This is a genomic window from Acinetobacter sp. A47, assembly GCF_000805455.1.
Lineage (GTDB): Bacteria > Pseudomonadota > Gammaproteobacteria > Pseudomonadales > Moraxellaceae > Acinetobacter.
In genome coordinates this window covers 115,344-173,014 of sequence record NZ_JSUS01000012.1, presented here as the reverse complement: position 1 = coordinate 173,014, position 57,671 = coordinate 115,344, and the positions used below count along the sequence as shown (strand labels likewise).

Below are 57,671 nucleotides of genomic sequence, written 5' to 3'. Positions count from 1 at the left end.
AAATATGGACGTAGCCAATGGTATTGGGGACCTCAACCTGCTCTTTGGCACCAAACCACATAAAACCGAGTGCACCCGCCACTGCAATCGGTAACCCGCAGGCAGCCGAGGTTGCCACAGCTTTTTGCATCACTACGCCATGCCGGTTCAGGTAAGGAACGGTCAAACTGCCCCCACCAATCCCAAAAATCGCGGAAGCCACCCCAATTCCTCCTCCCGCGGCCACCTGTAAGGGTGCAGACGGCAAATGCCGGTCAGGATCGATCACGGTATTGGCTCCCCGGAACATTTTATAAGCCATCCAGACCGCAAATACCCCGATCACCAGTTGCAGGTGTTGTCCTGACATCAAATCGGCAATACCTGCACCTAGAAAGGAACCCAGCACCAGCCCGGGCGCCAGATTACGGAACACCGGCCAGAGTACCGCACCTTTTTTATGATGTGCAGTAACCGAACTGATGGAGGTCACGATAATGGTGGCCAGTGATGTCCCTACCGCAATATGCATGATGACATTCGGGTCATAATTCATTTGAGTAAAGACAATATATAAAATCGGCACAATAATTAAGCCACCACCGACCCCAAACAGGCCCGCAGCAAATCCGGCAATTGCACCAATCAGCAAATATATGATTAACTCCATAAACACATGACCACGCTACTTGTAAAAATGATGGATGATTTCGCAACCCGCCAGCTTCAGCAATTATTGAAGGCAAAAAACCAGTTCCCCGAAGTGGTTTTACTCAAAACCACCACCACGTCAACCAATGACGATATGCGTGAAATTGCAGAAAAAGGCATAACCACAGGACTGGTGTGTAGTGCACAACAGACGCAAGGCCGCGGCCAACATCAACGTCCCTGGTCTTCTCCTGAAGGAAACATTTATTTAAGCACACTGATCCAGACCAAGACAGCTCTGGACGGTCGTCTGGCATTGGAAATTGCGTTAAATATTCTACAGATGCCAAGCTTACACGGTCTTCCACTACAAGTTAAATGGCCCAACGATTTATATAGCCCGCAAGGTAAGTGGGGCGGCATTCTGGTCGAACCGGTTTCTCCACATCAGGCCATTATCGGGGTCGGCATTAATTTGACCCCCCCCCCTGTAGACAATGCAGACCAGCAAATTACCTCGTTGCAAATGCTCGGTCTGGACCCGATTGACCGGCTTGGCTTAATTGCCGAGCTCTACACCGCCATTCAACAGGCGGCACAATGGTTTGAACATGGTAGCTATAATCTGGCAGAACGTTTTAACCATCATGCCATCTGGCTCAACCAGCAAGTCGAATTTGAACATACCCAGGGCAAAGTGCAAGGGCTATTTCAGGGTATTTCCAATGAAGGTGCCGTGTTGATCAAGACAGATCAGATCCGGCAATACTATCAGGGCCGGTTACGACTTGCATCGATCTGAGGCAGTGAGGATTCTATGAAAAGTTTATGGCTGGATATCGGAAATACCCGTCTAAAATACTGGATTACGCAAAATGATCAGGTACTTGAACATGCAGCCGAATTGCATCTGCAATCACCTGCCGATCTGTTGCTGGGCTTAATCCAGCATTTTCGTCATCAGAAGCTGACTCAGGTAGGGATTTCTTCAGTTCTGGATTCAGAAAATAACCAGCGCATCCAGATGATTCTCGCTATTCTGGATATCCCGATCATTTTTGCCAAAGTGCATGCCGAGTATGCCGGCCTGAAATGTGGCTATGATGTACCCGGCCAGCTCGGGATTGACCGCTGGCTACAAGTACTGGCCATGGCAAAGCCCGATGAAAACTTTTGCGTGATTGGTTGCGGTACCGCCCTGACCATTGATCTGGTGCAAGGATTGCAGCATCTGGGCGGTTATATCCTGCCCAACTTATACCTGCAACGCGATTCCCTGATTCAAAATACCAAAGGCATTAAAATACCGGACTCAGCCTTTGATAATTTAAAACCCGGACATAATACGGTCGATGCGGTTCATCACGGTATTTTGCTTGGCCTGATCAGCACCATTGATCAAATCATGCAGCAATCACCAAAAAAGCTGATCTTGACTGGTGGCGATGCCAGATTATTTGCCAAGTTCCTCCACCATTATCACCCCCAGGTCGAGTCTGATTTGTTACTCAAAGGCCTAAGACACTACGTTCAGCTCAATTCGGCTTTAAGCAAAGCCTGAAGTGCCTGCAATAACTGCGGAAAAGTCTTAAAGCCCTCTTCTGCGCGAAAATGCCCAGCCTGCGCGACTTCGATCAGCTGGGCATTCAGTAAATTTGCAAATTTAAAGGTCAATGGCACCGGTATAACCGGGTCATTACTCGAAAAAAATACCAGACGTCGCTGGATATTTACCCGCACAAGCCCGCTTTCAAAATGTGACTGCCGGATAAAACCATCGAATTCCGGATGCTGTGCAACCGGATCATAAAAAGCAGCGATAAAAATACCGGCCTTGATGCTCATCTGCTTTAGCTTATTTGCCAGAAAGCGCGCCAGTGCAATACAGGACAAACCATGGGCCACTACAATGCTATGCTCATTCAGTTCTTTTAACTGTGTTTCCAGACAGGTTTGCCAAATCCCGGGTTCAGGGTGGCTGGCATCGGCAAGGAAAATCCGCTTGACCACAAGCTCGTCACTTTGCAGTTGCTGTTCCAGCCAGGCATACCAATGCTGATCAGGATCAGCATGTTCACAATGCAGAATAAATACGCTATTTTTTGAATTATGTGACATATTTAACACTATTTTTCAATAAAAAACATAAACTTATATGACTATCATCTTATTTTTAACGCTGTCTAATGTTGATGTTTTGTATTAATTTTAAACAACTAGCTCATCACCATTACAATAAAAAAAGGCGCATCAAGCGCCTTTTTAGATCGTCGGTAGAACTTACTTTTTCTGGTCGTTATTACCAAATAAAGGGCCCATACCACCGCCACCACCAAATTGTTTTTGCATATTGCCCAATGATTTAAGCATTTTGCTCATACCAGACGGATTGGCAAATTTCTTCATCATTTTCGCCATTTGTGCCTGTTGCTTGATCAGCTTGTTCACTTCGGCAACATCCATACCACAACCAGCAGCAATCCGTTTTTTACGACTTGGGTTAATCAGGTCAGGATTACGACGCTCTTTGATGGTCATCGACTGAATGATGGCTTCCATACGCTTGACTTGCTTTTCAGGATTGGCTTTTTCAATGGCATCCTGAATACCGGCACTGCTCATGCCCGGCAACTTGTCCAGAAAGCCCATCATGCCGCCCATTTTGCTCATTTGCTCAAACTGCATCAGCATGTCTTCAAAGTTGAAGCTACCGCCTTTTTGCAGTTTTTTCGCCATTTTCTCGGCTTTTTCTTTGTCGATTTTGCGTTCAACTTCTTCGACCAGAGAAAGGACGTCCCCCATCCCCAGAATACGTTGTGCAACACGATCCGGATGGAAAGGCTCAAGCGCATCCAGTTTTTCACCAATCCCCAAGAACTTGATTGGCTTACCGGTAATGGCACGAACCGAAAGCGCCGCACCGCCGCGTGCATCACCATCAGTTTTGGTCAGAATCACACCGGTCAAGGCCAAGGCATCATTAAATGCCTTGGCGGTATTGGCAGCATCCTGACCGGTCATTGCATCAACAACGAATAAAGTCTCGGTTGGTTTTACCGCCGCATGTAATGCCTTGATCTCGTCCATCATGTCTTCATCGACATGTAAACGGCCTGCGGTATCGACAATCAGCACATCAGCAAACTGGATTTTGGCCTGTTCAATGGCACGATTGACAATATCAATCGGCTTTTCCGACGCTTCAGATGGAATGAATCCGACACCCACGTCATTAGAAACCGTTTCTAACTGCTTGATCGCAGCCGGACGGTATACGTCGGCAGAAACGGTCATGACTTTTTTCTTCTGGCGTTCTTTTAAGAAACGTGCCAGTTTTGCAGCAGTCGTGGTTTTACCTGCACCCTGCAAACCGGCAAGCAGCACAACTACTGGTGGTTTTGCACTTAAATCCAGTGTTTCATTAGCCTCACCCATCATCTTGGTGAGTTCATCATAGACAATCTTTACAAATGCCTGACCAGGAGAAAGCTGAGTCATCACTTCCTGACCGAGCGCTTCTTCCTTAACCTTCGCAATAAATTCACGCGTTACAGGTAACGCCACATCGGCTTCAAGAAGTGCCATACGTACTTCACGTAAGGTATCTTTAATATTGTCTTCGGTCAGCTGCCCTGAGCCAGTAACATTTCTTAAACTCTGTGTGAGTCGTTCTGTTAAGGTATCAAACATTGCGAAATCCGCTTAAAATGGCTAGTTGCAAAAAAATCTTTCTTAAAATAGAAAATTTATGCATAAGATGCTATAGGATACTGTAGTTCGAAGCGAATTTATATCTTATATGGTGAATATTATTCATCCTCCTGAAAAAGGTTTGACATGATCAGTCTCCCCTTGGTTTACACAATTTTGGCACTTATCGCCTATACCAGTTCATTCTGGTATTTGTTTATTCGTTTAATGTCAAAACGTACTCCAAATCTTTGGTGTTATGGCCTGATGGTCGGTTTAGGTCTCGTGCTACATGCAACTGTCCTTTCCCGGGACATGCTGACATCTATTGGGGTGAATTATGATGTATTCAACCTGATGTCCTTTACTTCCGGCCTGATGCTGGCACTCAGCCTGATCCTGAGCCTGTTTCGCCCGATCCTGCCGCTCAACCTGATTGGCACCCCGGTAGCCGCTTTCGGTTTAATTGTCGGTTTCGCTTTTAGCCAGCCTGATCAGGTCATTGAACAGCATAGCTTTGGCCTCGACCTGCATATCATCTTGTCCCTGTCTGCATATGCCGTACTGCTGATGGCAACTATCCATGCCGTCCTCCTCTGGTTTCAGGACCGGGAACTGAAAAAGAAACAGAAACGTCGTATCTGGGTGAATCTGTTACCTCCTTTTCAGGTCATGGAATCGGTATTATTTGACCTGATTATTACCGGTTTTGGCTTGCTGACTGCGGCGTTAGTGTTCGGCTTCTTTACCATTGATAACTTTTTTGCCCAACATCTGGCACATAAAACTGCATTTAGTATCATTTCCTGGTTCTTGTACGGCGCATTATTGATCGGGCATTACAAGTTTGGCTGGCGTGGACGCAAGGCCATACGCTTTACCGTCACAGGTTTTGTGCTGCTGGCGATTGGTTTTATGGGCAGTAAATTCGTTTTAGAAATGATATTGGGCCGTTAAGTTTTGCTGTCTTAATAAAAACTAGACAGCCTATCTGAAAATGCGTATAACGCTGTTTTCGCTTGATCAGGTAAAAATCGTGAAACTTGTACTCGCCCCAATGGAAGGTCTGACAGATCCAATCATGCGTGATGTGCTCACCCATGTGGGCAGTTTTGACTGGTGCGTGACCGAGTTTATCCGGATTACCGATAGCATTCAGCCAGATCATATCTACTACAGCTTTTGCCCTGAACTTAAAAATGGCGGCAAAACTGCGGCTGGCACACCGGTGCATGTTCAATTCCTGGGTAACAACCCGGAGATGCTGGCTGCCAATGCTGCCAAAGTGGTTGAACTGGGTGCGCCTGCCATTGACCTGAATTTCGGTTGTCCGGCCAAAACCGTAAACCGTCACCGGGGTGGTTCTGTATTACTGGACGAACCGGAAACCGTGCATCTGCTGGTCAAAGCCGTGCGTGATGCCGTACCGGCACATATCCCGGTTTCAGCCAAAATGCGTTTGGGCTATCTCGATGAAAATCATACCTTAGACAATGCCCATGCCATTGAAGATGCAGGCGCCAGCTGGCTCACCGTGCATGCCCGCACCAAGGCAGACGGATATACCCCACCCGCCTATTGGGAAAAAATTCAACCGATTACCGAAGCCTTAAAAATCAATGTCATTGCCAATGGTGAAATCTGGAACAATGCCCATGCAAAAGCCTGCCTGGAACAGTCTCATTGCCAGGATCTGATGATTGGTCGTGGTGCAGTAACAACTCCGGATTTGACCTTATGCATCCGTCAAAACACCGATCATGCTTTGCTGTCCTGGCAAGCGCTGGTCGAGCTTCAGCAACGTTTCTTAAGCGGTCAATACAAGACCGAGGTTGGTATGGTTGGACGTTATAAGCAGTGGTTAGGCATGATGACCAAGGCTTATCCTGAAGCCCAGCAGCTCTGGACACAGGTGAAAAAGCTTAAGCAGCTCGAAGATATCTTACAGCACCTAAAACAGAGTTAAGGCTGTTGCTAAAAAAAACAGGGACTCATTATCAAACAAAAAAAGCGGCCTTCGCCGCTTTGGAAAACCCAAAATCAGTTTGAACTTACATTCCGCTGACTTTCATCTGTAGATTGGTAATGGAAGCACCTGTCATGCCAATATTGCCAATAGAAGCATTGGGCAGGTTATTAAAGACCCCTGCCTGCTGGGCCGCATTGGAGCCTAACAGCACATTATTCAGCTGCAAATCAAATTTGTCTGTTGTCCCGGCATTGCCAAAAACAATCCCCCCCTTATCTGTACCTGCTGCGCCATAAACACCTGCATAAAAGCCTTTTAACCCAAACGGGCTGCCATTATGCCCTGTCAGTTTAAAGTTGAAACTCGCGCCTACAGCTGTCGTTGCGGCATTACCCGGTGTCGTATAATCCGACACCAGCATAATATTACAACCGTTACCGGTACCACAGATGGACTCAATTGCACCATCAAACATAATCATATGTCCTTGTGGTGCAGCGCCAAGCTGAATATTCATGGACGGTTTGTTGGCAGCAAAAACAATATCGATTCCTCCTACCCGTAACAGCTCTTTGACATCACTTTTTAATAAAGTCCCTGCCGTAAAGATAGAGTTACGTGTGTAGCTCCCCGCATTCAGACTGGAAAGCGAGCTGGAACCCGCGGTATAAATAGAAAAAGGGCTGATTCGCAGACCTGTTACATTATTATCAAAAGCCAAACCAATATTTGCAAAAGCACTTTTACCCGAGGCATTGCCCTTGTCTGTATCGATACTGGCTTTAAATCCCAAGGTGGTTTCAGTACTGCCATTTAAACCGGTCACTTTAACAGGAGCTGCAACAGCCTGCCCTGCCACACCGGCAATCACCAGTCCTGCACGCCCCGTATAACCGCCTGTTGGCAGACCATCATTATCAATGATTGCCATTTGGTTAAACTGGACATTGGACTGCACACCAATCGTCAAACCATCTTGTCCGGTCGTTGCTGACAGGCTTTGATCATCCATTGGTTGCATTGCCATGGTCAATGGACTGAACAATAGAAATGTCACACACACGAGTTTTTTGTTTTTATTCATTGTCCTCATCCATAGACAAATGTTTAAAATATATACTACAGCTTAGCATAACCCACTCGATACACAATCACTTTCTCATCACATAAAGCAATGGAAGTAACGTCTGCTTTTATCCATCATTGATCTGCCTAGTTACGAGGCATGATTGAAAACTGGCTGTTTAAACGCCCACCGGTAATGGCCATTTCTCCCAGACGCTGTGCTCCGCCACTTGGTGCATACAGGTTAATATCGCGAGTTCTAAATACGCCATCTGCCGTACGATTCGGGTTAAAGGTCAATCCGGCATTAAAGCTTACAACGCCTTCACCCGAATTGTGCCGTTTAATCTGGATCGCATTGTTAAATGCCAGATCCCCCTGAATATTATCCAGTCCTAAGGTTGAACCATCTACCGGATCGCTAATCTGAATCGTATTGTTACTTGCTGCATTCAACTTAAGATCACCGACAATATTCAGGGCATTGCCGGTACCGTCGGACTTGTACTCGTTATTCGGGATAAGTGAAAGATTCATATCTCCACCAACACGCAGCTTTAAGCCCAATAAAACATCATTACTGAGGGCAAAGTTATTATTTGGTGATACCCCCCCAGCATAAGTGGCGCCCGGTAAATAGCCCGCAGCAACCTCGGCAGCCATGACAATCAGCAAGTCTTTGAGGGTGGCGTTAAAGCTGCCATTTTCAAGGCCAATACTTCCCGTTCCCTTGAGCAGCATATCGATATTACGCAATCCCATATAATAATTTTTTGCACCATCAATCACCAAGATTGAAGTGGTTTTATTCCCCAGCGCATTATAATTAATATCCCGGTCAACACCGGTGGTACTCATGCCCAGTGAGAAGCCCAGTCTTGGGGTATCACCACTACTGCCAACACTATGCTTGACACCATTTTTGTCAAAATAGAACACCTCATTGGCATTTACCCGGGTTCCATACATGGCCATATTGGCATTCAGGTTATAAAAAGGTAATGCCAGTCCCCAGTTATTATTGGTATGATCGGTAATCGGTGCATAGCCATTCTGAGGATTACTGGTTGCACTGTTAGTAAAACGTCCACGACGTGAAATCGCCTGGAACTCGGCCCCACGAATCGCCATGAGCAAGCTATAAGGGTTTGTCGTTCCAGTCTGGGTATGAAGATTTTGCGTATAATCTATATCTCGGGTCAAGAAGCTTCCATTGCCAAACTTTGAAGTCTGGAACACATAATTCGCAGGCAAGTAAACTGAACGGGCATCGACCAGATTAATATATACGTTACCGGTATCAAATGAACCCCGGGTACCCAGCTGTAGCCCGGTTAGGTTACCAAATTCAAATCCGTAAGTATTGAGGCCCGCCCCGCCAATTTCTAGCGTCGTGGCCTTTCCATCACTGCCCAGCATCGAGTCATTGTCTTTGGTAAACTCGGCCTTCATCCGGAATGCCACACCGGTTTTGCCCATAATGGTGTTTCCATCATTGGTCCGCCCCAGAATATTGGTGCCTTCCGGATTGCCATAGCTGTTTCCATAAGCAGGATTCGCTGCATTATTGGCATTGACACCACGCAGTTGCAAAGATCCATTGATCATACGGCCATTCGCCCCGACCCGGATTAATCCTTTGGCCTTATTATCAGGACTTGGCTGCTGATTTAAGGGAGTATTGGTCGCATCAAGGGTATAGGGAGAGCCCGGATTCGCATTCTTATTGATTAAAAATTCCAGATTTAAGCCAGCATTTGAAGCAACGCCGCCCTCGGCATAGGTACCTGCAGTTACAGTACCGGTATCTTTAACACGTGTAAAATCGACATAGCCATAGTCACTGCTCGGTGTCTGGGTCAATGATGCTTTTGCTGCATTTCCGGTGAGTAATGCATTATTGGTCTGAAGTTTAATCCCCTCTACGCCATCGACAAACATGACCCCTTTGCCAAGGAAATTAAAATTCATATTTTTCAGGATAAGCTGGTTCAATTCATTATTTGAGGTTTGCCCCAAATAAATATTGGCATTTTTAAGACCGAGTTCTAATGAGGCTTGGCTACTTTTGCTAAAAAGCCCGTCTGTGGTTTTAAACTTTAAATCCAGTGGTGAAGTCGTCTGGATCGCCAGATTACCGACATCGCTGCTACACCGGTTCGTATCGCAAATCTGAAATGAATCAATCGTAATCAGCGAAGGATTAGAGGAAAGTTCAAGTTCCAGTCCTGTTTTATTGCCATTACTGCCGGTATTGAGCTTATAGTTTGTACCCAGCTGATTGCCTAAAGCATTTTTCTGGATATTAAAATTGTTGGCCACGGCTTTTAAGGCTGTACCGGCCGCATCAGAACTGCCCCGTCCAGCATCATCCTGCCAAAAAAACTGATCAACATGAATCTTGTCATAAGTCGTTTCGATCTGGACGCCATCTTGTCCATTGACTTTACGCAAAGCACTATCATCCAGCGCCTGTAATGCATAGGCAGAATGACTAATAAAAAAGATACTTGCAGCCAGGGCATTGAGTGCAAAAGCTATATTCCGATTATTTTCATTATTTTTTTTCATCGCTTCAATCCTTTGAAATTGAGATCCGGTTAGCAACGTGGATGGCTGGCATCACAAGAAAACATCATCATTTTTCCCTGGATGGCCAGATTGCCATTCATGTTGAGCCCCATAAATCCAGTTTCCCGACCTGCATCATAATTATTGGCTGTCGTTGCACCACTTGCCACCGTACCTACTTTTTGTGGTACCGCATTATAGGTTGATGCTTTTAAGTAACCATATCCGCTTGTTGGTGCAGATACCGGATTGGTTCCTTCAACTAATTTTCCCGTTGTCGTGTCGTAGTAACTGGTAAAATCATCTTTCTCGATGGATAACGCGTTAAAGCCTACATTTCTGATAAGAATAGGCAGTGTTGGATCCAGACTAAACATCATGGCAGGTTTAATCACATCCTGACCACCATCATTTTTATACATCAGATCAAAGCCATCCAGCCCTAATTTCTGCAGGTCGATCGTCCCCTGAATGCCTTTAAATACTAGCCAGAGTTTATTGGCAGGATTGGCACTGGTTGGGTCACTGACTGCATTGTTATTTGCATCAACAAAACGCTTATTGACTGAAATTCCCAGATGACAATACGCCAGATCCTGACATACTCCCCCCACACCATTATCGAACTGGAAAGCTGGTGTATGGTTTAATGACAGTTTTAACGATATATCAGCCCCGGCACGTCCTTCAACCGCCCGTAACTGATTGTTGTCCAGAGTCTCCAGACCAGCATGAACCAAAGTTGAGAAAAGCGATAATAAAAAAATGATCTTTTTCATCAGAGTCCCGCCGTCGTAATTTTCATATGCTGGATCAATAAACCATCGATAACAGCTGATCCCATATTGGTAGCACCGGTTGAACCCGCTTTCCCAAAAGAGATACCCACTGCCGAAGCAGACTTATCTGCCATCAACAGGTTATTGGGTCCTTGTGTAACAGAGCCAATACTAATGCTACTATGCGTAGGCAATGTGGTTCCGGCTGCTAAACCGCCATAGTCATTGCGTGGCGAGCCTCCCTGAAATCCGGCTAAAGTGCTGGTGCCACAGGTGTAGACGTTACAGGTAGATCCATAATAAGTAACATTTGCATCTCCGGTATCGCCGGCGTAACGTGTGTATATTTTGGAATAGATTTCAGGTTTATTCGGAATACGGGCAATTTCAAGGCTAAAGTTTTTGCCATCTGATCCCAGAATTAACGGCTGATAAAGTGAGCCCAATACCAGATTGGTATTCAGGTTATAAATAAATAAACCTTCATCGGGAGAGAAGTTCGGTGCTGTGGTTACCCCACTGCCACTTACCCCCGGACTTGCCAATAAACCTTGCGGTGTGCCTGTGGTGCAACCGTTCGGGTTACCAGAGCCACATTCACGGGTACTTAACCGTAAGACATGTGCATCTGAAGCCGTCGTTCCGGTGCCGCTGTTAAAGCGAAGTATTCCGGACAAGCCCAGCGTATTGTTATAAAAGGAGCTCATTCCATTGGTATTGGTCGCGCCATTGAGGGTCTGAAAGACCTGCAAGTTACTGCCATTTACACTAAATCCATTCCAGACACCTTGTAAACGCAAACGGTTGGCACGGCCCGTGGTATTTTGTCCAAAGTTTTCACCGAGATTAAACTGGTTCGCATCTCCTTCGGCTTTGCTCTGATCTCTGACAAAAGCATCCGCCCACAGCGCCAGTTTTAAATTATAGGCATCGGCTCCATTGGCCGCTAATGTAGGTAGCGTAGTTTCATATAAAGGCGCTTCAAGATTCAGATAGGTGACCTGACATGCACCATCAGAAGCCCCCGAACAGTTTGTGTTACTAAAATTAGGAACATTTTTAGCCGTTGTCGTTTTAAATATCCATGGGTTGGCTGCTGTTCCCCACGTGGTAATGGCAGCATTTGCGGTACCGTTTGTCATGCCCCCATCCAAACGGCTATTGCTATCGTTATTTGCATTTTTTGACAATGCCAAACCATATAAATAAAGGTCTGCTTTTCCTACAGCGTGATCAACAGGCCGGACTGAGCCGTTAATTGCAGTTACACCATCTGAAACATAGCCATCTTTATTGGTATCTTGGACTGTTGAAGTAAGGCCACCGATAGGCAAATAGTGAATATAGCCCGTATCTTTCGAACGATCGCTCAGGATGGTATTCAATGTTTCATTCGGCCCGGCTTCACGGAACACAAAAAAACTGTTGGTTGGTAAAAGCGCAATCCCCTCACCCGTCGTTTCACTCAATCCTTGATCAGAGAGTTCTTGCAAAGCAAAAACAGATTGGCTTATGCATAAACCAATGAGACTTACCAAAAATTTTTTTTGAAAAGATACAGTATGAAGTGTAGTCATCTTGACCTTCCTGTTAACGATGCTCCGCACCAGCTTTATTTTTTTAATCCGTTTGAGTAATCGGTCTTTAACACCAAAGACCCGCTTCCAAGCATCACTCAATTGTAGCTACTGTTTAGTATTATGCCTAACAATTACACAAAAGCAAAAAAAACCGGGTAAATGTTACATTTTTCCGATGAGCGAAAATAAAAGCAGCATAAGCTGCTTTTGACGGGATTAACAGAATTTTAAACCACCATAACAGTTTGATGTTACATCCTGCACAGCTCCCAAGGGTAAATCTTTTAAGTTCACCCTGACCGGACTGCCACCAAGTGCCGGGTTGGTATATTTATCTAAATCAACAGACTTAACATTTGCTACCAGCTTACTGGTAAATATAGAGCCTACAGCATCTCCAAATGGAACATATAAAGGATTGGCATATAAATAATTTGAGACAATCGTTGCCACTTGAGGGTAGGCTGAAGAAATATCAGCAGTAAAGCCCGGGGCGGTTGCAAGTGCACCTAGTTTAATTGGATCATTCGCAGCTAACCACCAGCCTGCCTCTGCTGTTACATATTGGTTTGTTACAGGGCTTCTCGGAGCATCAGGCCATAAAATCCTTTGTTTTTGTAACGATAAGGAGAGTGGAGATTTGATCGGGATACTGTGAATCAAACCTAAGGATTGCTGTAGATTAACATCTACATAAAGGTTATCAATACTCCCGTTAATCCTTAAATCATTAATCTTGTAATTACATAAAGGAGCAATCAATACCCAAAAGCACCCAGGCATATTAGCAGTACGACTGCCTGAATTTTCAGTCAGAAGAATACTCGGCACTTTAGCAGAAGCACCAACGGTTGCAAAAGTTTGACGGACGCCTACGACATCTGAAGATTTTGTATTAAAAGTAACTGGCATTGAGGGAATGGAGAGCGGTTTATTATCTGTGGTAAAACCAACTGGACAGCCACTAATACATCCTCCAACATTTACCCGTCCCGTAATTGTTTGGGTTAAATTGCCTGCAGCAGTCTGGGTCGTACCCGTTGTAGAGGCAATGTTCATATAACCACTCAATGAATTAATACCATTAATGGTTCCATTGTTTTCACCAATGGTTAATAGTCCATTTGCCAGCTCTGAACCCAGTCTTATTCCAACGACCTCACGTGTTGCTGCACTATTAGGATTTCTAATTGCAAATTCAATATATGGATTTGTTAACTCGGCAGATGAGCTCGCCCTTTCTGCCCGGGTCATCGGAAGTGGATTACCATTACTATCCAGCTTTAGTCCAGATAAACTGACATTGTCAAAATCAATATCACATCCACCTGGCCCATTTACCCCACCACAGCCTAACTGTAACTTTTTGATATTGGCATTTAGCTCTAATTTAGCTTCCATCCCTAAACGATAAAAACCGGTATTGGTATCTCCCCCCAACCGGCTCGACTCTAAATTATTAGCATCTGTAGGTGCTATATAAGAAAGGCTCATTAAAGCCTGACCTGTAACGGAAGAAAGTTCCTTATCCGTCATACTTTGCAAATGTGGCAATGCATGCGCGATCACATTCACAAAACATCCTATAATCCCTAAGAGAAACATAGAGGTATATCTATTTTTCATCCTACAAATCCTTTTTATACTTTTAAAATGAGCACATTTGTTCCTTTACCCTAATATAACGGATTTTTTACAAAAAACTGACATTTCCGACCAAATAACCCTTATAGGCCAATGAACGGTTCAACAGAATCAAGTTTTAACATAATAAAAAAAGCAGCGAGAGCTGCTTTTTTTTGGAAAAAATACTGAATTAACAGAATTTTAACCCTCCATAACAGTTCGGGGCAAAGCTTTGCCCATTGAGCTGTAAATTGGACAGGTTCATTTGCAAGGGTGACACATTCGATAAATCGACATCTCCGATATAGGCATCCAGTCCACTTCCGGTCAAAACGCCTAGCAGGTCATTTGTCGTGGCAGGATTGGCTTTCAAATAGTCTCCTGCTTTTGTAGCAAATTGACCCAATAATGGCTCAATACTCAATCTTTGGGTAGGTTCAACCCGGCCAATGCTGACCGGATCTTGCAGTGCAAGCCACCATCCTGCTTGTGCGATATTGGCTGATTCAGAATCTGGCCATAAAATATTTTGGCTCTGCAAACTTAAAGAAGCTGCCGAGTTGATCTCTAGACGATGAATAAACCCAAGTGCTTCCTGAAAATTAACGGTGGCTTTTGCACCACTTACCGTACCGCTCATACGGATATTACTAAATTCACGACCATTCCAGGCTGCGACACAGGCAGGAATAATGGTTGTGTTTTTACAACCGGTAATGACGGCATCGACCGGGCTACCTGCTGTATATACACCGGTAGTTGTACCATTGGCATCTGTCGTTGTACGGCCTGCAGAAGGATAACCACTTCCCGTCCCCAGATTAATCGTGGGGATACTGACTGTTGCATTTAAGCCAACCGATGTATTTCTTTTGCCATTAACGACCATTTGGGCTGTTTCAAACGGCAGGTTGTTCATTTCGGGAATACTGAAGCCACCGCCATTTGTTCTAAAACTTGCATTGGCTAACCCTAAAGCCACCAGATTCCCTTCAATAGGATAGGTCGCCAGATTCATAAACTGGGCTGCTGTATTGGCATATCCCTTGATCTTGCTTCTCTCCAGTTCAGTATCCCCAATCCCGGATCTGACTTTCATATAACCAGACAGGCTATTGATTCCGTTTGGACTGGAAGAGTTTTCAGTACCCAGTGTTAACAGTCCCAGCACTTTTTCAGCACTGAGCCTTAAACCGACAACATTTCTGGTAGACGCCTGATTAGGGTTTTTAATTGCAAATTCGATAAAAGGATTGGTTAATTTCGCACTGGAACTTGCACGTCCCTCACTGGTATCCGAGATGCCGCTCAGGCTCAGGTTATCAATATCGATATCACATCCCCCTACACCATTTGCGCCTCCACAACCCAATTGTAATTTTTTAATATTGGCATTGAGTTCTAGCTCCGCTTCCATTCCCAAACGATAAAAACCCAGACTCTGGTCTCCACCTGAGCGCTGGCTTTCCAGATTTTTGGTATCTGTCGGTGCGATATAGGACAGACTCATTAAGGCCTGTCCTGTCGTTGCAGACATCTCGCTATCAGACAAGCTCTTTAAGGTAGAAGGGGTCGCATAAGCCGCATTGAGATTGAAGCCACACAAAACCATCAGGGTTACCATATACGAGGTTTTAAAGCGCCGCATAACTGAACTCCATGTTTAACACATCCATATCTGTTTTATTTTTATACCGTTAACATCCTGTCATAAATAAAGTTTCAGTGTGTAAACTTCTGTGAACAAGATCAAAAAAACAACGAATTTGTTTAATTCTATCTGATATTTTTTTAAATGCCAGCTTGCTGAACTGCACCTTTCACAAGCCATTTTTTTAATTTACACAATAAAAATTAAGTACTAATCCGCTGATCTTGGTTTTTTTAAATTTTTAGTTACATAAAAACAAGCATGAATGGGCTCACAGTAACAACTGACATATTTAAGCGATATAAAAAGGCCGACCGGTTAGCCAACGCCGTACTGCGCGGCCATGATATAAACCTTTCCTCAAACAGCCTGATGCGTTAACCCCCAGACAATATTCTGGTCAGGTTGATAGAACCTATGGGTTAACCCATCTGTAAAACCTACCACTTAAAACTTCCAGCCGCCTTGCAGCAATAATCTAGGCGAATGGTCGGTATCACTTTGAGCTGCTGACGTATTACGCCACGCCAGCGTCGCATTGTAATCGAAGTTCCGGTAGCCGCCGGCAAAGCCCAACCCCGTGCTGGCCAAAACCCGGCTATTTTTATCGGCAAGGTAGGGATGTTTATTTTGCTGGACTTCGCCGCGATCATGAAATAAATAAGTATTTAAAAAAGGTGAAAATTGATAATAAACATTGATTGAAGCTCCCCAGCCTTGGTCTCCCAGACCTTCAGCCGCGGGATAGGCGCGCATTTGGCTGAAAGAGAACTTTTCGGCAGAATCCAGATTCTTGGAGGCGAGCTGTCCATAAAGCTCACCACTCAACCATGCTGATGGGGTTAACCGCTGTTGTCGGGCAAGCTTAAGTTCATATTTATTGAAATGGCCTTGCGTCCTCGCCGATAAACGGTCTATGTTTAAAGCGGATGGACTGTGTATTTTCAGCTCCCCGACCGAAGCGATCAATTCGAGCTGATTCATGCCACCTTTGGCATCGCCCATCCCCCACTCATCTATACGGTTAAAATTCAGTGCAATTCGGCCTGCTTCAATCTGCTTTGAGGTCTGTGTATCAGTTGCTGCAATTTCGTCGAATAGCTTTCTTTTTTCCGCCAGCAGTTTCAGATTCAAATTGGTTTTCTGGCTCCTGATCAATGGATAAGTCAGGTTTAAATTATAGTTTTCAGCGCTTCCCCTGGCTTCTAATAATTTAAATTGTTCTCCCAGTTCATACTCGGTTCGGCTATAGCCTCCTCCCAGCAACAAGCCATTTCCGGCAACAGGAAACTGGGCATTCAGGGCACCTGAAATCAGGTCATGATTACTGCTCAATACTTGGGCAGATAATCGCTCTCCGTATCCTAACAGGCTATGACTTTCCAGATAACCTGAAAACCGATATGTGCCAGTATAACGGCTCCCTGCATTATCTACCCCGATTCGCCCCAGCCAGATGGGTTGCGCCAGGACATCCAGAACAAGATCGGTCTGTCCCAGTTGTTTACCGGCTTGCAGACTGGCCTGGAGTTGTCCTGCCCCGGCCAGATCTGAAATAAGTAATAAAGTTTTATTGCTTTGCTGTTGCTGTAAAGCCTGTTCGGCAGGAAGCTGGTCGATATAGCGCCTAATTGTTGTATCTTTGACTTTAGAGCGATTATTTAAAATGACTTGTCCGAGCTGCCCTTCCAGCACATGAATGACCAACACTCCATTTTCCAGTTTTTGCCGGGGCAGATAAGCTTTGGCCAAGAAATATCCCTGTTTTTTATAATATTGTGTAATCCGGTCTGTTCCTGCCTGCAGGTCGGCCAGTACATTGTCCCGGTTTTCGAGAGACTCAACCAGACTATGCAGAACCGAGGTTTCAATCTGTCGGTTGCCCTCAATCTTAACCTGGGCAATCCGGATCGGCGTTTGATCCTGACTATATGTCTGCCGGGTCGAATCAGTACTAAAATACAGCGGGTCTGTTTTAGCAGATGTCTGAAAGGCTTCAGGACTTAACTGTTTGCTAATGGTTCCACTATCAGGTATAACCGTTTCGGCCTGCACCGTTAGGCCAGTGGCCAGCAGACAGGCAAACCACGCCGTCTTGTCGGCATAGCTATAGTGCAGCTGTTTATTTTTTTATTGAAATATAACGACATTATTACTCTGGAATTATTGCAGCTTGATCAGACAGACAAAAAGTCAGGCTTCTTGTCTGTCATTGCTATCGTGTTTTTAAATTAGTGTGTATAGCGAAGCCTTGGTGTGCTTTGGCCTTCCTCGATTACCCAGACCGAAGTCGAATTGGGTACTGAAGCATCCGCAATATCCCAACCGGAAAAGGTCTGGATTTGCTGGAGTTCGGCTGTGGTTTTGCTTATACCACTGGCACTTTGGTTTTGTGCGGAAGTCTCTTTATTCCAATAACTGTTTTTAGCGATATAAATTCCATTGCTATTGCCAATCAGCCCGCCGGTATCGGTTGTCCCGCTCACCAGACCCGAAGAAAAACTATTTTCAACACTTGCCAGATAGTTTGAAGTTGTGCCTCCTAGTAATCCACCAGTCGAATTCCCTCCTGTTACATTACCCAGCGCATAAGTGTTTACAAGGCGTCCCCCTTGCATGTTGCCAGTCAGGCCTCCGGTATATTGAGATCCTGTGACTGCTCCGCTGGCATAACTGGAAGCAACCTCGCCTAAAAAATTCAATCCAATCAAGCCACCTACATTGTTATTGCCTTCAACATTTCCTGTGGCATAGCTATGATCAATCTCGCCCCCGGTGACCCATTTTTCATTGGAACCTGCGAGTCCACCAACATGTTCTTGCCCTTTTACATCTCCTGTCGCGTAACTATGCTTGATTGTCTGGCTATTTTTCCCGACCAGTCCACCAACATAATTTTCCCCGTTGACCCTTCCTGTAGCGGAGCTATTGGTAATCTCAGTTCCATTAAAGCCCACCAGACCACCGACATAATTGGTTCCGCTTACTGCCCCCTGAGCTGAGCTGTCTTTAATGATACTTTCGGATAAGTTATTACCGACAAGGCCACCGGTATATTCGGTTCCAGTGACCTGTCCGGTCGCATAACTATGATCAATTTCAGTTTTATGCTGGCTGCTCGGGAAACTGTTACTGATTGAACCCACCAGACCTCCCGTTCTGGAGGCGCCAGTCACATCGCCGGTTGCATAACTGTCCTTGACCTTGACCGCACCGTTAATAGAGGCTATCAGTCCGCCTGTAGATGCAATATAGGTATTATCAAAAGCGCTGACTTTACCCGTGGCATAGCTTTGCTCAACTGTAGCAATCGCATCTATATCACGGCTTGGATTATTATAAGAGGCTTCAAGCCCGGCAAATCCGATTAACCCGCCGACTTGAGATTTACCATCCAGATTTCCCGTTGCATGGCTTTGATAAATTTTGGTATTTCCCTGAGCATATCTTAAGGAACCCACCAGTCCGCCCAGATGGTCAACTTTGCCCCAGATGTTTCCTGTGGCATAGCTGCGAATAATGTCATTATTGACCTGCTCACCCACCAGACCACCAACGCCATATGAAGCAGCACTTTGTGAATCTATGCTTCCGGTAGCATAACTATCTTTGATCAGGCTATAGCTTTGGCCAATCAGCCCACCGATATTGGCACCATTTACTGAAGGTGCAACATTAGAAACTTTAATATTTCCAGTCGCATAAGAATTTAAAATTGATGCGGCAGTCTGTTGTTGGCTGGCGTTTCTGTCACCACTTTTTCCGATCAGTCCTCCAACCTTTGCCAAGCCCTCTATCGCATTGGAGCTAAACACATTTTTAGCCGTACCCGATTTTTGGAAACCGATCAGTCCTCCGACATTACTGGTGCCCTTAATTGAACCATTGATCGTTCCAATATCACGGATCATATTGGTGGTGGCACCAAATAAACCGATTGAATGGGAACTAAAAGTTGCAGGTAATTCTGTAGGCAATGTCAGAAGTAACTGATCAGGCCGATTGATATAAAGCCCCGTAACAGCATGTCCTAAACCATGAAAATTCCCAGTAAAGGGCTGATCGATCACCCCTTGAGAAATGCTCATTCCACTAGGCGCATTGGGATCTTTGCTGATCGTCACGGTTTCAATATAATCCCCGACCGGTTTAAAGCCTTTTCCATTCTCCCAGTTGACGGTATCAGAGGCATCAATATTACTGCCCAGAACATAATTGCCGGCAAGATTATTCTTCATTCCCTGCAAGGTATTACTGCTTGTATCTCCCTCTACCCCCAGCTGATTGATCACGATATAAGAGGTACCGTTCATTGACAGGGAGGATGCCGAGCCACTGATATTAATTTTGGCCCCATTGTTCAGGTTATAATCGAACCCTGTACCATAATTCATGGCCAGTTTGGCCTGATCACCGCTTACATCCAGATCACTATTGAAATTAATATCTCTGGCGGCAGTCAGGGTCAGGGCCGTATTGGCATCCCAGCCGGTTGCATCATTGATATTGATGTTGCCTTGGCCTTCTGCTGTGCCGATTGCATTCAAAGTGACATTTCCCTTGGTCAAGGCATCGCCCAATGTGCTACTGCTCACATTGCCACCAAAGAATTCAACATCGATATTTTTCGCTTGTAACTCCCAGCCACTTGTTGCAGAAGGCACGCCCGTCATTGCATTTTGCTCTGTGGTTATATGGGTACCGGCACTGACCTGTACATTGGCGGCAGAAGTTTTAATTTGCCCGCCACTTCCCCCATTCGGTGCTGAAGCATCGAGCGTGCCGCCGACATTGATGGTGCCGCTGGTCAGGTCACTGCCCAATTCAATCACACCCTGCACATTGTTAACAGTCTGGGCCTGAATGAGGCCAACACTGTTCACAACCGCATTGCTGAGCTCATCAATGCCCTTGGCTGTCAGCACAACTTTACCGCCATCGGCCTGAATCATGCCACCAGAGTTAATCAAGGCTTGAGCCTTGCCTTGATTGATGGTGTATCCCAATAAACTGCCATTATTCAAATTCAGGGTAATATCACTCCCAGCAGCCAATAATACATTGCCCTGCGGTGCTTTAATGCTGCCGGTATGTTTGACCACAGGTGCAAGCAAGGCAACAGTCCCTCCTGCCGGTACCGTGATTTTCCCCCGGTTCTCAACTGTTTTGTTATTTCCACCATTATTAAAATTGAATAAGTTATTATTAAAGTCACTATTGCTCAGATTTAAAGTAGAAGCCACCAGCCCTGCCGTATTTACTTGTGAGGTACTGCCAAATAACACACCATTCGGGTTAATAATAAAAACTTGCCCGTTAGCATTAAGCTGTCCATTTAAATTTGAGGCACTTGTCCCGGTCACCCTATTTAATGTCACCGAACTGGTGCTTGGCTGAATGAAATTGACCGTTTCATTACTAGCGGTCGAAAAGCTGCTCCAGTCAATCGCAGCCTTGGCAGTTGACTGGTTAATAGTGGTGACTGTGCCTGCTGTTGAAATTGATGCAGTTCCTGAGCTGACCACCCCTCCGGTCGGCCCCGCCAAAGCAATACTTGCACTGAGTAGTGTGACTGCAAAAACAGTGGTTCTTTTTATCTGCGTGTCGAGTAACACAGCGTTAGACCCTGTTTTACTGCCGCCCTGCTTGACGCCTGTTCCCCCTTTTGCCAGCTCGCTTACTGCTTGCCAGCAAAAATATGTCTTGTTCCATATCACCCGATAAATTTTATTCACAATGATTCCCACCTATTTTTAATATTAAAAAAAAATTGCGATTTATTTTTAGCATATCTTTTTATATTGTCATGTATTTCGATAATTTTCCTGACCAGTGGCATTTATAAACAATCCAGTATTATAAGCCCTCATAAGGCCTGCCTTATATAAACCAGCAACAAGCAGAAATAAAAGCTATTTATTCTTTAGGATAAATAAAAAGACATATTATTATTTTTTATAGATATACAAATAAAATAATAGAAAGGAAAAATATAAATAAGAGGTTTATCAATGAATATGGTGGAATAAAATAAAAATGAATCGTTTTATAGGATAAGAGTTGAACCCTTGTTCCAAGAAGCAATGGTTCAACTCAATACAGACCAGATTTTAGGTTTTCGGCAAGGTTACGCCAGTTTGACCTTGGTATTTACCTCCACGGTCTTTATAGGAAGTTTCACAGACTTCATCACTTTCAAAGAACAGCATCTGTGCAACCCCTTCACCTGCATAGATACGTGCCGGTAAATTGGTGGTGTTTGAAAATTCAAGCGTTACATGACCTTCCCACTCAGGTTCTAACGGGGTCACGTTTACGATAATGCCGCAACGTGCATAGGTCGATTTACCCAGACATACGGTCAACACATTACGAGGAATACGGAAATATTCAATGGTGCGGGCCAAAGCAAACGAGTTTGGTGGAATAATGCAGACATCAGATTCAATATCGATAAAGCTTTTATCATCAAAGTTCTTTGGATCGACAATTGCCGAGTGAACATTGGTAAATACTTTAAACTCACGGGCACAACGGACATCGTAGCCATAGCTCGATACCCCATAAGAAATCAGCTTTTCTCCGTTTTCATCAAAACGAACTTGATTTTCCGCATAAGGTTCAATCATGCCGTGTTTTTCGCTCATTTCACGAATCCAACGATCAGATTTTATAGCCATGAGTTTTTATCCAAAGACGAAGTTAATCATTGGCGAGTACTTTAACTTAAAATGATATCAATGGAAATAACAGCTCCGTGCTGTTATCTCCATTAAAGGCATGAATATGCTTAAAGGCTGCTAAGCGCTGAATAGCTAATCGGGATGGCAAAGCTGACCAGTAGCACACATGCGGTACGTTGTAATTTCGCTTGGGATAGCCAGTTCACTTTCTTGGTGGCCAGCAAGGCGCCGACACAGATCCAGAATAAAGCAATCGGAAGGATCAGTCCCACAAATGTACTCATGTGCGCCAGATAGATATGCTGGCTCTTCCATGCGGCGGCCGGAAAAATGGCAGAGGCAAACAGCAAGGCCTTAGGATTGAGTAATGTGGCACATAGCAACTCTTTTGGGCGGATGGTCGGCTGGTTTAACACCACATCCTGATTTGCTGTACGCCATAACTTGATGGCAAGAAAAATAATGTACACTGCACTTAATAATTTCAGGAATGTAGGTAATAAAGGTAAAGTGGCCGAGACTTTGCCAATGAGCATTCCCCATGCGCTAATCGCAAGGATATAGCCAACAGCTTCGGCTGGAATAAGCAATAAGGATTTACGCAGGCCAACCTGTATACCAGAAGATGCAAGCAAGGTGTTGGTTGGGCCGGGCGTCAGCAGAATGGTTATCACTAAACCAATAAAAAACCATGAAATCATTGAATGACCTCACCATTAGAGAATTTCAGATTAATCCAATTACAACGCCATAGCAAAAAAATAACTGTAAGGACATATGACCAAAATCTTTTTAAACTCTTATTTTATTTATATTTTTAGAAATACAAGTAGCCTTAACTCGACAGTCACTTGCGAATATCTGGATATTTATGCAACACGGCCCAAAGCTCACTTGATAACAGCCTGAACCGACCCCAGATAAAGAGGGCCAGTATTTTAAGTTTTTGCTAAGCAATTAATGTTATTTTATATAGTTGATCCTTCTCATTCTTGTTTCTCATACCCCATGATTTGATTTATGCCTAAGCAATTTTTACATAAGTGGCTCCCCTCTTCGGAGAAGGTCGCTCGTCTTAAGTTTATGAAGATTTTTGGTCAACGTACCTTAAATCCGTTGCTTTGGTATGTAAATCGCCGCTCTATTGCAAAAGCCATGTTTATCGGGACTTTTTGGGGGATTTTACCAGTCCCGTTTCATAGCCTGTTTATTATTCTGACGGTTTTGTTTTTTGAAGTGAACCTGCCTGTCGGCCTGTGCATGGCATGGCTGACCAACCCTTTTACCGTAGTACCAATTTTATATTTAGGTTTCTGGTTCGGAACAAAAATTTATCACGTCAACATGATCAATAAAGACATGTTACTCGGTGTTTTACACCAGATTCTAAACTGGATCAAAAATTTCGGGCATGGTCATATTGATTTTAGCCTTGCCAAGATTCTGGTCTCCGGGCTAATGATTGAAGCGATTTTATTTGCGGTTTTATTTTATGCGGCGACACACTTACTCTGGCGCTGGAGTGTGATTCGAAGCTGGAAAAATCGTGAGAAGGTGAGAAAAGAAGAAACCATCTGAATGGTTTCTTCTTAATAAAAATACTTATTTCGCTGCGGCTTTGGCCTTCATATATTGCTCTGCCACATCCAGTACATAGTCCTGACATGCTTCACCTGTGGCAGGGTCATAGGCGCCATTATTGGTAATATTATTGGATAATACCCGGATGCCTAAGAATGGAACCTTGAACTGCTGGGCAATCTGGGCCACTGAAGCTGCTTCCATCTCTTCTACCGAAGTACCATAAACCGTATGGAACTGCTTGATACGGTCAAGCTCGTTGTTCCAGGTATCTGCCGAACCAATGGTGCCTTCGACCACTTGTCCTTTGGTATAATTAGGTTTTGCCTTGTAAGCAGCAAGCAAGAGTTCTTTGTCACCTTCAAATTTACGGATTGCAATTGGTTCAGGATCAGATTCGTCCTCAGGCAACACATCAAAAGCCTCATTCCATTCCAATGCATTTGAGCCACCACCCGCAGGTTTGTTCGGCGTTTTGAATGCGCCAATATTGGTGGTGTATTTACCTAATACAATATCAAATACGTGCAGGTCAGGATCATGGCCGCCGGCTGTGCCCTGATTGATAATCGCAATCGGTTTGTAATGTTGAATAGCAAGTGCAGTGGCAGCAGCAGAGTTACTCATGCCCATCCGGGTCTTGGAAATCACCACCGGATACCCTTTATAAGTACCCTTCCAGAACTTCCATTCCCCAATCATTTCTACAGTTGCATTATCTAACTGAGCAGCCATTTTTTCCGATTCAACAGGTAATGCACCCTGAATCACGATTGGCTGCAATTTCGTTTGTTGTTGTGGAGGCGGATTCGAGTTTGAAGTATTGTCATCATTACAGACAGCTAAAAGTAGCACACTACAAACACTGGCAACACCGATAAAATATTTAAATCGCATCATTAAACCGTTTTAACCCATAAAATCTAACGCAGGCTGGCAACATATCAGCTTTGCTTTTACAATTCGTTCTAAAATGTAAATAAAAAAGTTATTTTCAACAGAAGCAAAAAAAAACCAACACTTGCGTGTTGGGTTTTTGAGGGAACTTAGAAAATACGTTTGTCATCTTTTTGACGTTTCGGCAGTTTATCCATTTGCTGCAACACGGCTTGTGCAATATTGAGATAACTTTCGGCAGCAGCATCTTTGGCAATCACACTTGGTGTGCCCTGGTCGGCATGTTCGCGGATTTTAGCATCGAGGGGTAAACGGCCAAGCAATGGAATCTGGTATTGCGTTGACAATTGATCGCCACCGCCTGTACCAAAAATCTGCTCTTCATGTCCGCAATTCGAGCAGATATGGGTCGACATATTTTCAATCACACCCAGCACAGGGATATTCACTTTATTGAATAACTCAATGCCTTTGGTTGCATCCATCAGCGCGACATTTTGCGGTGTGGTGACAATGACCGCACCCGTAACCGGAATACGCTGTGCCAGAGTCAGCTGAATATCGCCCGTGCCCGGTGGCATATCTATAACCAGCACATTCAGATCAGGCCATAAGGTCTGGTTAAACAACTGCATCAATGCGCCGGTTGCTTTCGGCCCACGCCACGCCACAGGCGTATTGTGCTCACCAATTAAATGCCCGATCGACAATACTGCCATGCCATAAGCATCTAGGGGCACAAAGTTTTCATTTTCAATCAGTGGCGTTTTGCCGGCATTGCCCAACATGGTTGGAATGCTTGGGCCATAAATATCGGCATCCAGTACCCCTACTTTTAATCCGAGCTGCTGCAGTGCCAATGCAAGGTTTACTGTGGTGGTCGATTTACCGACACCGCCTTTACCAGACGACACCAGAATCACATTTTGAATGCGAGGGTGTGCCGCGACATCACGCTGTTGCGGCGCGGCTTTTTGGATTGGTGGATTGTTCGGGTCTGGCTCTGCCTTGGGCGAAGCATCCATCACTGGTGGCAAATTACTATTTTCTGTTTTTGGTTTGGATGAACAACCATGACCCGCCTCACCATGCGCGGCCTGCTTCTGCTGGATCACATGCAGGTTTAACTCCTGAATGCCACATTTTTCCAATGCTTCGGCCAGTTCATCATGTATCTGTTGCAAATGCTCTTTTTCTTGGGGAAAGGTATTGATGGTCAGCTGTAAAACGCGGCCCTGAACATTGAGCTGGCTAATGCGGTCTTTTAGCGCATGTTCTGAATGCGGCAAGACATAATTTTGTAGCACTGTTTGAATCTCGTCTTCCTTCACTTCTTGCGCTGGTGAAAAAACAGATTTTAAGGAAGAAAGCCACGACATTTTGTTTGCTCCAAAAACAGATCAACATCTCACTGAATTTGCCTAGTTTAGCAGTATTGAAGAAACGACGCTCATTTCAACACAGATAATTGCTCATTTTTTATAGTAACTTTTCTGCTTTGGATTGCTCTGCCCAATAACGCATACATTTTAGCAGGAATAGCGATCTTGATTGGCACGAGACTGGATATTCAGTCTCATGTTGCCCAGACATTTTTAAATCCCTTTAAATAAAAAAAATCCCCAAACATAGCGTAGAGAGGTTTGGGGAAGTCTTTTAACCTATGCACTGATTAAAGGTATTAACCTTTGAATTTATTGATGGTATCGGTTGCTGCTTTCTTTAAATCATCCAGCTTGTGGCTGGCCTGAGCTTTAAGATCGTCAAATTTTGCTGCAGCTTCATCTTTCAATTCAGCAGCTTTGGCCTTGGCATCATCCAGCTTATGACCGGCTTCTTCTTTCAAGTGGCCAAACTTGTCTTGCACCGCATGCTGGGTATCTTCAAGTTTTGCCTTGATATCATCCACCTTGTTGGAAAGCGCTTCTTTGCCTTCGGCATTTTGTTCAGAAACATCTTTCTTTAAGTCATCCAGCGCTTTTTCACCTTTTAACTTCAGTTCTGCGGCAGAATGCTTCAAGTCATCCACTGCTTTTTCACCTTGTAGCTGAGTTTCTTTTGCTTTATGTTTCAAGTCATCGCCCAATTCGGCTGCCTGGTTTTTTAATTCATCAAGTTTTTCATTTGTCATGGTATTTCCTCACTATAGGTAAAAAACATATTGTTTGGAGCAAATTTAGTTATACCGTGTTTAGCCTTGATTTTTATTGTTCGCTGCAAATTGAAACAAATGAAATACAGGAATATTCAAATAATTGCCGAACGATAAATTATTTTATTATCAGCTATAAAAAGCATAAAAATGAATAATATCCAGACTAGTAAATAAAATCCTGCCGTAAAATCTGATAAAGCACATGCCAGCTCAGCGGATGATCTTTGGCTAAAGCCGGATGCTGAAACTCACCGGCTTTGCTCATGTTTAATTTATGCATAACCCTTTGCGATTTCACATTTTCCAGCGTGGTAAAGGCCACGACCTTGTCCAGTTTTAACTGCCCAAAAGCAAATGCAAGCGCAGCTCGGGCGGCTTCAGGCGCATAACCCTGTCCCCAATAAGCCTGATCGAGTCGCCAGCCAATTTCCACGCAAGGCGAAAACGAAAATTGTGCCGGTTGCTCATGCAATCCGGTAAAACCAATAAATTGCTGGGTGTGTTTTAACTCAACCGCCCAAAAGCCCCAGCCTTGCGTGTCAATAATTGATTTCATGCGCTCAATCAAGGCATCGCTTTCTGCCCGCGTCAGCAGGTTCGGAAAGTACTGCATCACTTGCGGATTGCTACTCATGGCAGCAAAGGCTTCATTGTCTTCTGCCTGCTACTGTCTGAGGCGTAAGTGGACTGTTTCGATCATTTTTACAACCAATAAATATGTATTAAAAATGATTCACCATATTAAGGAGACAGATCGGATATACTGCTGAAAATATCTCAATCATAGACCTTGTTGTCAAAATTGCCTATATGAATGAAAATGAACTTTTAGAAATTCAGCAGGAACTTCAGGCTCAGGAAAAACGCTTGAAGTACATTCTTTCCAGTAAAAGAAGAATCCAGAACATGATTCTGTCTTTTGAAAAAGATCTGGCTGAACAGTTAATTCCTGTTATTGATCACATCAGTGATGATAAAGCACCGGTTGAAAGCAGTCTGGCACTGACCATTTGCTGGAAATTTTCCAAGGCCGAGTTCCCGAAAACCGTACATTGGTGCAGCGAACTCAGCATTACTGATCTTGAAATCAAAGATCAGTTTACGGTGGTGTTAAAAGCGCAAGCCTGGTTAGGAACGTTAGGCAGTGATGAACTGTGGCAAACCCCGATGTTTGCTGAGATTACGCTTGACCCGAAAACGGACGGCTTAAAGAGCTATTACATCCATTTCCTGTCTAAAGGAAAAGTCATTTCGTTAAGAAAGAACTCCAAGCACAGCATCTCAGTCAAGCAAATGCAAAGTATGTAATCCTTCGGGATGCATACTTTGTTATCCAGTTCTATAAAAGCCAACCCGATACATCAATACGACTGCAAATCCTTTTTCCTTATGTCTGACCAGCGCTAATCGGGTTTATCCAAATAAAAATAGCTCAGACATACCCCTCCTGTATCTACAGTGCCTTGAAAAGTTTTCACTGAATCCCTTGTGCAAGACGGGGTCAAGTCATGTAAAATCATCTGCCTTGCAAATACGAATGAGAGAACAATATCCGTGCGTAAAATTTTAGTCACCAATGCCCTACCTTATGCCAATGGTCCTATCCATATGGGTCACTTACTCGGTTATATCCAGGCTGATATTTGGGTTCGTGCGATGCGTGCAATGGGCCATGATGTGACTTATGTATGTGCGGATGATGCTCACGGGACCGCGATCATGCTACGTGCTGAAGCCAATGGCATCAGTCCTGAACAGCAGATTGCCAATGTCCAGAAAGAACATATTCGTGATTTTGATGGTTTTGGCGTACATTTCGATCACTATGATTCAACCCATAGTGATGCCAACAAAGCGCGTGCTTCAGAAATCTATCTCAAGAACCGTGAAGCAGGCAATATTGCCGTTCGTCCGGTTACCCAGCTGTTTGACCCTGAAAAAGGCATGTTCCTGTCTGACCGCTTCATCAAAGGCACATGTCCGAAATGTAAAGCAGAAGACCAGTACGGCGACTCATGTGAAGTCTGCGGTACAACCTATAATGCCACTGAACTGGAAAACCCGCGTTCAACCTTGAGCGGTGCAACACCGGTAGAAAAATCATCAGATCACTATTTCTTTAAATTACCAAACTTTGCAGAATACTTGCAGAAATGGACCCGTGATCAAGGCCGTTTGCCGCTGTCTATTGCCAACAAACTGGACGAATGGTTTGATGCTGGCCTTGCGGACTGGGATATTTCGCGTGATGCGCCTTATTTCGGTTTTGAAATTCCAGATGCGCCAAACAAATATTTCTATGTCTGGGTCGATGCACCGATTGGTTATATGTCGAGTTTTGAAAACTACATCAAAATCAAACGCCCTGATCTCAGCTTCGATGATTTCTGGAAAAAAGACAGCGATAAAGAAGTTTATCACTTCATCGGTAAAGACATCGTTTACTTCCATGCCCTGTTCTGGCCGGCCATGCTGGAGGGTGCCAACTACCGTACCCCATCCGGTTTATTCGTAAATGGTTTCTTGACTGTCAACGGACAGAAGATGTCAAAGTCTCGTGGTACCTTCATTAAAGCTGAAACCTATTTACAGCATTTGAACCCTGAATATTTACGTTATTACTTTGCCTCTAAACTTTCAGACAAGGTTGAAGATTCGGACTTGAACCTGGATGACTTCGTTCAGAAAGTGAATTCTGACCTTGTGGGTAAAGTGGTGAATATTGCCAGCCGTTGTGCCAAATTCATTAACAGCAACTTCAACAATACCTTGTCGAATACATGTGCAGAGCCTGAACTGGTGCAAAGCTTTATTGATGCAGGCGATTCAATTGCACAGGCTTATGAAGCACGAGAATTTTCAACTGCAATTCGCGAAATCATGGCCTTGGCTGACCGTGCCAATCAGTATATCGATGAGAAAAAACCGTGGGCACTGGCCAAGCAAGAAGGTCAGGACCAACAAGTTCATGATGTGTGTTCGGTCGGCATCAACCTGTTCCGTCAACTTGCGATTTATTTGGCGCCAGTCTTACCAACGCTTGCTGCACAGGTTCAAGCTTTCTTACAACTTGAAAGCTTTGACTTTGCATCACGTCAGCAGATCTTGCTTGGTCATGAAATTGCTCAATTCCAGCCGTTAATGCAACGTGTCGACCCTAAAGCGGTCGCTGCCATGGTAGAAGCCTCTAAAGATTCTTTAGCTGCGGCAGAAGCGCCAAAAGCCGAGAAGAAAAAAGACAAGAAAGCCGAGAAAAAGCCTGAGCCAAAAGCAGGTGAAGCTGAAATTATCGGCATTGAAGACTTCATGAAGGTTGATCTTCGTGTGGCAAAAGTACTGCAAGCTGCAACGGTTGAAGGTTCTGATAAATTGCTGCAATTGACTTTGGATGTCGGTGAAGCTGAACCGCGTAATGTATTTAGTGGTATCCGTGAGTTTTATCAGCCTGAACAGCTTAAAGACAAATTGGTGGTGATGGTGGCAAACCTTGCACCACGCAAGATGCGTTTTGGTATTTCTAACGGTATGGTGCTTGCTGCTGGAAATGGCGAAGGTGTATGGGTGATTTCACCTGAATCTGGCGCAAAACCGGGTGATAAAGTCTCTTAAAGCATAAAAATTGAAAGGGCTTCTTCGGAGGCCCTTTTTTTATTTGGCTGATTTGAGGACAATACTCCATCAATGATAACGACATCGGGTAAAACATGTTCCAGAAAATAATAGCCTTTCTTTTATTCAGCATTTTTTGTTTGCAGGGTGCAGTCGCTCAGGTACCTGAATATCACTTTAGTCCGCAAGTGCAAAAAGCCAAAGACCAGATGCAACTGACTTTAAATACCTTATTCCAAATGGAGCAGGAAGATAAAAATGCCAAGGTTGATCCTGCCCTCAAAAAGTTAATGCTGAAAAATGATGAGAAACAAATCACCCGATATGTCGACCAGCAAAAAAAGCTGTTCGTTCAACACATGAATGACCAGATTCAGCACGGCGATGCAACTGCTACGGTGGCACTGCTCGAGTTTGCATTATTTTTTAATGATGATGAGTTACAGGAAAAAATCGATCTTGCACCTTTACAACAACTGTCAGATCAAAACGATGCTTATGCAAGCTATCTGCTGGCGCAACAGTTCAAACTGACAAAGGACTATATTCCCCTGCTGGAGAAAGCAGGCCAGCAAGGCTCTGTGGCCGCACAAATGACACTTGCAGACGAATACGGTTTTCGGCTTCCGGTTGAACAGCAAGATGCCAAAAAAGCCGCGTTTTGGGCAAATAAGGCCAAACAGAACTTAGGCGAAGCAGCTTACACCGAGCAGAAGTGTGCGTTGGCAAACTGTGATCTAGAAGAATTTGAAATGGTAGATTTTTCCAAACAGCCCCAACCATAACATGAAATTAAAACAGAACAGTTTCCCTAATCATCCGCCGACACAGGCGGATTTTTTTGTTGGGAAATTATCCCCATCAGGTTGTAATTCATGTTAAAAGTGTTGTTTCTCTAATAACTTTAATGATCTTATGAAAAAAACAGCCTTACTTCTTTCCGCCTCACTCTTGAGCAGCTTTTCTTTACTGAGCCATGCAGAAATAGCCAAAACACAGCCACTCACCGAACAACAAAAACAGGTTGCAGGCTTTTACCAGCACCAAGTCGGTGATGTACAAATCACTGCATTGCTGGATGGCACCAACTTTATGTCGCCAAGCCTGTTTAAAGATATTTCACCGCAACAAGTTCAACAGATCCTGAAAAAGTACTATGCAGATCAAGACAAAGGTGTACAGACCTCCATCAATGCCTTCCTCGTCAATACCGGAAAATCACTGGTTTTAGTCGATAGCGGTGCAGCCAGTTGTTTTGGCCCCCATTTAGGTTCAATCCTGAAAAATCTGGTCGCTTCGGGTTATAAACCTGAACAGGTGGATACCATCTTACTGACCCATTTACACCCTGACCATGTCTGTGGCATCAGTAAAGATGGCGTTGCCAATTTTCCCAATGCAACCGTGTATGTCTCCAATGACGAAGCCAGTTACTGGTTAGATCCCAAACAGGCAGCCAAGCTTGCAAAAGACAAACAGGCGGGTTACGAAGCAACAGTGAAGCAAATCAAGCAGGCAATTGCACCTTACCAAGCCAAGCAACGCTTTAAAACTTATAAACCCGGTGATGACATTCAGGGCTTTAAAGTCATTAACACGGCGGGACATACGCCGGGCCACTTTAGTTATGAACTCAAAAGCAAAGGCGAAAGCGTAGTGTTTATTGGCGATATTGTGCATTCACATACCGTACAGTTTGACCAACCTAAAACAGCAATTGAATATGATATTGACCCGAAAAAGGCGGTTGAAACGCGCTTGAAACAGTTCTCCGATTTTGCCAAAAACGGACAAACCATTGCCGCACCGCATTTACCCTTCCCGGGGATTGGGCATATTTACTCAGCTGATGGCAAGCGCTATCAATGGATGCCGGTGCATTTTAAAGATTAAGCCAAACCCATTGATTTTAGGCCATAAAAAAGCGACCTTTGTGGTCGCTTTTTCTGTGGCATTATTTCATTCCAAAAATCAGTTTTAGTCCCAACAGCGTCATCACCCCGCCTGCAATACGGTCAAACAGTGACTTGGATTTTAAATAGACTTTGCGTGGCCCCTCTGCCGACAAGGCAACCGCCACCAGCGAATACCAACCTGCATCAATAAAGAAACACAACATCGGTAACACGACATAGAAATAAGCCGGAATGTCTTTGGGTAATAAGGCAGTGAAAATACTGGCAAGAATAATGGCAATTTTCGGGTTACTGAGCTGGGTAATCAGTCCTAAACGGAAAGCCTGCGCATAGCTCATCTGATTCACAGTACCATTGACTGCTTCCATTGGCTCTTTGGCATGTTTAATGATCTTATAGGCCAGCCAAAGCAAATACAGGCCGCCAAATACTTTTAAAGCAATATAGGCCGAGGGCACCGCCAATAAAATTGCCTGTAAGCCCATGACCGCCAGCAAACCAAACAAGGCTGCGCCCGTGCCTGTACCTAAAGCGGTAAACAGGCCGTGTTTACGTGAAATCGCAATTGAATTCTTCGCCACATAAATAAATGTAGGGCCGGGACTCATCGCCCCCAACATTAAGGCCAACGCAATTGAGCCTAAAATCAATAACGATTCCAAGATCACCTCTAGATTAGAATAATTTTCAGGCAATGATTTTACTTAAAAACAGCAGCAAGAAGATAGATGAATTTTGATGCATCTTATCAATTTTTCAGTATTTAAAAGTGCTTGAGGTTCTGGGCAAGTAAAAGCCAGCTTAAACCGATCTGGATGAACAAACTTATTTCACAGATCGAACCTGACCAGCATTTACCCGCCCTAGCCCTCACTCCTGAATCGGTTTGCCATTTTGTTTCAGTAATTTCCCGTCATAGCTATAGGTCATTTTTTTCTGGGCGATTTTACGTTTTTGTGCCTCACTTTCCGGTGCTCCCATAAAGTCCGGCATGGTCACCACAATTTGATCAGGCTTGGCTGTCACCTTGATCAGATCTGAACATGAACCAAAAGCAGGAGAAACCGTCAGTTTCTGCTTCGGACTAATTTTCACAAAATACAGTTGCACTGGACAGCCACTGCCCCCGATGTCCTGCACCAGCACCACATCATCCATGTGTAATTGATAAATGCCTTCAACCGACAGGCCATTGTTACCTTCAATTTTTGGCAGCACCATTTTATGATTAAAATAGAGCGTTTCCTGTCCGCTATCTGGACTGACCTTTACCTGAACTTGACCATAACGCGTTTTATCGGCACTTTCAGCCGCAAAACTGCTATGCGCTGCCAGACCGGCCATGGCAGCAAGTACAAATTTCCACATCTTGTTTTCCTTCATCATTTTAATTTTACTCATCACCTTGTTTAATGATTTTCGGTTTTAAGCTACACGGATTTTCGACCTTGATCTCCTGAAAGTATTTCTCGCCGTCTTCCTCTGCCTCATAGCCAAAATTAAAGGAACCATCACTCTCATCAAGAAAAGTGGAATAGCCAATCTGTCTCATCTCGCTAAACTTTTGATCTTTTTTACTAATGCTTAAATAAGGCTTGCGTTCAGGCAGTCGATAAAACACCACTTTGTCATGTTTTTTGTCCAATTGTTCTTTAGTCACAAAACACTTTTGATCGGGTGACATTTGTAATAATTCAAAGAATTCCTGCTGCCTGTTATTCTGATCAAAGACTGTGAGTAGATGGGCAATCCCTGTAGCGCCGATTTCAAAACCAATCAGTTCTGGCTTGAATTGATAGGCCCTTGCGGTCTTGTTCCATTGCGATATCAAGACCTTTTCTTGCCCTTTATAGCTTTTTATATAGTCACAGGCATCCGTTTTTACATCACAGTTGCGTTGAATAATCCTGACCTGACCCGCCTGTGCCAAAACCTTTTCATTCGCCCAGAGCGATGTATGGCAACATAGCAAACCGATTGCCAAAATTAATCTATTTCTCATGATGATATTCCCAATCGATTTAAGCTGTGGTCTATGCTGTTGCTCCCCACAATAGACCGCCTATTCTGCTAAACATCGATTGGAAATTCAATGTCTTATTATTTTTTGTTCAAGCTCTAGAATGCAGGTGACAGCACCAGATACATCACTTCACTACGAAATGAACCATCTGCCTGAATCTGATAATACTGGCGAGTCTGGTCAGAAGCGTTGTGTTGTAAATACCGTATGGTCTGGACTGCATAATCAGGTGTTTGCATGCGCTCAGTCCAACTTTTAAACTCTAATTCTAGATGTTGTTTTTCAAACACTTCTATGCTGAAACCGGCATATTCAGCAAATCGGGCCCATTCTTGTAAACTATAGTTACGGACATGACTCGGGTCACGAATGGTTTCAATAGTCTGGAACAAGGTATCCATCACCGGATTTGAATTGCCCAGAATATCCACCATGATCACCTTTCCGTGGGGCGTCAGGACACGGTACATCTCACTCATGGCCTGAGCAACATTATGCCAGTGATGCGCTGAATAACGGCTAATAATGCAATCAAAACTCTGGTCTGCAAAAGGTAAGGCCTCGGCAGCACCTTGTACGGCCATGACATTATCAAGGCCCTTGTCTCTGGCCTGCCGGGCAACCAGTTCGACCATTGCCGGTGTCAGGTCATAGGCGGTTACCTGTTCGGCAAAAGGCGCAACCTGATAGCTGACATGACCACCGCCACAGCCCAGATCCAGTACGGTTTTAAATTGGCAGGACTGGATCAGTTGCTGCATTTTCTGGAATTCCATGCCCTGTGCATGCACGCTACTGGTGAAATAGGCCTGAGATTTGTCCTGATACTGCTGCTGGTTGACCTGATGTTGTGTGCTCATGTGCTTATCCTTGTTGGGCGGGTTTCGACTTACCATAACCAGCCCAAATCAAAAATAAAAATGATCATTTTTAATTTTATTCATAATAATAAGTTATCTATTCTAATCCGATCAGACTGGCTGCCACATTAATTGCGACCGCCAGAATGACGGTATTAAAAATAAAGGCCAGCACACAATGAAAGATATTCAGATGTCTGAGTGACGAGCTGGTAATAGAAACGTCGGCAGTTTGTGCAGAGGTACCAATGATATAGCTGAAATAGATAAAATCCAGATAGTCTGGCTGATCGGTTTTGGGAAAGTCCAGCCCGGCCTCCTGATGCCGGCTTTTGGCCAGGTAGTAATCATGCGCATAATGAATCGCAAATAAGGTATGCAGTAATAGCCAGGTGGAAAAAATGGTGCCGATGGTCAGCACAATCAGTGCACTTTTTAATACCGCGTGATCTTTAGGAACATGCCCCAATTGCACCACAATCGAAATAAAGCAGATCACAATCGCAATCAATACCATCGTCAGAATGGCCCACTTGCCTTCATCCTGTTGTTTGGCGCGTTGCAGGATATGGCTGGCATCCAGATGCCACATCATTTTCAGGATCAAAAACAGATAGAGCCAGATGGCAATATTCCATCCCAGCTGTAAACAGGTGGCCCAATGCCAGTGAGTAAACATGTATAGGGTGGCAAACAGTAACAGGCCTAATCCGAAAGTTAAGGATAAATAGGGCCGGTATTGAATGCCCCTTGCCAACCGTACAATAAAATCCTGCATTTTTATCTGTCCTTTTTTTTATTGATCGCTCTGAATCATCTATTGCTATGTGTTTTAGCACTGTGTGACCTGAAAATGGTCTCTGAAGCTGTTGATTTTACCGAAATTAAACAAAATATTTTTTAACGGCATATTTACTTCGGACAAAAATGTCCATCTAATTTATATTTAAGCTTTCAAGACATATCATTCATGGCAAAACGTCAGCAACTGGCAGCACATAATCGTGATGAACTCCTCAATGCAGCAGAAGAAATCTTCCGCAAGCAAGGCGTACATGTGCCGTTACAGGCCATCATTGACCATGCTGGTGTTGGACGCGCTACCTTCTATCGAAACTTTGCAGACCGCAAGGTGTTGATTGCGGCACTACTGGAACGGGCCATTGCCCGTCTGGAACAAAAAGCCGAAGCATTATCTGTCTATCCGGATGGCTTTATCCGTTTAATTGAAGGCCATGTCAACCAGCTTCCACATCTGGTGGTCCTGATTGATTACTGGCGGATTATTGATCGGCAAGACCCAATCATGTTAAACATCTACGAAAGGCGAGATAAAGCGTTGCAGCCACTGATCGATCAGGCCATCCGGCATCAACTTTGTCGTGATGATCTCACCCCACAAGATTTTGGTATGATTACAGCAATTCTGGGTGCCTCTTTTCAAGGACATCAGGCTGCTGATCAGGTACGATTGGCAAAACGGGCAATACAATTATTACTAAACGGCATTCGCGTGTAGTTCGAGGAAAACTATGGATAAAAGCCCTCGCTATCTAGAGACTCCTCCCGACTGGTCGGCGGATGAACGTCCAACCCTGCCCGGCTCACCAGCGGCTATTGCCCATGCCAGACCGAAACGGCTGGCCTATTTTGTCATCGGATTGTTTATCTGTATTGCTGCCAGTTTGAGTAATGGCTTTATTGTGGCAAATTTACCCATTTTTCAGGGTGAATATGGCTTAACCCCATCTCAGGCAGCATGGCTTCCCGCTGCCTATGTAATGGCCAATGTCAGCTCCAACCTGATCCTGTTTAAAGCCCGGCAGCAATATGGACTGCGCCTGTTTTCAGAAATAGGCCTGCTGGTCTTTATTGGTGTCCTGATCCTGCATATTTTTGTCAAAACCTATGAAATGGCACTGTTTGTGCGATTTATTGCCGGACTGGCGGCTGCACCGCTCAGCTCGCTTGGCATGTATTACACCATGCAGGCCTTTGGCAAAGCAGATATGGCCAAGGGGATTTATCTGGCCTTCGGCTTTCAGCAACTGGGGTTGCCTCTGGCGTGGATTATCTCGCCATTTCTGCTCAGTGCCAATCAGTGGGATGTGATCTATACCTTTGAGCTGGGGTTGGCAATCTGCTGTTTTGCCATGGTGGTGGCCTTGAAACTGCCCCGTAGCTTACGTCTGGAAGTATTTGAAAAACAGGATTTCTTTACCTTTGCCCTGCTGGCGCCCGGCTTCGCCTGCCTGTGTATTGTACTGACACAAGGCCCGATTTTGTGGTGGTTCAATAGTCCGTGGCTGGCCTATACCCTGATTGTTGGTTTCTGTCTGATCGTGCTCGGTCTGACATATGAACACTATCGGGCCAACCCGCTGATCATGACCCGCTGGTTGGCAACAGGTGACTTACTCAGTTTTGTAGTCAGTGCCTTTGCCCTGCGCCTGCTGATGTCGGAACAGAGTTATGCAGCCGTGAATTTTCTGAAGACCATGGGCATGGGACCAGATCAGTTCGTTCCACTGTACGGGGTGATTTTTTGTGGCACCATTGCCGGTTCGGTCTTTAGTGCCCTGACCTTTCATCGCGAGCGCCTGATCTTAAATCTGTTCCTCGCCGAATTCCTGATTCTTATTGCCTGTGCCCTCGACTATCATCTGACCAGCGATGTACGACCAGCCAATTTTTACCGAAGCCAGTTCCTTGTCAGTTTTGCCGGTGGCGTTTTTATCGGGCCGCTGCTGCTGATGGGCTTTATGCGAACCTTGCAACGTGGGCCACAATATGTGGTGACCTTCATTGTACTTTTCTCTGCAACACAAAACTTTGGCGGGCTGGTCGGTTCATCATTCTTTAATACCTACCAACAGCGCCATACCTATGACTACAAGGTTGAGATCAATAGCAACCTTGACCCGACTGACCCCGTGATTGCACAACGCCTGCAAAGCTATCAACGTAGTGCGATGACCAGTACCAATGACCCGGTTCTGCAAAACAATCAGGCACTACAAAACCTGAATAAGGTAGTCACGCGAGAGGCTCAGGTCCGGGCCTATAACGATGTAATCGCACTCAACGGTATTTTTGCCGTGGTGTTACTGCTCTGGGGATTATTTAAATATGTACGTAACCAGTATATCACCCGGAAAAATATACAAGCAGCCAGTTAATCCTATGGTATTTGATTGAGAAAACATGATGTCTGAACAAGATAAACCAGAGAACATAAATGCTCAGAACAGTGAGCAAGACAAGACCGCTCAGGCTGACAAGGCAACCGAGACCGTGGCGCAGATGCCGCCACCTCCTCCACCGCCAACCAGTAAGCTGATCAAGACCAAACGTTCGACCTTATGGTGGATGCTGCTGGTTTTACTGGTCGGGATTACCATTATCTTATGGGCGTGGCGCATTGGGCCATTTCACACCGCAATTGAGCAAACCGACAACAGTTATGTGAAAGGCAAAACCACTATTCTTTCGTCACAGATTAATGGCTATATCAAGGATGTACTGGTCAAAGACTTTGATCATGTCAAGCAGGGTCAGGTGCTGATGCATATTGATGCCACCACTTACGACCAGAAAGTCGCCCAAGCTGTTTCAGGCGTGGAACAGGCAGAAAATAGCCTGGCCAATCAGACTCAGGCCATTGCCCAGCGTCAGGCCGATGTGGTCGCAGCGCAGGCCAAACTGGATCAGGTTAAGGCACAATATGACCTGTCGGTTGCGCAACTCAAACGCTATCAACAGTTAGGTGACAGTGGTGCAGCCTCAAAATCGGAACAGGATAAAGCAGCAGCCGATGCCCAGAATAATCTGGCCTTGCTCAAGCAGGCGCAAGCCAATATTCTGGTGGCTCAAGAAGCATTAAAAACGGCTCAGGTGGCTGAAGCCGGTTTAAAGGCACAGGTCAATAGCGCTCAGGCCCAGCTGGATCAGGCCAATACCACCAAGGATTACAGTACCATTGTAGCCCCACTGGATGGTCAGCTGGGTGAGGTCAACCCGCGTGTTGGACAGTATGTTGCAGCAGGGACACAATTGCTGTATTTAATTCCGCAACAAACCTGGGTGATTGCCAACTTTAAGGAAACCCAGATTGCCAATATGAAAATTGGCCAGAAAGCCTATTTCACGGTAGATGCCATGAACCATCAGAAGTTTACAGGGCACGTGGAACAGATCTCCCCGGCTGCTGGTTCAGAGTTCAGTGTATTGAAACCCGATAATGCCACAGGCAACTTTACCAAAGTGGTGCAACGTATTTCGGTACGTATAGCTATTGATCCCGGCCAGAAAGGCATGGAAAACCTGCGTCCCGGGATGTCGGTGATTACTTCGGTCGATACCGCTTCCTGAACATCTACTGATATTCTCGATCAAATCCATTTACAATGTGATCAAGCTGATTTTTTATGACTGAAAATGTTTGATCACATTGCTTTTCCCATTCCCTATCAAACATTGCAACGTGCAGGAACCGTTCAGCTCGACCTGAAACGTCTGGACCTGATTCATCCGCACATTTCGGGAAATAAGTTTTTTAAACTGAAATACAACCTGCTTAAGGCAAAACAACAAGGTTGCAATACACTCCTGACCTTTGGAGGCGCCTTTTCTAACCATATTGCGGCGACAGCCTATGCCGCACACGCTTTTGGTTTTCAGAGTATTGGGCTCATCCGGGGTGAAGAGCTAGCCACTCAAGCCTTGAATCCAACCCTACAAACAGCACACGATTTGGGGATGCACCTGCATTTTGTGAGTCGGGCCGAATATCGGCTGCGCCATGAAACCGCGTATTTACAGCAATTACAACAGCGCTATCCACAAGCATTGATTATTCCTGAAGGAGGCACTAATGCATTGGCGCTACAAGGAACACAGGAAATCTTAACTGAAGATGACCGAGAAAATTATGACGTGATTTGCTGTGCAGTCGGCACCGGTGGAACCATTGCAGGCATTATTGAAAGCAGCTCAGAACAGCAACAGGTTTTAGGTTTTTCTGCCCTGAAAGGTGATTTCCTGCAACAGGAGATCCAGCAATGGACCAATAAACAGAACTGGTCTTTAACTGATGCCTATTGTTGTGGTGGTTATGCCAGAACCAGTCCGGAACTATTGCAATTCATGCAGCAGTTTGAACAGCAATATGCGATTCCTCTGGAGCAGGTCTATACCGCCAAAATGATGATGGGCCTGTTTGACCTGATTCAGCAACGCTATTTTCCGGAAAATACCAGAATTCTGGCGATTCATACAGGCGGTTTGCAAGGAAAATTGAAAACATATTAAAAGCTGTATAAATCTTTTATAATTGCCCGCTTTTCGTCGATCAGGTAATGCGCATGGTTCATCAAGTTGATGTTGTGGTTTTAGGTGCAGGTGCATCGGGCTTGATGTTGGCTGCTGAAGCAGGCAAACGTGGGCGTTCCGTGGTTGTACTTGAAAAAGCCAACAAGGTCGGTAAGAAGATTCTGATGTCTGGTGGGGGTAAATGTAACTTTACCAATCTGGAAGTAGAACCTGCAAACTACCTTTCTGAAAATCCGCATTTCGTGATTTCTGCACTCACCCGCTATACCAACTGGGATTTCATTGGACTGGTGTGTGAATACGGGATTGAATATGAAGAGCGCAAGCACGGTCAGCTCTTTACCCTGAAAGGCTCAAAACAGATTCTTGAGCTGTTACTGGCAGAATGTGCCAAGGCCAAGCGTGTACAGATTCAGACTCAATGCGATGTACAGCAAGTCAGGGCACAGGCAGATTCAGGCTTTATCATCGAAACCAGTCAAGCGACCTATCAATGTGAATCGCTGGTGGTGGCAACAGGTGGTTTGTCTATTCCAACTCTGGGTGGCTCCGGCTTTGGCTATGAACTGGCACAGCAGTTCGGGCATCATGTTTTCCCGACCCGTGCGGGTCTGGTGCCCTTCACCTTCTCCGACCAGTTCAAAGAAGTCACCACCCGTTTAAGTGGTAATGCGCTAGAGGCGACCTTGATGAATGAACGTCATCAGTTTACCGAAGCCTTACTGTTTACCCATCGCGGGCTCAGTGGCCCAAGCTCCTTGCAACTTTCCAACTACTGGCAGGTAGGAGAAAGCTTTAAAATTGATTTCTTTCCAGCTCAGGACTTTGCCCAATTCTTCAAAGAAAAGAAAAAGTCACAGCCGAAAGTGCTGCTACGTACTTTGCTGAATGAATTGACAGCCAAAAGTATCGTGCTTGAATTACAGCAATTGATCTGGGCCGAACACAGCGAAACGGCGATTGGCAATATCAGCGATGCACAGCTTGAGCAGATTGCTGCACAACTGCATGCCTTTACCGTCAAACCTTCTGGAACAGAAGGCTACCGAACGGCGGAAGTCACCCTGGGCGGTGTTGATACCAGCGAAGTCTCATCCAAGACCATGGAAAGTAAAAAGCAGAAAGGTCTCTATTTTATTGGTGAAGTGCTGGATGTAACAGGACACCTCGGAGGATATAATTTCCAGTGGGCATGGTCATCTGCACAGGCAGCCGCCCAGTTTGTCTAAGCCTCAAGGGTCAAATCTGCTACTTCAATCAACCTGTTTCAAGGCTGTTGTTCTGAAGAGTTCGCGGCTTCTGAAGATGGTAATTTCTGCGTATTTTCCAGTGTCTTGGCTTTTTCAGGATTCGACTTCGCCACCACAAACTTATAGGCACTTGCCAAAAAACCAACAGTAATCCCGGCAATGATAACCGGTGCAAATACACGATTTGGCCTCTTCATTCTGTTCTCCTATCGACTTTTTATGTAGAGACTATGGGGACTCTATCTATAATTGAATTGCTTTTGGGGCCAAGTTTTAGCCAAATCCCGCCTGTGGCATGTCACGACATCTGCCACAGCTTGCCCTGTAAGTTTGAACAAGTTAAACGACCGGGTAGCGGATAGCGCTCATTACCAGATCGATAAAAATCCGTCATAACGCCAAAAACAAAACGACCACCCTACTTAGAGTGGTCGAATTGCATCAAAAAATCAAAGATTATTTTTTACTGTTCATCCGAATATGGCGGAGTCGGAGGTGTCGGACTGGTTGGTGCTGACGGAGTTGGAGTCACCGCTTGAGTTGCTGACGGAGTCACGGCACTGCTTGGTACAGCATCCTCTTTATGCAATGGGTTGGGTTGATTGCCTTCCGCTTTTGCCTTATCCAGCAAGTCGGTCAGTAAACGCTCTGCCGGTTGACGGCCGCCCAGACCAAATGCCAAGGCAAAAGCAACGGCAACAGACCCCAGCGTCAAGCCAAATGCCAGATTGACAATAGAGTCTGCAATACCCATTGCCTTCAAGCCCATCGCAATGACCAGCCCCATAATCAGGATACGTACCAGATTGCCTAACCAGCGTGAACTCTTATATTCACCGCGCTGTACAACATTGGCAACCACATTTGCCAGCCAGAAACCAATGACCAGAATCACGGCACCAAGCAGGATGCTTGCGCCAAACTGGATAAACATGGCAATTAGAACACTCACCTGTTCCAGACCCAAACGGTCTGCTGCTTCTGAAACAGCAAACAGCATGGTAAAGAATACGATCAGGTAACCAATGACATCAGAGATACGTGTCTGGCCAAGAAAACGCTGTAAATCCAGTTTTGCCGGAACTTCATCAACGCCTGCACCAGAAATCAGTTCTGCCACCAGACGCCCAACAAAACGTGAAACGATATAAGCCACAATCAGGATCAGGCCAGCAGCAATAATCTGTGGAATGGCATGCATGATCTCATTCAGCATGGCTGTTGCCGGCTGGGAAATCGCCTCGATACCGAGGGCTTCAAAAGCCACAATCAAGGTAGTAATGATGATGATCGCAAAAACAAAAGAACCTAAGAACTTAGAAACATTCGAGTTCTTGAACAGTCCCACTTTTTCAGCCTGGGTCTGTAAACCCAGACTATTGCTTAGACCTTCCACAATGCCACGTACAATCTTCGCAAGAATATATCCGACAAAGATGATTACACCGGCAATAAACAGGTTCGGTATATAAGCAACCGCTTCATTTACCATATTCTGTACCGGAATCAATAAACCGGTTAAGCCGAGGATAGATAAGACAATTGGCAAGAACAGCAACAACACCAGCCAGTAAAAAATTTCACCAATATTGCTACTGAGAGAACTGACACCGACTTCGCCACTCAGCTTTTCATCCAGCTGGGTGCGTGAAAGGACATTGGTGAGTCCGGCACGTACCAGACGTGCAACAATCCAGCCAATGAACCCCACTGCAACAGCAGCAAACAGGTTCGGTATAAAGGCCAGAATACGGCCAACCATGTTACTGAAAGGGTCACTGACACCGCTAATATTTAATACATTGAGCGCGCCCACAACTGCCAGAATCATGATAAACCAGAAGACCAGCTTGGAAATGAGGTCCTCAATGTTTGGGGTACGGCCAGTGGCTGACGACAATTTATGATTGGTATCAAGTTTTTGCAGTAGTTTTTTAACCCCCGCGGCAATCACCAGAGCAATAATCCAGCCAACCAGCAGGATTACAATTGCAGCGAGAATAGGGTGAAATTGATCCCAATAATACATGGCGTCGAATCCTCCACGGTTGGAGGGGTCATTAAAAAAATCATTCATGTTGTTATCCTTATGTTGTGTTTTTCAGTCTTGATACAAACCACCCATGCTAGCCCTTATGACCAAGAGCATGATTTATGGATGCTTCCACCTTAATTTTTGTCTATTTTCCAATCAATAAAACGCAGCAATAATACAACAAAATCCTAAAAAACTTAGCAAAAAAGCCCACTGATTCACACCAATGAGCTTTATTGTAAACCCTATCTCAATCTTGAAATAAAGTTGTCTAAGCATTCAGAACTGCCGACTGCACCTGTGACATGATCACTTGGGCAGTTGGATTGGCTGAATGGTCAGCGACCATATAAACAAGTAATGCAATCAAAAAGATTCCCACCAGAATCAAAATATAAACGGGTAATCTTCTCTTTTTGGTAATTTCTTCTTTGCTCGCCACATGGGGTTGTGGCTTACTAAAATCATGCATGATAGCAGCCCTCATCCTTATTACTTTTCAATTTTCATAGTACCAACAGCCAATGTAGCATTGTGTGAAGAAGCTTCGGACTATCGTTGCACCAGTTGCAGAACTCTACTTTTTTTATTTTATTTTTTGTTTAAAATATAGGCGGCTTTAGCGGGCAATAAAAATAAGCTATACTATCCAGTCCCGTTTTTTAACTGTCTTGCTTTATGTCCTATAGCCAACAAAGTGTTTCTCTTGATTTGGACACTGATGTCACACATCAATGTTTTTTACATCACACACGCGATGAACATTTGATTGGAATTATTGAGTTTAATAAGCCAAGCTACATCCTGAAATGGGGTGACCTGGAATATTTCCGTCGTCGTACAGAAGAATTTTCGGTAATGCCATTACCCGACTGTATCAATGCCATGATCGTGGATATCCGTAACGTTCAGCCTTTTCTGGATAATGAAGTCCCGATCCTGCCGTGGCGGCTGCTTGAAGAAGATTGTCCGGTGCGGCTTGTGGTTCCAGCAGAACGCCTTGAACACTATATCGGACTGTTTGAACCGACCTGGTTAACCACCGACGTAGACACGGCGATTCAGGAAATCCGCGAATTTATGGATATGTTTGTGCATTAAACCTGTCCACTTTATATGAACTTCTCTGGTTGATTAGTCTGCAAAAAACCATAACAAGGCCGATATAACAGCCAGACCATGTAGTCGCATGGCCCAATTTGCCGGAGATACATCCAGATTGGGCTGCTTATGATAAACCGCCCAGAGATATAGCGAATATATAAAAAACAATAAGCAATAGAGAGCAAAAGCCAATAAAACCAGCCCGAGCATGATATTGTGGCTTAAATCGCCCCAGCCTCCGGCATAATTTTCTGTATAGCTATAAATAAGCAGCAGGATCAGCATCAGTATCCCGATAAAAAAAGCGATATATGGGACTTTGCCAATGATCTTTTTCTCTACCTGCTCACCCATCGGGCTGTTTTTCCTTATGACTGAAGGGGCAAAAACCATTCGGCCCCGTTATTACCAGTAATTTTCCACTGCAATATTGCCTTCACCACGACGGTTCATGGTTAGGCCGCGCTGTTTCAGTGCCTCTTTGGTGTCTTCAACCATCTGCGGATTGCCGCATAACATCACATGACTACTGGCCGGATTCAAGGCAATGCCTGTCGCCTTTTCCAGTTCGCCATTGCCGATCAAAACAGGCAAGCGATCATGCAAGGCAGCATCCGGATCACGGGTGATAATCGGGATAAACTTAAAGCCGCTATGCCCTTCTCCAAATAACGCAGCAATGTCCTGGATACGATCTACATAAGCCAGCTCTGCAGCTGTGCGGACACTATAAACCAGATTGATCTGCTGATACTTCTTCCATGTTTCAAAATCTTGCAGCATCGACAAGAATGGCGCCAGCCCTGTCCCGGTTCCCAGCAGCCATAAATCCTGTGGTAACGGTTGCTGATAGCGTGCCAGGGTCAAATAGCCATAAGGGATCTTTTCCAGATAAAGCTCGTCATCAACTTTCAGATGTTGCAGGTTCGAGGTAAATGCACCGTCGGGTACCACAATTGAAAAGAATTCTAAAGTTTCGTCAAAGGGTGAAGAAACAACAGAATAGGCCCGAACCACCAGTTCGCCATCGACCATCAGGCCAATACGGGCAAACTGTCCGGCGGTAAATTTAAAATGGGCTGGACGGGTCATGGTAAAACTAAACAGGTTGTCAGCCCAACGGTGTACAGATAAAACCTTTTCTACGCTAAATTTTTCAATTGACATGATTTGAACGTGGCACGAAACAGTAGGCTCATGGTAGCATGATCGAATAATTGATGGATACTTAAAACATTAAGGCTGTTTAACATGCGCATGACATTACGCCAACTGGCTGTTTTCGTGGCGGTCGCTCAAGAGGGAACTGTAACCAAAGCGAGTGATGCTGTTCGCCTCACGCAAAGTGCGGCAAGTATGGCCTTAGCAGATTTGGAAGATGGTCTGGGTGCCCCCCTATTTGACCGTCTTGGAAAACGATTACAACTGAATGATCTGGGCCGTTTTTTATTGCCACAGGCACTGGAAATTTTAGGTCGTTGTGAGGCATTTGAGCAGGCAGCCAAGGGTGAACTGCAAAGTATTGATTTGCGTCTCGGGGCGACACTCACCATCAGCGATTATTTAATGCCGGACCTGATGGCTGATTTCTTGCAACGCCATCCTCAGGCTCATCTCCAGCTGCAAGTAGGCAATACCCGCCAGATGATCGAAGCAGTCAATCAGTTCCAGCTTGATTTAGCCCTGATTGAAGGTTCATGTCATTTACCGCAGCTACAATGTATTCACTGGCGTAATGATGAACTGGCAGTCTGCTGTGCGCCAGATCATCCATTGGCACAGCTCAACCGCCCGATTACCCCTACCGACTTCCATGAGGTTGAATGGATCTTGCGAGAAGAAGGTTCAGGCACCCGTGAAGTGTTTGATAATGTGATTTTACAAGATCTTCCCGATGCCAATATCCGTTTGACGCTGGGTCATAATGAAGCAATCTTGAAAATCGTTGCCGGTGGCCTGGGCATGTCTTGTGTATCCAAACTGGCAATTGCCCCACTGGAGGAAAAAGGCCAGCTGGTCATTCTGGATACTCCGTTCTGGGAGTTGACACGTCCTTTGTATATGCTGGTTCATCGTCAGAAATATCAGGGTCCCGGCTTAAAGGCTTTTTTGCAGTTCTGCGAAAACAAGGTTTAATGTTACAAATCAAAAATGCTTCTGGTTGGAAGCATTTTTTATGCAGTTCAATTTAGTAACCGAAGCTCGCACCGCATTTATAGGCACATACCAGTTGGAATCGAATGAACCAGCTGCAAAGCCGCTATAAAAAAAAGAAGCTCAGACGCTTCTTTTTCCCTAACATTCAAGCAAATAGCTCAATCAAAACGCAATGAAATCCGGTTAACGGCGGAAATTTGACAATAACGCAGATGTAATTGATTTATTGTGCTGCATGATTTTGTTCTTCTTGGTTTTGGCCGGATTTGGATCAACCCGCTCAATCTTGGTCGCTTTATATTTACCGTCATTTTCAACAGCAATAAATTTTACTTTTTCATTGCGTTTCGGCTCTGCATCAGCCGGATATTCTGAAATATGAAAGAATATATCGCCTTCAGCGGTTGCAATAAAACCAAAGCCCTTCTCTGGATTGTATTGCTTGATTTTTCCCTGATAGAACTCTTGTTTCATGACATGCATCCCACGATTTCAATGTGCTTGTTACAGTATATAAAAATAAAAAAGAGACTTTCAATCTATCCTCAAAGCTCTATCAGGATCAGATCAAGTCTCTTTTTTTAGATATGCGTCAGAAAAATCAGTCTTTCTGTACGCTACCAAAAATCTTGTCACCGGCATCGCCAAGACCTGGCACGATATAGCCTTCTTCATTTAAGCCCTGATCAATCGAGGCAGTATAAATACGTACATCAGGATGCGCTGCTTCAACTTTAGCTACACCTTCAGGGGCAGCCACCAGAACCATAACACGAATATCCTTACAGCCACTCGCTTTTAACACATCAATTGCTGCAATGAGTGAATTACCGGTTGCCAGCATAGGATCAATGATCATGGCCAAACGGTTCGCAACATCAGGCACCAGCTTTTTATAATACGTGCGTACCTCTAAAGTTGCTTCATCACGCTCTAAGCCCAGCACACTCACTTTGGCACTTGGAATCAGGCTCAATACGCCTTCGAGCATCCCGATACCCGCACGCAAGATCGGTACAATGGTGATTTTTTTCCCTGCGATACGCTGAGTTGAGACTTTCCCTGCCCACCCATCAATTTCATGCTCAACAACAGGAAGATCCTTTGTTGCTTCATAAGTCAGTAACATCGTGACTTCTTGCGCCAATTCACGAAAGTTCTTGGTACTGATGTCAGAACGACGTAGCAAACCAAGTTTATGGCGAATAAGCGGATGACGAATTTCTTGAATCGACACGAGTGAGTACCTAGGTAATATTAATCTTTGACTATTATAAAGCGTTTTTTTACTCATCAATAAAAAAGCCCCCAATTTTGGAGGCTTTTTTGTACAAATCAGACGATTACTGTTGTTGAGACAGTATAAAGTGCAATGGCGACAGGATATCGGCCTTTAATGCGAGGTTAATCATCGGATCAGGGTAGACACCCAGTACGAATACCAGTAATGCAGCAGCAAGTACCATCAGACCACCGACTTTGGTTCCCCAGTGAGCATCAGCATCAATACGCGGAACATCCGGTGGTGTCATGTACATCACTACCATGACACGTAAGTAGTAATATAAGCCAATACCGCTACCCACAATGATCATTGCAGCCAGGAACCAGTGCTCTGTCGTCACAGCAGCCATAACCACAAGGAACTTACCAATAAAGCCGGCAGTTAATGGAATACCCGCTAAAGACAGCATCATCACGGTTAAGGTTGCAGTCAAGACCGGGCGGCGCCAGAACAGGCCACGATAATCTGCAAGACTTTGTGCTTCATCAACGTTGTTATACGGACTCGACATCAATGCCACGGCACCGAAGGCACCGATTGTGGTCAATACATAAGTAATCACATAAACCGTGACACTGCCCAGGCTTGCATAAGACATGCTGATTAGGGCAATCAGTAAATAACCGAAGTGTGCAATCGATGAATAACCCAGAATACGCTTCAGGTTGACCTGACGTACTGCAAGCAGGTTACCGACGACAATCGACAATACTGCAATGACGGTAATCACTGTCACGATTGACTCGACCAGCATTGCACCTGACGTCAGCAAATAACGTACAAACAGACCAATCGTTGCAACTTTGGCTGCTGTAGCCAGGAAAGTTGCCATTGGGGCTGGTGCACCGGCATACACATCAGGCGTCCATTTATGGAATGGCGCAAGTGAAAGCTTGAATGCAACGGCAAAGATAATTAAGCCCAAGCCCAACAATACCATTGGCTGCTTGATCGCAGTCAGCAATGCCTGAAAAGAGTCATAGAATGACAATGAACCGGTATAGGCATAGATATAGGCCATACCCATCAACAACATTGCAGACGCAGTCGCTGAAAGAACCAGATACTTGATACCTGCTTCCAAAGACTGGCTACGCTGGTAGGTATATGCCAACATGCCGTACACCGGAATCGACATCAACTCGAGGCTGATGAAGAATGCAGCATAATTCGAGCTTGCCACCAGTAACATTGCCCCTGCCACTGAAGACAGCAGCAAGATGTACAGTTCTTCGCGGTTTTCCTTGTAAGTCTCGATATAAGCATGAGACAAGGTACAGCACGCCAAGGCAGCAATCAGGATCAGGAATTGATAGAGCATGGTAAATGGATCAACCATAAACATGCCCATCACGTTCACCGGAGCAAAATGCCCGGTAAACATGGTATATGCAATAAAGATCGCAGCAAGGTTCAAGCCCACAACCGAGGTGGTTGCAATAAGGTTGTGATTACGTTTAATCGCAGTCAACAACATCACGACAATTGCGGTCAGCGCCACAATCATCACTGGAGCTAAAGGCATCAGCTCAGAAAAAGAAATTGTGAAGTTCATGGTTTATTGCATCTCCACATGTTCAAGTTGAGTTGCAGCCTGTTGAACAGTTTCAACAACTTCTTGTACTGGCATATAACTATTTACTAACCACTGCATGCTTGAATGCGATACATCCAGGAAGGTTTGTGGGTAAATACCTAACCAAACCAGACCGATCACACAGATCATCAAAATGCTGACTTCACGTGCAGATAAATCTTTCAGCGGGCTGGTATAGTGCTGTTTCTGCTCCGGGTTTGGCTCACCAAACAGGGCTTTGTGAATCAGGATCAAACCATAAAGACCAGCAAAGACCAGGCTCACTGCTGCAATGATGGTAAAGGCCGGATAAGTTTTGAATGAACCCATAAGAATCAGGAATTCACCAATAAAGTTACCCAGACCCGGTACACCAACAAGTGCTGCAACGAAGAACATCAGGAAGAATGGCAGGTATTGAAGCTGACCACGTAGGCCACCCATTAAGCGTAAATCACGCGTATGTAAACGCTCATACACCTGACCCGACATAATGAACAATGCAGCAGATGACAGGCCATGTGCCAGCATCATGATCATCAAACCTTGGAAAGTCAGGATATTACCGGCATAGATGGCAAGCAAAATAAAGCCCATGTGCGAAATAGACGTATACGCAAGCAGGCGCTTCATATCGGTTTGCTGGTACGCAAGGAATGCACCGTAGAAAATACCGATCAAGCCCAGAATGATTGCGATATCGGCAAATTGAGCCGATGCTATCGGGAAGAAAGGAATCACGAAACGAATCAGACCGTACGCTGCTGTTTTGATCAGGATACCAGCCAGGTCCACAGAACCCGCTGTTGGTGCTTGTGCATGCGCATCAGGCAACCAGCCATGTAATGGGAACACAGGCAGTTTCACAGCAAAACCGATGAACAGGCACACCATGAAGGCATAAGCCAGTGCAGGAATGTCTTGCTCCAGATGGTTGGCAACCGAGATCAGGTAGTAATAGTTAAAGCTGATCTCACCTGAGTGAGAGTAACCATACATCACCAGCCCCAGAATACCAATCAGCATGATCAGGCCAGCGATCTGGGTATAGAGGAAGAATTTGGTTGCAGCATAAACACGTGAACGACCATTTGAACCTTTATGCCCCCATAACGCAATCAGGAAGTAGATTGGTACAAGCATCATCTCCCAGAAGAAGAAGAACAGGAACAGGTCAATCGCCAGAAATACACCAATTACGCCACCTAAGCTCCAAAGCAGGTTTAAGTGGAAGAAACCAACATTTTTCTGGATCTCGCCCCATGAACAGCCCACAGCCAGAATACCCAGTAGCGCTGTCAGCAATACCATCAGTAATGACAGACCATCAATCGCCAGGGTGATATGAATCCCTAGCGTCTTGATCCATGGCACATCAAATACAGCTGCCCACTCTGGGAACTGTCCGCCTAGTTCATAGGTATAGTTACCACTTTGCCAGAGTGCAATGCCCAAACCAAAAGTAATGAGCATACCAATCAAGGCAATCCAGCGCGGTAAGTGCTGGTCGAATTTATCGACCAGCCAGCAAATAAAACCAGCAATGAATGGAACTAAAATCAGTGCGGGTAAAATTAAATTGTTTTCCATTTTATTTCCCCACAACCTGAATCACGATCAAGATCATCAATAACACCACTACACCGAGTGACATGCTTGATGCGTATTCACGTAGTGAACCGGTCTGACGCGAACTGGTAAAGCTGTTACCACCTTTCACAATGGCAGGAAGCAACAACCATAAACCGTCAACCGGATCACGACCTAAAATTTTCGCAATCAATAAATAAGGTTTTACAAAGACGATGTCATACAAGGCATCGAAACCGAATGCAGTACGGCAGATATGAGCCAAACCAGAACCCAAAGAAGTCTGGGCAAATGATTTCACTGCACCGTAAGCAAAGGCAAACAGGAAGATACCGACAGCCAAACCAACAAGGGCAACACCACTTGCTAAATGTTCGGCATGAGAAACGGCAGCTTCCAGAGATTCAGGAATCACAAAACCAGGAATATTGGCAGCCGTCAATAACTTGGCAACCGGCGCTTGCAGGAAGTAACCAATGCCTGTTGACAATACAGCCAGAATCGCCAGTGGTCCCCAATAGGTCACACCATGAATAGCGTGGGCATGAGTTTTCTCTTCACCGAAGAATACCACCCAGATTAGACGGAATGTATAGATCGATGTTAAGAATGCACCCGCAACACCCACCCAGTACAGGGTATTGTAAAGCGGAAGGTTGGCAATGGTCGATTGAGCATATACCGCACCCAAGATCGCATCTTTAGAGAAGAAGCCGACGGTTACGATTGGAAGTGCTGCCAATGCACCGCCACCAATAACGAAACACCAGAATACAAACGGGATCTTGTGACGCAAGCCACCCATCTTGAAGATGTTCTGTTCGTGATGACATGCCAGAATCACTGCACCTGAAGAAAGGAACAATAATGCTTTGAAGAAGGCGTGAGCCAGCATGTGGAATAAACCTGCCTGGTACGCTTCAGCACCTACGGCCATAAACATATAACCGAGCTGACTCATGGTTGAGTAAGCCAGAATACGTTTGATATCGGTTTGAACCAATGCGGCAAAACCAGCGACAAGCAAGGTTACTGCACCCGTAATCGAGATGAACTGCATCACCTCTGGTGCCATTTCGATTACCGAGAACATACGGCAGCATAAGTACACACCCGCTGTTACCATGGTCGCAGCGTGGATCAATGCAGATACTGGGGTCGGACCCGCCATCGCATCGGCCAGCCAGGTTTGTAATGGAATCTGTGCCGATTTACCTGCCGCACCCAGGAACAACATCAATGCAGTCCAGATCGATAATGATGAACTTTGTGTCATCACAGTTGCTGCATTTTCAACAATGTACTGGGTATTCAGGGTACCAAACTGCTGATAAAGCAAGAACAGGGCGATCAGCAAGAATACATCACCCACACGGGTCACGGTAAATGCCTTGATGGCTGCCCAGCCATTGGCAGGGTTCGAGTAGTAGAAACCGATCAACAGGTATGAGCACAGACCTACGCCTTCCCAACCCAGGAACAATAACGCCAGGTTATCGCCCAGAACCAGCAACAACATGCTGGCAACGAACAGGTTGAAATAAGAGAAGAAACGCGCATAGCCTTCTTCACCGCGCATATACCATGACGCGAAGATGTGAATCAGGAAACCGACACCGGTGATCATGCCTGTCATCAACAATGACAAACCGTCAAGGTGTAAGCTGATACCCGGCTCAAAACCGCCAACACTGAACCAGGTCCATAAATGCTGGACAAAAACGGTTTGACCGCTGCTGGTAAATGCTAGGCCGGCAATCAAAGCAAATAATGCAGATAAACCAACCGAACCTACGCCAATAATCGCAGCAACATTTTCAGAAAGTTTGTCACGTCCCGCCGCTAAAAGGATAAAACCAATGAGCGGAAATAAAACGGTTAAATATAATGTACTCATCCGCGCATCTCACTAGCAGCATCCACATCCAGGTGATGGAAGCGATGATAAAACTGAAGGACGATCGCAAGACCGATACATGCCTCGGCTGCAGCCAGGGTCAGAATCAGGATGAACATTACCTGTCCATCTGGTTGCGCCCAAACACTACCTGCCAGGACGAATGCCAACGCAGCGGCATTCATCATGATTTCAAGGCTCATTAGCATAAACAAAAGGTTGCGTCGCACCATTACACCGTAAAAACCCAGTGCAAAAAGGATGGTTGCAACGATCAAACCATGTTCTAAAGGGATGTGTCCCATTATTCTTTATCCTCTTCTGCACCTGGTTCACGTTTGCCTAAGTGGAATGCTGCAACCAGTGCTGCAAGCAATAACATCGCGGCAACTTCTACCAATAATAGATAGTGAGTAAATAGGGCTTGACCAACGGCTTTAGGGCCAACAACCTCTGTACCCATCGGCGCAGAAATCGTGGTGTACTCACCGCCTAACATCCATACCAGAATCAGGCCTAACAAGAAGCTCATCAAGGCAGGATAGGCCCAGGCATCTGAGGTCAGCCATTTGCTTTCCTGTGCAATCGTATCCTGACCAAGATTCAGCATCATGACAACGAAGACAAACAGGACCATGATTGCACCGGCATAAACGATGATCTCAAGCGCACCGGCAAATGGCGCACCCACGATCATGAAAATGCCTGCAACAGCAAGAAGCGAAACAATCAGGCTAAGTAACGCATGCACAGGATTGGTGTTGGTCACAACACGGACTGTCGATACGATGGCCACAAGTGCCATCAAATAAAATGGCCACATCATGGTAATAAGCTCCGTACATCAACTGGTGCACTTTCTTTTTGTGCCTGACCTTTGTCTTTACCGCTCACTGCCATACCGGTAACACGGTAGAAGTTGTAGTCAGGATATTTACCCGGGCCAGAGATGAGCAGGTTTTCTTTCTCATAGACCAAGTCCTGACGTACATATTCACCCAGTTCAAAGTCAGGTGTCATCTGGATTGCAGTGGTCGGGCACGCTTCTTCACACATCCCGCAGAAAATGCAGCGTGAGAAGTTAATACGGAAAAACTCCGGATACCAGCGCCCATCTTCTTTTTCCGCTTTCTGCAATGAAATACAGCCAACCGGGCAAGCAACCGCACACAGGTTACATGCCACACAGCGCTCTTCACCATCCGGATCACGTGTCAACACGATACGGCCACGGTAGCGTGGAGGTGCAATTTGTTCACCTGGTACTTCTGGATACAAGATTGTGTCACGTTTACGCGTGACATGGCTGAATACCATCCACAACGAACGTACAATCGATCCGAATCCAGCTAGAATTTTATACATTTTGTACTCCTTGCTGTCCTAGGCCTGATTCATCAGAATCACAGCACCAGTCACTAACAAGTTGACCAACGCCAATGGCAAACAAACTTTCCAACCAAAGTTCATGACCTGGTCATAACGAGGACGCATTAACGAACCGCGAGCCAAGACAAACATCATTACAAAGAATGCTGTTTTAATCACGAACCAGAATAATGGTGGAACAAATGGAATTTCCAGGTTAAATGGTGCAAGCCATCCGCCGAAGAATAAAGTTACGATCAAGGCAGAGATCAGTACCACGTTGACATATTCAGCAACGAAGAACATCCCCCACTTCATACCACCATATTCAACATGGTAACCTTCGGCCAGTTCCTGCTCGGCTTCCGGCTGGTCAAATGGATGACGGTGAGTCACCGCAACACCCGCAACCACAAAGATCAGGAAGCCCAGGAACTGGGGAATGATGAACCACATATCACGTTGTGCTTCAACGATTTCACGAAGGTTGAATGAGCCTGCAATTGCAACCACACCCATCAATGAAATACCCAGGAACACTTCATAAGAAATGGTTTGAGCCGCTGAACGCAGACCACCCAGTAATGAGTATTTGTTGTTAGACGCCCAACCACCAAATAACACTGCATAAACCGCGATACCCGCCATTGCCATGAAGAACAACAGGCCGATACTCATATCGGCAACACCCAGTGTAGGACTCACCGGGATCACCATGAATGACAGTACCGCAGTTGCCATTGCAACTGCTGGTGCCAGACGGAAAGTCAGTTTATCTGCAAACTTTGGTGTCCAGTCTTCTTTGAACATGATCTTGAGCATGTCGGCAACGATCTGGAACATACCACCCGGGCCAACACGGTTTGGACCATAACGGTCTTGCCATAATGCCAGGAGACGACGCTCAATGAATGACATCAAGGCTGCAACCAGAACCACCACCAGCAAGATCACAATGGCTTGAATCACCGAATAGGCGATTGGCCAGTTCTCAGCCCAAAGTGGCGTTTGACGTATAATTTCCTGATTCATGAATTACACTCCTACCGCCACAGACACAGGCTCTGCCAATGATACTGTCGGTGCCAAACCAATTGGATAACCGATGTAGCCTGTTGGTAAATATTCGATCACTTGTACTGGCAAGCTGATGCTGGTCTCGCCCGCTTGCACGGTAATACGTTGACCATCCTGAACATTTAAGCGTGATGCATCTTGCTCACCCACTGCAAACATGGCTTCAGGAATACGCGATTCCATTGCAGGTGTTTTGATGGTGAATTCGCCAGAACCAAAAATATGGTGCATTGGCACAAGACGGAAGCTTTCCGGGTTCACAACAACCGCTGACGGTGCCACATAGCTACGCGCAGGACGTTTTGCCAGACGATCAAATAAACGGATACCGGAATCACCACCTTTTAAGTGACCGCCCACTTCATCCTGATATTTGTTCCAGGCTTGTGGCGAGTTCCAGCCCGCAGACCATGCAAACGGTACCAGTGACGAAGCGGTCTGGTTACCGACATAGCCTTCCATCGAGAAGGTCAAGGCCGAGTCTGGATCGGTTGGCTGTTTCGGTTCGTGAATCGATAACGGCGCACGCATTGCCGTACGGCCAGAATAACGGCGTGGTTCACGCGCAATCTTCAAGCCATGGATACGGTAACCCGCATCTGGTGCAACATCCTGAATCGCTTCAAGCACAGGAACATTCTTGGCAATGTCTTCAATCACATCATCCAGCAATGTCCAGTCCACCGGCTTGCCTTTAAGACCGGTCGTAACGGCATGTAGCCAGCGCCAGGATTCTTTGATCGCATATTCAGGCTTGTAGTAGCTTGGGTCATATACCTGATAGAAACGTTGTGCACGACCTTCCTGACTGACTACAGTACCATCACCTTCAGCAAAGCTTGCAGCTGAAAGTACGATATCTGCCAGTTTCAAGGTTTCAGTTTCGCTATGATCCAGCACGATTACGGTTTCAGCCTTGTCCAGCGCAGCTTTAACCTGAGCCACTGGTAAACGGCGGGTTAGATCATTTTCAACCACGACCACCGCATCATAATCTTGTGCAAAGGCCTGTTCCAGACTTAAACCGCCGAACAGTGCCAGGCCCATCGAGTTCACTTCAGGCACAGTCAGTGACAAGCCTGCATGTTCACCTAAGTTTTGTGCAACTTGAGCCGCAGCTTCCATGATCGCAGGATCTTGCAGGCTGGTACCCGAGATAATCAATGGCTTTTTCGCAGCTTTTAAAGTATCTGCAATGGTTTGTGCAAATGCTTTGGCATCATCCGCCAAACCAGAAAGCGCTTCGCCTTTCACTGCCGCAGCAACCGCAAAACCTAAACGTGCGATATCGTTTGGCGATGCAACCACTTCACCGGTTGCTACATCTGCTAAACGCGTTTGCGTTGCAGCAAGGATATAGATTGGTGATTTTGCATCTTGACCGATACGTTGTACAGGTTCTGCCAGCCAGTCTGGAGTACGTGTTGCAGCCGCCATTTCTCTGGCTTTGTTTTTCGCAGCCTGACGAACAGATAAAGCCATACGTGGTGCAGTCTGGGTCAAGTCTTCACCCAAGATCAACACGGCATCATAGCTTTCAATTTCACGCATGTTCGGGTTGTAAATGCCCTGTGTTTGCATGATTGAAGCAGCCAGCTCAACCAGATTCTGCTCTTTTTGAGACATACCGGTTGAATAGTTGTCTTGTCCAACCAGTTCACCCAGTGCATAGTTTGATTCCAGGCTTGCGCGTGGCGAACCAATGCCTAACACTTT

Annotated in this window: 52 protein-coding genes and 1 pseudogene (2 of these 53 cut by a window edge); 16 read left to right on the top strand and 37 right to left on the bottom strand. The window is 45.2% G+C overall.

Features of this window, described 5'->3' with window-relative positions; all coding sequences use genetic code 11:
• Positions 1-649: the 5' portion of a sulfite exporter TauE/SafE family protein gene (locus tag OC23_RS04670; protein WP_038343140.1), read on the bottom strand. The gene continues 152 nt to the left of window position 1, outside the view; 649 of the gene's 801 nt are visible here — the first part of the coding sequence; its start codon is at positions 647-649; its stop codon lies beyond the left edge, outside the window.
• 6 nt (positions 650-655) lie between these two features.
• Here OC23_RS04670 and OC23_RS04665 point away from each other — a divergent pair, with 6 nt between their 5' ends.
• Both OC23_RS04665 and OC23_RS04660 read left to right on the top strand, forming a co-directional pair.
• Positions 656-1,432, top strand: coding sequence for a biotin--[acetyl-CoA-carboxylase] ligase (locus OC23_RS04665; RefSeq protein ID WP_038343138.1), 777 nt, complete (start codon positions 656-658; stop codon positions 1,430-1,432).
• 15 nt (positions 1,433-1,447) lie between these two features.
• Positions 1,448-2,191: a pantothenate kinase gene (locus OC23_RS04660; protein WP_038343137.1), complete on the top strand. Its 744-nt coding sequence runs from the start codon at positions 1,448-1,450 to the stop codon at positions 2,189-2,191.
• Here OC23_RS04660 and OC23_RS04655 read toward each other — a convergent pair.
• Complete coding sequence (locus tag OC23_RS04655; protein ID WP_038343135.1) at positions 2,161-2,748, bottom strand: RBBP9/YdeN family alpha/beta hydrolase; 588 nt, start codon at positions 2,746-2,748, stop codon at positions 2,161-2,163. The genes OC23_RS04660 and OC23_RS04655 overlap by 31 nt on opposite strands.
• A gap of 162 nt (positions 2,749-2,910) precedes the next feature.
• Positions 2,911-4,320 carry a signal recognition particle protein gene (gene ffh / locus OC23_RS04650; protein WP_038343133.1) on the bottom strand — a complete coding sequence of 470 codons (1,410 nt, stop codon included), beginning with the start codon at positions 4,318-4,320 and terminating at the stop codon, positions 2,911-2,913.
• Between the two features lie 147 nt (positions 4,321-4,467).
• On the opposite strand from ffh, the gene OC23_RS04645 reads away from it, so the two are divergent.
• Both OC23_RS04645 and OC23_RS04640 read left to right on the top strand, forming a co-directional pair.
• Positions 4,468-5,277: an inner membrane protein YpjD gene (locus tag OC23_RS04645; RefSeq protein WP_038343131.1), complete on the top strand. Its 810-nt coding sequence runs from the start codon at positions 4,468-4,470 to the stop codon at positions 5,275-5,277.
• A gap of 79 nt (positions 5,278-5,356) precedes the next feature.
• Positions 5,357-6,286 carry a tRNA dihydrouridine synthase gene (locus OC23_RS04640; RefSeq protein WP_038343246.1) on the top strand — a complete coding sequence of 310 codons (930 nt, stop codon included), beginning with the start codon at positions 5,357-5,359 and terminating at the stop codon, positions 6,284-6,286.
• 85 nt (positions 6,287-6,371) lie between these two features.
• Here OC23_RS04640 and OC23_RS04635 read toward each other — a convergent pair whose 3' ends face one another.
• The 10 genes from OC23_RS04635 to OC23_RS04590 form a co-directional block, all read right to left on the bottom strand.
• Entirely contained in the window at positions 6,372-7,373 is a 1,002-nt protein-coding gene (locus OC23_RS04635) for a DUF6160 family protein (RefSeq protein WP_038343130.1), read from the bottom strand.
• Positions 7,374-7,501: 128 nt separating this feature from the next.
• On the bottom strand, positions 7,502-9,925 hold the full coding sequence (locus tag OC23_RS04630) for a DUF6160 family protein (RefSeq protein ID WP_038343129.1): 2,424 nt from the start codon (positions 9,923-9,925) through the stop codon (positions 7,502-7,504).
• 29 nt (positions 9,926-9,954) lie between these two features.
• Positions 9,955-10,704 carry a hypothetical protein gene (locus OC23_RS04625; RefSeq protein ID WP_038343128.1) on the bottom strand — a complete coding sequence of 250 codons (750 nt, stop codon included), beginning with the start codon at positions 10,702-10,704 and terminating at the stop codon, positions 9,955-9,957.
• On the bottom strand, positions 10,704-12,281 hold the full coding sequence (locus OC23_RS04620) for a hypothetical protein (RefSeq protein WP_052209141.1): 1,578 nt from the start codon (positions 12,279-12,281) through the stop codon (positions 10,704-10,706). Before OC23_RS04620 ends, OC23_RS04625 begins: the two co-directional genes overlap by 1 nt.
• A 219-nt stretch (positions 12,282-12,500) precedes the next feature.
• The gene (locus tag OC23_RS04615; protein ID WP_038343127.1) at positions 12,501-13,910 is read right to left on the bottom strand and encodes a hypothetical protein; all 1,410 of its coding nucleotides are present in this window, start codon (positions 13,908-13,910) and stop codon (positions 12,501-12,503) included.
• Between the two features lie 190 nt (positions 13,911-14,100).
• The gene (locus tag OC23_RS04610; protein ID WP_038343126.1) at positions 14,101-15,558 is read right to left on the bottom strand and encodes a hypothetical protein; all 1,458 of its coding nucleotides are present in this window, start codon (positions 15,556-15,558) and stop codon (positions 14,101-14,103) included.
• A 450-nt stretch (positions 15,559-16,008) separates the two neighbouring features.
• Positions 16,009-17,616, bottom strand: coding sequence for a ShlB/FhaC/HecB family hemolysin secretion/activation protein (locus OC23_RS04605; protein ID WP_227505536.1), 1,608 nt, complete (start codon positions 17,614-17,616; stop codon positions 16,009-16,011).
• Positions 17,617-17,792: 176 nt separating this feature from the next.
• Positions 17,793-21,296, bottom strand: coding sequence for a GLUG motif-containing protein (locus OC23_RS04600; RefSeq protein ID WP_038343124.1), 3,504 nt, complete (start codon positions 21,294-21,296; stop codon positions 17,793-17,795).
• Between the two features lie 375 nt (positions 21,297-21,671).
• On the bottom strand, positions 21,672-22,241 hold the full coding sequence (gene dcd / locus OC23_RS04595; RefSeq protein WP_003653416.1) for a dCTP deaminase: 570 nt from the start codon (positions 22,239-22,241) through the stop codon (positions 21,672-21,674).
• Between the two features lie 110 nt (positions 22,242-22,351).
• Positions 22,352-22,945: a LysE family translocator gene (locus tag OC23_RS04590; protein WP_038343123.1), complete on the bottom strand. Its 594-nt coding sequence runs from the start codon at positions 22,943-22,945 to the stop codon at positions 22,352-22,354.
• Positions 22,946-23,264: 319 nt separating this feature from the next.
• Here OC23_RS04590 and OC23_RS04585 point away from each other — a divergent pair, with 319 nt between their 5' ends.
• On the top strand, positions 23,265-23,822 hold the full coding sequence (locus OC23_RS04585) for a DUF2062 domain-containing protein (protein WP_038343121.1): 558 nt from the start codon (positions 23,265-23,267) through the stop codon (positions 23,820-23,822).
• 24 nt (positions 23,823-23,846) lie between these two features.
• On the opposite strand, the gene OC23_RS04580 is transcribed toward OC23_RS04585, so the two are convergent.
• The 4 genes and pseudogenes from OC23_RS04580 to OC23_RS04565 all read right to left on the bottom strand — a co-directional run bounded on the left by OC23_RS04580 (position 23,847) and on the right by OC23_RS04565 (position 27,577).
• Positions 23,847-24,725, bottom strand: coding sequence for a 5'-methylthioadenosine/S-adenosylhomocysteine nucleosidase (locus tag OC23_RS04580; protein ID WP_038343120.1), 879 nt, complete (start codon positions 24,723-24,725; stop codon positions 23,847-23,849).
• Positions 24,726-24,871: 146 nt separating this feature from the next.
• Positions 24,872-26,101, bottom strand: a complete 1,230-nt coding sequence (apbC, locus tag OC23_RS04575; protein WP_038343119.1) for an iron-sulfur cluster carrier protein ApbC — start codon at positions 26,099-26,101, stop codon at positions 24,872-24,874.
• Between the two features lie 302 nt (positions 26,102-26,403).
• Positions 26,404-26,853, bottom strand: coding sequence for a hypothetical protein (locus OC23_RS04570; RefSeq protein WP_038343118.1), 450 nt, complete (start codon positions 26,851-26,853; stop codon positions 26,404-26,406).
• Between the two features lie 187 nt (positions 26,854-27,040).
• Positions 27,041-27,577 (bottom strand): annotated as a pseudogene (locus tag OC23_RS04565) (GNAT family N-acetyltransferase).
• Positions 27,578-27,687: 110 nt separating this feature from the next.
• Here OC23_RS04565 and OC23_RS04560 point away from each other — a divergent pair.
• The 4 genes from OC23_RS04560 to OC23_RS04545 all read left to right on the top strand — a co-directional run bounded on the left by OC23_RS04560 (position 27,688) and on the right by OC23_RS04545 (position 32,379).
• Entirely contained in the window at positions 27,688-28,185 is a 498-nt protein-coding gene (locus OC23_RS04560; RefSeq protein ID WP_038343117.1) for a hypothetical protein, read from the top strand.
• A 246-nt stretch (positions 28,186-28,431) separates the two neighbouring features.
• Entirely contained in the window at positions 28,432-30,486 is a 2,055-nt protein-coding gene (gene metG / locus OC23_RS04555; protein ID WP_038343116.1) for a methionine--tRNA ligase, read from the top strand.
• Between the two features lie 140 nt (positions 30,487-30,626).
• The gene (locus OC23_RS04550; protein ID WP_227505535.1) at positions 30,627-31,271 is read left to right on the top strand and encodes a sel1 repeat family protein; all 645 of its coding nucleotides are present in this window, start codon (positions 30,627-30,629) and stop codon (positions 31,269-31,271) included.
• Between the two features lie 130 nt (positions 31,272-31,401).
• Complete coding sequence (locus OC23_RS04545; protein WP_038343114.1) at positions 31,402-32,379, top strand: MBL fold metallo-hydrolase; 978 nt, start codon at positions 31,402-31,404, stop codon at positions 32,377-32,379.
• Between the two features lie 61 nt (positions 32,380-32,440).
• Here OC23_RS04545 and OC23_RS04540 read toward each other — a convergent pair whose 3' ends face one another.
• The 5 genes from OC23_RS04540 to OC23_RS04520 all read right to left on the bottom strand — a co-directional run bounded on the left by OC23_RS04540 (position 32,441) and on the right by OC23_RS04520 (position 36,063).
• Positions 32,441-33,064, bottom strand: a complete 624-nt coding sequence (locus OC23_RS04540) for a LysE family translocator (protein WP_038343113.1) — start codon at positions 33,062-33,064, stop codon at positions 32,441-32,443.
• Positions 33,065-33,272: 208 nt separating this feature from the next.
• Positions 33,273-33,788 (bottom strand): hypothetical protein, encoded by a 516-nt coding sequence (locus tag OC23_RS04535; RefSeq protein WP_038343112.1) that lies wholly within the window; start codon positions 33,786-33,788, stop codon positions 33,273-33,275.
• Between the two features lie 7 nt (positions 33,789-33,795).
• Complete coding sequence (locus OC23_RS04530; protein WP_038343111.1) at positions 33,796-34,404, bottom strand: hypothetical protein; 609 nt, start codon at positions 34,402-34,404, stop codon at positions 33,796-33,798.
• Positions 34,405-34,520: 116 nt separating this feature from the next.
• Positions 34,521-35,285 (bottom strand): class I SAM-dependent methyltransferase, encoded by a 765-nt coding sequence (locus OC23_RS04525; RefSeq protein WP_038343109.1) that lies wholly within the window; start codon positions 35,283-35,285, stop codon positions 34,521-34,523.
• 97 nt (positions 35,286-35,382) lie between these two features.
• Complete coding sequence (locus tag OC23_RS04520; protein WP_038343107.1) at positions 35,383-36,063, bottom strand: DUF1345 domain-containing protein; 681 nt, start codon at positions 36,061-36,063, stop codon at positions 35,383-35,385.
• A gap of 192 nt (positions 36,064-36,255) precedes the next feature.
• Here OC23_RS04520 and OC23_RS04515 point away from each other — a divergent pair, with 192 nt between their 5' ends.
• From OC23_RS04515 to OC23_RS04495, 5 genes are all read left to right on the top strand, one after another.
• A complete protein-coding gene (locus OC23_RS04515) occupies positions 36,256-36,804 on the top strand; it encodes a TetR/AcrR family transcriptional regulator (RefSeq protein ID WP_038343105.1) in 549 nt (182 codons plus the stop codon).
• A 13-nt stretch (positions 36,805-36,817) separates the two neighbouring features.
• Complete coding sequence (locus tag OC23_RS04510) at positions 36,818-38,464, top strand: MFS transporter (RefSeq protein WP_038343103.1); 1,647 nt, start codon at positions 36,818-36,820, stop codon at positions 38,462-38,464.
• A gap of 124 nt (positions 38,465-38,588) precedes the next feature.
• The gene (locus OC23_RS04505) at positions 38,589-39,656 is read left to right on the top strand and encodes an HlyD family secretion protein (RefSeq protein WP_227505539.1); all 1,068 of its coding nucleotides are present in this window, start codon (positions 38,589-38,591) and stop codon (positions 39,654-39,656) included.
• Between the two features lie 66 nt (positions 39,657-39,722).
• Entirely contained in the window at positions 39,723-40,595 is an 873-nt protein-coding gene (locus tag OC23_RS04500; RefSeq protein ID WP_038343099.1) for a 1-aminocyclopropane-1-carboxylate deaminase/D-cysteine desulfhydrase, read from the top strand.
• 53 nt (positions 40,596-40,648) lie between these two features.
• Positions 40,649-41,845, top strand: coding sequence for an NAD(P)/FAD-dependent oxidoreductase (locus tag OC23_RS04495; protein WP_038343098.1), 1,197 nt, complete (start codon positions 40,649-40,651; stop codon positions 41,843-41,845).
• A gap of 38 nt (positions 41,846-41,883) precedes the next feature.
• Here the strand turns inward: OC23_RS04495 and OC23_RS04490 are convergent, their stop codons facing one another.
• From OC23_RS04490 to OC23_RS04480, 3 genes are all read right to left on the bottom strand, one after another.
• A complete protein-coding gene (locus tag OC23_RS04490) occupies positions 41,884-42,063 on the bottom strand; it encodes a hypothetical protein (protein ID WP_038343097.1) in 180 nt (59 codons plus the stop codon).
• A 266-nt stretch (positions 42,064-42,329) separates the two neighbouring features.
• Complete coding sequence (locus tag OC23_RS04485; protein WP_038343096.1) at positions 42,330-43,943, bottom strand: mechanosensitive ion channel; 1,614 nt, start codon at positions 43,941-43,943, stop codon at positions 42,330-42,332.
• Positions 43,944-44,172: 229 nt separating this feature from the next.
• Positions 44,173-44,373: a hypothetical protein gene (locus OC23_RS04480; RefSeq protein WP_038343095.1), complete on the bottom strand. Its 201-nt coding sequence runs from the start codon at positions 44,371-44,373 to the stop codon at positions 44,173-44,175.
• 206 nt (positions 44,374-44,579) lie between these two features.
• Here OC23_RS04480 and OC23_RS04475 point away from each other — a divergent pair, with 206 nt between their 5' ends.
• Entirely contained in the window at positions 44,580-45,002 is a 423-nt protein-coding gene (locus OC23_RS04475; protein ID WP_038343094.1) for a hypothetical protein, read from the top strand.
• 33 nt (positions 45,003-45,035) lie between these two features.
• Here the strand turns inward: OC23_RS04475 and OC23_RS04470 are convergent, their stop codons facing one another.
• Both OC23_RS04470 and OC23_RS04465 read right to left on the bottom strand, forming a co-directional pair.
• Entirely contained in the window at positions 45,036-45,359 is a 324-nt protein-coding gene (locus tag OC23_RS04470; protein ID WP_038343092.1) for a hypothetical protein, read from the bottom strand.
• 51 nt (positions 45,360-45,410) lie between these two features.
• On the bottom strand, positions 45,411-46,172 hold the full coding sequence (locus tag OC23_RS04465; protein ID WP_038343091.1) for a ferredoxin--NADP reductase: 762 nt from the start codon (positions 46,170-46,172) through the stop codon (positions 45,411-45,413).
• An 84-nt stretch (positions 46,173-46,256) separates the two neighbouring features.
• Between OC23_RS04465 and gigC the strand changes: the two genes are divergently transcribed.
• Positions 46,257-47,141 carry a LysR family transcriptional regulator GigC gene (gigC, locus tag OC23_RS04460; RefSeq protein ID WP_038343090.1) on the top strand — a complete coding sequence of 295 codons (885 nt, stop codon included), beginning with the start codon at positions 46,257-46,259 and terminating at the stop codon, positions 47,139-47,141.
• A gap of 204 nt (positions 47,142-47,345) precedes the next feature.
• On the opposite strand, the gene OC23_RS04455 is transcribed toward gigC, so the two are convergent.
• The 10 genes from OC23_RS04455 to nuoG form a co-directional block, all read right to left on the bottom strand.
• On the bottom strand, positions 47,346-47,636 hold the full coding sequence (locus OC23_RS04455) for a cold shock domain-containing protein (protein WP_038343243.1): 291 nt from the start codon (positions 47,634-47,636) through the stop codon (positions 47,346-47,348).
• Between the two features lie 127 nt (positions 47,637-47,763).
• Positions 47,764-48,399 carry a uracil phosphoribosyltransferase gene (upp, locus tag OC23_RS04450; RefSeq protein WP_004770784.1) on the bottom strand — a complete coding sequence of 212 codons (636 nt, stop codon included), beginning with the start codon at positions 48,397-48,399 and terminating at the stop codon, positions 47,764-47,766.
• Positions 48,400-48,505: 106 nt separating this feature from the next.
• The gene (gene nuoN / locus OC23_RS04445; RefSeq protein WP_038343089.1) at positions 48,506-50,002 is read right to left on the bottom strand and encodes an NADH-quinone oxidoreductase subunit NuoN; all 1,497 of its coding nucleotides are present in this window, start codon (positions 50,000-50,002) and stop codon (positions 48,506-48,508) included.
• Between the two features lie 3 nt (positions 50,003-50,005).
• Entirely contained in the window at positions 50,006-51,613 is a 1,608-nt protein-coding gene (nuoM, locus tag OC23_RS04440; RefSeq protein ID WP_038343088.1) for an NADH-quinone oxidoreductase subunit M, read from the bottom strand.
• 1 nt (position 51,614) lies between these two features.
• The gene (gene nuoL, locus OC23_RS04435; RefSeq protein WP_038343087.1) at positions 51,615-53,510 is read right to left on the bottom strand and encodes an NADH-quinone oxidoreductase subunit L; all 1,896 of its coding nucleotides are present in this window, start codon (positions 53,508-53,510) and stop codon (positions 51,615-51,617) included.
• Positions 53,507-53,815, bottom strand: a complete 309-nt coding sequence (gene nuoK / locus OC23_RS04430; RefSeq protein ID WP_004770776.1) for an NADH-quinone oxidoreductase subunit NuoK — start codon at positions 53,813-53,815, stop codon at positions 53,507-53,509. The genes nuoL and nuoK overlap by 4 nt, the downstream gene beginning before the upstream one ends.
• Positions 53,815-54,333, bottom strand: a complete 519-nt coding sequence (gene nuoJ / locus OC23_RS04425) for an NADH-quinone oxidoreductase subunit J (protein WP_171194755.1) — start codon at positions 54,331-54,333, stop codon at positions 53,815-53,817. Before nuoJ ends, nuoK begins: the two co-directional genes overlap by 1 nt.
• Positions 54,333-54,875, bottom strand: a complete 543-nt coding sequence (gene nuoI / locus OC23_RS04420; RefSeq protein WP_005228926.1) for an NADH-quinone oxidoreductase subunit NuoI — start codon at positions 54,873-54,875, stop codon at positions 54,333-54,335. The genes nuoJ and nuoI overlap by 1 nt, the downstream gene beginning before the upstream one ends.
• An 18-nt stretch (positions 54,876-54,893) precedes the next feature.
• Complete coding sequence (gene nuoH / locus OC23_RS04415) at positions 54,894-55,910, bottom strand: NADH-quinone oxidoreductase subunit NuoH (RefSeq protein WP_004804775.1); 1,017 nt, start codon at positions 55,908-55,910, stop codon at positions 54,894-54,896.
• Between the two features lie 3 nt (positions 55,911-55,913).
• Positions 55,914-57,671, bottom strand: partial view of an NADH-quinone oxidoreductase subunit NuoG gene (gene nuoG, locus OC23_RS04410; RefSeq protein ID WP_038343082.1) — the 3' portion only. It continues 927 nt past the right edge of the window; 1,758 of the gene's 2,685 nt are visible here — the last part of the coding sequence; its start codon lies beyond the right edge, outside the window; its stop codon occupies positions 55,914-55,916.

What these genes read in the sequence shown, in the direction of transcription:
- gigC (WP_038343090.1), top strand. Translation starts at nt 46,257, where the DNA reads ATGCGCATGACATTACGCCAACTGGCTGTTTTCGTGGCGGTCGCTCAA.
- OC23_RS04660 (WP_038343137.1), top strand. Translation starts at nt 1,448, where the DNA reads ATGAAAAGTTTATGGCTGGATATCGGAAATACCCGTCTAAAATACTGG.
- OC23_RS04655 (WP_038343135.1), bottom strand. Translation starts at nt 2,748, where the DNA reads ATGTCACATAATTCAAAAAATAGCGTATTTATTCTGCATTGTGAACAT.
- OC23_RS04610 (WP_038343126.1), bottom strand. Translation starts at nt 15,558, where the DNA reads ATGCGGCGCTTTAAAACCTCGTATATGGTAACCCTGATGGTTTTGTGT.
- OC23_RS04635 (WP_038343130.1), bottom strand. Translation starts at nt 7,373, where the DNA reads ATGAATAAAAACAAAAAACTCGTGTGTGTGACATTTCTATTGTTCAGT.
- OC23_RS04535 (WP_038343112.1), bottom strand. Translation starts at nt 33,788, where the DNA reads ATGATGAAGGAAAACAAGATGTGGAAATTTGTACTTGCTGCCATGGCC.
- OC23_RS04465 (WP_038343091.1), bottom strand. Translation starts at nt 46,172, where the DNA reads ATGTCAATTGAAAAATTTAGCGTAGAAAAGGTTTTATCTGTACACCGT.
- dcd (WP_003653416.1), bottom strand. Translation starts at nt 22,241, where the DNA reads ATGGCTATAAAATCTGATCGTTGGATTCGTGAAATGAGCGAAAAACAC.
- OC23_RS04620 (WP_052209141.1), bottom strand. Translation starts at nt 12,281, where the DNA reads ATGACTACACTTCATACTGTATCTTTTCAAAAAAAATTTTTGGTAAGT.
- OC23_RS04500 (WP_038343099.1), top strand. Translation starts at nt 39,723, where the DNA reads ATGTTTGATCACATTGCTTTTCCCATTCCCTATCAAACATTGCAACGT.
- nuoJ (WP_171194755.1), bottom strand. Translation starts at nt 54,333, where the DNA reads ATGTGGCCATTTTATTTGATGGCACTTGTGGCCATCGTATCGACAGTC.
- nuoL (WP_038343087.1), bottom strand. Translation starts at nt 53,510, where the DNA reads ATGAGTACATTATATTTAACCGTTTTATTTCCGCTCATTGGTTTTATC.
- OC23_RS04520 (WP_038343107.1), bottom strand. Translation starts at nt 36,063, where the DNA reads ATGCAGGATTTTATTGTACGGTTGGCAAGGGGCATTCAATACCGGCCC.
- nuoH (WP_004804775.1), bottom strand. Translation starts at nt 55,910, where the DNA reads ATGAATCAGGAAATTATACGTCAAACGCCACTTTGGGCTGAGAACTGG.
- OC23_RS04530 (WP_038343111.1), bottom strand. Translation starts at nt 34,404, where the DNA reads ATGAGAAATAGATTAATTTTGGCAATCGGTTTGCTATGTTGCCATACA.
- OC23_RS04515 (WP_038343105.1), top strand. Translation starts at nt 36,256, where the DNA reads ATGGCAAAACGTCAGCAACTGGCAGCACATAATCGTGATGAACTCCTC.
- nuoM (WP_038343088.1), bottom strand. Translation starts at nt 51,613, where the DNA reads ATGGAAAACAATTTAATTTTACCCGCACTGATTTTAGTTCCATTCATT.
- OC23_RS04505 (WP_227505539.1), top strand. Translation starts at nt 38,589, where the DNA reads ATGCCGCCACCTCCTCCACCGCCAACCAGTAAGCTGATCAAGACCAAA.
- OC23_RS04480 (WP_038343095.1), bottom strand. Translation starts at nt 44,373, where the DNA reads ATGCATGATTTTAGTAAGCCACAACCCCATGTGGCGAGCAAAGAAGAA.
- OC23_RS04490 (WP_038343097.1), bottom strand. Translation starts at nt 42,063, where the DNA reads ATGAAGAGGCCAAATCGTGTATTTGCACCGGTTATCATTGCCGGGATT.
- OC23_RS04625 (WP_038343128.1), bottom strand. Translation starts at nt 10,704, where the DNA reads ATGAAAAAGATCATTTTTTTATTATCGCTTTTCTCAACTTTGGTTCAT.
- OC23_RS04665 (WP_038343138.1), top strand. Translation starts at nt 656, where the DNA reads ATGACCACGCTACTTGTAAAAATGATGGATGATTTCGCAACCCGCCAG.
- OC23_RS04510 (WP_038343103.1), top strand. Translation starts at nt 36,818, where the DNA reads ATGGATAAAAGCCCTCGCTATCTAGAGACTCCTCCCGACTGGTCGGCG.
- OC23_RS04585 (WP_038343121.1), top strand. Translation starts at nt 23,265, where the DNA reads ATGCCTAAGCAATTTTTACATAAGTGGCTCCCCTCTTCGGAGAAGGTC.
- OC23_RS04590 (WP_038343123.1), bottom strand. Translation starts at nt 22,945, where the DNA reads ATGATTTCATGGTTTTTTATTGGTTTAGTGATAACCATTCTGCTGACG.
- OC23_RS04485 (WP_038343096.1), bottom strand. Translation starts at nt 43,943, where the DNA reads ATGAATGATTTTTTTAATGACCCCTCCAACCGTGGAGGATTCGACGCC.
- OC23_RS04560 (WP_038343117.1), top strand. Translation starts at nt 27,688, where the DNA reads ATGAATGAAAATGAACTTTTAGAAATTCAGCAGGAACTTCAGGCTCAG.
- OC23_RS04455 (WP_038343243.1), bottom strand. Translation starts at nt 47,636, where the DNA reads ATGAAACAAGAGTTCTATCAGGGAAAAATCAAGCAATACAATCCAGAG.
- OC23_RS04495 (WP_038343098.1), top strand. Translation starts at nt 40,649, where the DNA reads ATGGTTCATCAAGTTGATGTTGTGGTTTTAGGTGCAGGTGCATCGGGC.
- OC23_RS04570 (WP_038343118.1), bottom strand. Translation starts at nt 26,853, where the DNA reads ATGACAAATGAAAAACTTGATGAATTAAAAAACCAGGCAGCCGAATTG.
- ffh (WP_038343133.1), bottom strand. Translation starts at nt 4,320, where the DNA reads ATGTTTGATACCTTAACAGAACGACTCACACAGAGTTTAAGAAATGTT.
- apbC (WP_038343119.1), bottom strand. Translation starts at nt 26,101, where the DNA reads ATGTCGTGGCTTTCTTCCTTAAAATCTGTTTTTTCACCAGCGCAAGAA.
- OC23_RS04470 (WP_038343092.1), bottom strand. Translation starts at nt 45,359, where the DNA reads ATGGGTGAGCAGGTAGAGAAAAAGATCATTGGCAAAGTCCCATATATC.
- nuoN (WP_038343089.1), bottom strand. Translation starts at nt 50,002, where the DNA reads ATGAACTTCACAATTTCTTTTTCTGAGCTGATGCCTTTAGCTCCAGTG.
- OC23_RS04645 (WP_038343131.1), top strand. Translation starts at nt 4,468, where the DNA reads ATGATCAGTCTCCCCTTGGTTTACACAATTTTGGCACTTATCGCCTAT.
- OC23_RS04580 (WP_038343120.1), bottom strand. Translation starts at nt 24,725, where the DNA reads ATGATGCGATTTAAATATTTTATCGGTGTTGCCAGTGTTTGTAGTGTG.
- nuoK (WP_004770776.1), bottom strand. Translation starts at nt 53,815, where the DNA reads ATGGGACACATCCCTTTAGAACATGGTTTGATCGTTGCAACCATCCTT.
- OC23_RS04630 (WP_038343129.1), bottom strand. Translation starts at nt 9,925, where the DNA reads ATGAAAAAAAATAATGAAAATAATCGGAATATAGCTTTTGCACTCAAT.
- nuoI (WP_005228926.1), bottom strand. Translation starts at nt 54,875, where the DNA reads ATGTATAAAATTCTAGCTGGATTCGGATCGATTGTACGTTCGTTGTGG.
- OC23_RS04545 (WP_038343114.1), top strand. Translation starts at nt 31,402, where the DNA reads ATGAAAAAAACAGCCTTACTTCTTTCCGCCTCACTCTTGAGCAGCTTT.
- OC23_RS04615 (WP_038343127.1), bottom strand. Translation starts at nt 13,910, where the DNA reads ATGAAAAATAGATATACCTCTATGTTTCTCTTAGGGATTATAGGATGT.
- OC23_RS04525 (WP_038343109.1), bottom strand. Translation starts at nt 35,285, where the DNA reads ATGAGCACACAACATCAGGTCAACCAGCAGCAGTATCAGGACAAATCT.
- OC23_RS04475 (WP_038343094.1), top strand. Translation starts at nt 44,580, where the DNA reads ATGTCCTATAGCCAACAAAGTGTTTCTCTTGATTTGGACACTGATGTC.